This window comes from Glycomyces amatae, from assembly GCF_020991375.1.
Classification (GTDB): Bacteria; Actinomycetota; Actinomycetes; order Mycobacteriales; family Micromonosporaceae; genus Glycomyces; species Glycomyces amatae.
Map to the genome: position 1 here is coordinate 1 of NZ_JAJLQZ010000020.1, position 55,171 is coordinate 55,171.

General features: G+C 71.4%; 60 protein-coding genes and 1 pseudogene. 34 read left to right on the forward strand and 27 right to left on the reverse strand.

Annotated elements, in window-relative coordinates; genetic code table 11:
* Positions 1-295: 295 nt before the first annotated feature.
* Positions 296-805, forward strand: coding sequence for an NUDIX domain-containing protein (locus LO763_RS22940; RefSeq protein ID WP_230789402.1), 510 nt, complete (start codon positions 296-298; stop codon positions 803-805).
* 87 nt (positions 806-892) lie between these two features.
* Here the strand turns inward: LO763_RS22940 and LO763_RS22945 are convergent, their stop codons facing one another.
* The 3 genes from LO763_RS22945 to LO763_RS22955 form a co-directional block, all read right to left on the reverse strand.
* Positions 893-1,732 (reverse strand): MBL fold metallo-hydrolase, encoded by an 840-nt coding sequence (locus LO763_RS22945; protein WP_230789405.1) that lies wholly within the window; start codon positions 1,730-1,732, stop codon positions 893-895.
* A gap of 144 nt (positions 1,733-1,876) precedes the next feature.
* Positions 1,877-3,154, reverse strand: coding sequence for an erythromycin esterase family protein (locus LO763_RS22950; RefSeq protein WP_230789408.1), 1,278 nt, complete (start codon positions 3,152-3,154; stop codon positions 1,877-1,879).
* 4 nt (positions 3,155-3,158) lie between these two features.
* Entirely contained in the window at positions 3,159-4,022 is an 864-nt protein-coding gene (locus LO763_RS22955; protein WP_230789411.1) for an NAD(P)H-binding protein, read from the reverse strand.
* A 281-nt stretch (positions 4,023-4,303) separates the two neighbouring features.
* Between LO763_RS22955 and LO763_RS22960 the strand changes: the two genes are divergently transcribed.
* From LO763_RS22960 to LO763_RS22970, 3 genes are all read left to right on the forward strand, one after another.
* Positions 4,304-5,140, forward strand: coding sequence for an undecaprenyl-diphosphate phosphatase (locus tag LO763_RS22960; protein WP_230789414.1), 837 nt, complete (start codon positions 4,304-4,306; stop codon positions 5,138-5,140).
* Between the two features lie 164 nt (positions 5,141-5,304).
* Positions 5,305-6,159: an NAD-dependent epimerase/dehydratase family protein gene (locus tag LO763_RS22965; protein ID WP_230789417.1), complete on the forward strand. Its 855-nt coding sequence runs from the start codon at positions 5,305-5,307 to the stop codon at positions 6,157-6,159.
* Between the two features lie 101 nt (positions 6,160-6,260).
* Entirely contained in the window at positions 6,261-7,388 is a 1,128-nt protein-coding gene (locus tag LO763_RS22970; protein ID WP_230789420.1) for a hypothetical protein, read from the forward strand.
* Between the two features lie 29 nt (positions 7,389-7,417).
* Here the strand turns inward: LO763_RS22970 and LO763_RS22975 are convergent, their stop codons facing one another.
* Positions 7,418-8,290: an MBL fold metallo-hydrolase gene (locus LO763_RS22975; RefSeq protein ID WP_230789421.1), complete on the reverse strand. Its 873-nt coding sequence runs from the start codon at positions 8,288-8,290 to the stop codon at positions 7,418-7,420.
* A 125-nt stretch (positions 8,291-8,415) separates the two neighbouring features.
* On the opposite strand from LO763_RS22975, the gene LO763_RS22980 reads away from it, so the two are divergent.
* The 4 genes from LO763_RS22980 (at position 8,416) to LO763_RS22995 (ending at position 11,184) form a co-directional block, all read left to right on the forward strand.
* Entirely contained in the window at positions 8,416-9,537 is a 1,122-nt protein-coding gene (locus LO763_RS22980; RefSeq protein WP_230789423.1) for a hypothetical protein, read from the forward strand.
* A 173-nt stretch (positions 9,538-9,710) separates the two neighbouring features.
* Complete coding sequence (locus LO763_RS22985; protein ID WP_230789426.1) at positions 9,711-10,205, forward strand: SRPBCC domain-containing protein; 495 nt, start codon at positions 9,711-9,713, stop codon at positions 10,203-10,205.
* An 8-nt stretch (positions 10,206-10,213) separates the two neighbouring features.
* Positions 10,214-10,663: an ArsR/SmtB family transcription factor gene (locus LO763_RS22990; RefSeq protein WP_230789428.1), complete on the forward strand. Its 450-nt coding sequence runs from the start codon at positions 10,214-10,216 to the stop codon at positions 10,661-10,663.
* A 77-nt stretch (positions 10,664-10,740) separates the two neighbouring features.
* Entirely contained in the window at positions 10,741-11,184 is a 444-nt protein-coding gene (locus LO763_RS22995) for an SRPBCC family protein (RefSeq protein ID WP_230789430.1), read from the forward strand.
* A gap of 299 nt (positions 11,185-11,483) precedes the next feature.
* Here the strand turns inward: LO763_RS22995 and LO763_RS23000 are convergent, their stop codons facing one another.
* Positions 11,484-12,293 (reverse strand): TetR/AcrR family transcriptional regulator, encoded by an 810-nt coding sequence (locus LO763_RS23000; RefSeq protein WP_230789432.1) that lies wholly within the window; start codon positions 12,291-12,293, stop codon positions 11,484-11,486.
* 102 nt (positions 12,294-12,395) lie between these two features.
* On the opposite strand from LO763_RS23000, the gene LO763_RS23005 reads away from it, so the two are divergent.
* Both LO763_RS23005 and LO763_RS23010 read left to right on the forward strand, forming a co-directional pair.
* Positions 12,396-13,022, forward strand: coding sequence for a GNAT family N-acetyltransferase (locus tag LO763_RS23005; protein WP_230789435.1), 627 nt, complete (start codon positions 12,396-12,398; stop codon positions 13,020-13,022).
* A gap of 117 nt (positions 13,023-13,139) precedes the next feature.
* Positions 13,140-13,733, forward strand: a complete 594-nt coding sequence (locus LO763_RS23010) for a hypothetical protein (RefSeq protein WP_230789438.1) — start codon at positions 13,140-13,142, stop codon at positions 13,731-13,733.
* A gap of 163 nt (positions 13,734-13,896) precedes the next feature.
* Here the strand turns inward: LO763_RS23010 and LO763_RS23015 are convergent, their stop codons facing one another.
* On the reverse strand, positions 13,897-14,235 hold the full coding sequence (locus LO763_RS23015) for a hypothetical protein (RefSeq protein WP_230789441.1): 339 nt from the start codon (positions 14,233-14,235) through the stop codon (positions 13,897-13,899).
* Positions 14,225-14,548, reverse strand: coding sequence for a hypothetical protein (locus LO763_RS23020; protein ID WP_230789444.1), 324 nt, complete (start codon positions 14,546-14,548; stop codon positions 14,225-14,227). The genes LO763_RS23015 and LO763_RS23020 overlap by 11 nt, the downstream gene beginning before the upstream one ends.
* Before the next feature lie 335 nt (positions 14,549-14,883).
* Here LO763_RS23020 and LO763_RS23025 point away from each other — a divergent pair, with 335 nt between their 5' ends.
* Both LO763_RS23025 and LO763_RS30095 read left to right on the forward strand, forming a co-directional pair.
* A complete protein-coding gene (locus LO763_RS23025; RefSeq protein WP_230789446.1) occupies positions 14,884-15,720 on the forward strand; it encodes a Scr1 family TA system antitoxin-like transcriptional regulator in 837 nt (278 codons plus the stop codon).
* Complete coding sequence (locus tag LO763_RS30095; RefSeq protein ID WP_369432061.1) at positions 15,692-16,009, forward strand: DUF397 domain-containing protein; 318 nt, start codon at positions 15,692-15,694, stop codon at positions 16,007-16,009. The genes LO763_RS23025 and LO763_RS30095 overlap by 29 nt, the downstream gene beginning before the upstream one ends.
* 243 nt (positions 16,010-16,252) lie before the next feature.
* On the opposite strand, the pseudogene LO763_RS30100 reads toward LO763_RS30095, so the two are convergent.
* From LO763_RS30100 to LO763_RS23070, 9 genes and pseudogenes are all read right to left on the reverse strand, one after another.
* Positions 16,253-16,730: pseudogene (locus LO763_RS30100) on the reverse strand (DUF1801 domain-containing protein).
* Positions 16,731-16,947: 217 nt separating this feature from the next.
* Complete coding sequence (locus LO763_RS23035) at positions 16,948-17,328, reverse strand: VOC family protein (protein ID WP_230789453.1); 381 nt, start codon at positions 17,326-17,328, stop codon at positions 16,948-16,950.
* Positions 17,329-17,449: 121 nt separating this feature from the next.
* Positions 17,450-17,680 (reverse strand): DUF4287 domain-containing protein, encoded by a 231-nt coding sequence (locus LO763_RS23040; protein ID WP_230789456.1) that lies wholly within the window; start codon positions 17,678-17,680, stop codon positions 17,450-17,452.
* Between the two features lie 208 nt (positions 17,681-17,888).
* Entirely contained in the window at positions 17,889-18,560 is a 672-nt protein-coding gene (locus LO763_RS23045; RefSeq protein ID WP_230789458.1) for a DUF998 domain-containing protein, read from the reverse strand.
* Positions 18,561-18,774: 214 nt separating this feature from the next.
* On the reverse strand, positions 18,775-19,560 hold the full coding sequence (locus tag LO763_RS23050) for an ABC transporter permease (protein ID WP_230789460.1): 786 nt from the start codon (positions 19,558-19,560) through the stop codon (positions 18,775-18,777).
* 36 nt (positions 19,561-19,596) lie between these two features.
* The gene (locus LO763_RS23055) at positions 19,597-20,535 is read right to left on the reverse strand and encodes an ATP-binding cassette domain-containing protein (protein WP_230789462.1); all 939 of its coding nucleotides are present in this window, start codon (positions 20,533-20,535) and stop codon (positions 19,597-19,599) included.
* A gap of 788 nt (positions 20,536-21,323) precedes the next feature.
* Positions 21,324-21,842, reverse strand: a complete 519-nt coding sequence (locus tag LO763_RS23060; RefSeq protein ID WP_230789464.1) for an EXLDI protein — start codon at positions 21,840-21,842, stop codon at positions 21,324-21,326.
* A gap of 270 nt (positions 21,843-22,112) precedes the next feature.
* Positions 22,113-22,886 carry a sporulation protein gene (locus LO763_RS23065; RefSeq protein ID WP_230789466.1) on the reverse strand — a complete coding sequence of 258 codons (774 nt, stop codon included), beginning with the start codon at positions 22,884-22,886 and terminating at the stop codon, positions 22,113-22,115.
* A 195-nt stretch (positions 22,887-23,081) separates the two neighbouring features.
* Positions 23,082-24,377, reverse strand: a complete 1,296-nt coding sequence (locus tag LO763_RS23070) for a nicotinate phosphoribosyltransferase (RefSeq protein ID WP_230789468.1) — start codon at positions 24,375-24,377, stop codon at positions 23,082-23,084.
* Between the two features lie 155 nt (positions 24,378-24,532).
* On the opposite strand from LO763_RS23070, the gene LO763_RS23075 reads away from it, so the two are divergent.
* From LO763_RS23075 to LO763_RS23120, 10 genes are all read left to right on the forward strand, one after another.
* On the forward strand, positions 24,533-25,015 hold the full coding sequence (locus LO763_RS23075; protein WP_369432062.1) for a M67 family metallopeptidase: 483 nt from the start codon (positions 24,533-24,535) through the stop codon (positions 25,013-25,015).
* 111 nt (positions 25,016-25,126) lie between these two features.
* Entirely contained in the window at positions 25,127-25,405 is a 279-nt protein-coding gene (locus LO763_RS23080; protein ID WP_230789471.1) for a MoaD family protein, read from the forward strand.
* A 15-nt stretch (positions 25,406-25,420) separates the two neighbouring features.
* Positions 25,421-26,371 (forward strand): PLP-dependent cysteine synthase family protein, encoded by a 951-nt coding sequence (locus tag LO763_RS23085; RefSeq protein ID WP_230789474.1) that lies wholly within the window; start codon positions 25,421-25,423, stop codon positions 26,369-26,371.
* Between the two features lie 538 nt (positions 26,372-26,909).
* On the forward strand, positions 26,910-27,374 hold the full coding sequence (locus LO763_RS23090) for a hypothetical protein (protein WP_230789477.1): 465 nt from the start codon (positions 26,910-26,912) through the stop codon (positions 27,372-27,374).
* Positions 27,375-27,604: 230 nt separating this feature from the next.
* Complete coding sequence (murI, locus tag LO763_RS23095; RefSeq protein ID WP_230789479.1) at positions 27,605-28,408, forward strand: glutamate racemase; 804 nt, start codon at positions 27,605-27,607, stop codon at positions 28,406-28,408.
* 6 nt (positions 28,409-28,414) lie between these two features.
* Positions 28,415-29,176: an MBL fold metallo-hydrolase gene (locus tag LO763_RS23100; RefSeq protein ID WP_230789481.1), complete on the forward strand. Its 762-nt coding sequence runs from the start codon at positions 28,415-28,417 to the stop codon at positions 29,174-29,176.
* A 133-nt stretch (positions 29,177-29,309) separates the two neighbouring features.
* A complete protein-coding gene (locus LO763_RS23105; protein ID WP_230789484.1) occupies positions 29,310-31,109 on the forward strand; it encodes a hypothetical protein in 1,800 nt (599 codons plus the stop codon).
* Positions 31,110-31,148: 39 nt separating this feature from the next.
* Positions 31,149-32,393 (forward strand): deoxyguanosinetriphosphate triphosphohydrolase, encoded by a 1,245-nt coding sequence (locus LO763_RS23110; RefSeq protein WP_230789486.1) that lies wholly within the window; start codon positions 31,149-31,151, stop codon positions 32,391-32,393.
* A 96-nt stretch (positions 32,394-32,489) separates the two neighbouring features.
* Complete coding sequence (locus LO763_RS23115) at positions 32,490-32,705, forward strand: type II toxin-antitoxin system VapB family antitoxin (RefSeq protein WP_230789488.1); 216 nt, start codon at positions 32,490-32,492, stop codon at positions 32,703-32,705.
* Positions 32,702-33,124 (forward strand): PIN domain nuclease, encoded by a 423-nt coding sequence (locus LO763_RS23120; protein WP_230789490.1) that lies wholly within the window; start codon positions 32,702-32,704, stop codon positions 33,122-33,124. The genes LO763_RS23115 and LO763_RS23120 overlap by 4 nt, the downstream gene beginning before the upstream one ends.
* Before the next feature lie 90 nt (positions 33,125-33,214).
* On the opposite strand, the gene trmB is transcribed toward LO763_RS23120, so the two are convergent.
* Together trmB and LO763_RS23130 are read right to left on the reverse strand one after the other, a co-directional pair.
* Positions 33,215-33,904, reverse strand: a complete 690-nt coding sequence (gene trmB, locus LO763_RS23125) for a tRNA (guanosine(46)-N7)-methyltransferase TrmB (protein ID WP_230789493.1) — start codon at positions 33,902-33,904, stop codon at positions 33,215-33,217.
* Positions 33,905-33,958: 54 nt separating this feature from the next.
* Positions 33,959-34,762, reverse strand: a complete 804-nt coding sequence (locus tag LO763_RS23130) for a hypothetical protein (protein ID WP_230789496.1) — start codon at positions 34,760-34,762, stop codon at positions 33,959-33,961.
* Positions 34,763-35,122: 360 nt separating this feature from the next.
* On the opposite strand from LO763_RS23130, the gene LO763_RS23135 reads away from it, so the two are divergent.
* Positions 35,123-37,663, forward strand: a complete 2,541-nt coding sequence (locus LO763_RS23135) for a sigma-70 family RNA polymerase sigma factor (RefSeq protein ID WP_230789499.1) — start codon at positions 35,123-35,125, stop codon at positions 37,661-37,663.
* Positions 37,664-37,923: 260 nt separating this feature from the next.
* Positions 37,924-38,451: a GtrA family protein gene (locus LO763_RS23140; RefSeq protein WP_230789501.1), complete on the forward strand. Its 528-nt coding sequence runs from the start codon at positions 37,924-37,926 to the stop codon at positions 38,449-38,451.
* Positions 38,452-38,509: 58 nt separating this feature from the next.
* Here the strand turns inward: LO763_RS23140 and LO763_RS30105 are convergent, their stop codons facing one another.
* The 3 genes from LO763_RS30105 to LO763_RS23155 form a co-directional block, all read right to left on the reverse strand.
* Entirely contained in the window at positions 38,510-39,037 is a 528-nt protein-coding gene (locus LO763_RS30105) for a PH domain-containing protein (protein ID WP_230789504.1), read from the reverse strand.
* Between the two features lie 137 nt (positions 39,038-39,174).
* Complete coding sequence (locus LO763_RS23150; RefSeq protein WP_230789508.1) at positions 39,175-40,188, reverse strand: helix-turn-helix domain-containing protein; 1,014 nt, start codon at positions 40,186-40,188, stop codon at positions 39,175-39,177.
* A gap of 108 nt (positions 40,189-40,296) precedes the next feature.
* The gene (locus tag LO763_RS23155) at positions 40,297-41,097 is read right to left on the reverse strand and encodes a biotin--[acetyl-CoA-carboxylase] ligase (protein WP_230789511.1); all 801 of its coding nucleotides are present in this window, start codon (positions 41,095-41,097) and stop codon (positions 40,297-40,299) included.
* Positions 41,098-41,139: 42 nt separating this feature from the next.
* Between LO763_RS23155 and LO763_RS23160 the strand changes: the two genes are divergently transcribed.
* The 4 genes from LO763_RS23160 (at position 41,140) to LO763_RS23175 (ending at position 44,815) form a co-directional block, all read left to right on the forward strand.
* Entirely contained in the window at positions 41,140-42,714 is a 1,575-nt protein-coding gene (locus LO763_RS23160; protein WP_230789514.1) for an acyl-CoA carboxylase subunit beta, read from the forward strand.
* A 256-nt stretch (positions 42,715-42,970) separates the two neighbouring features.
* Entirely contained in the window at positions 42,971-43,981 is a 1,011-nt protein-coding gene (locus LO763_RS23165) for an NYN domain-containing protein (RefSeq protein ID WP_230789517.1), read from the forward strand.
* A gap of 34 nt (positions 43,982-44,015) precedes the next feature.
* Positions 44,016-44,225, forward strand: a complete 210-nt coding sequence (locus LO763_RS23170; protein WP_230789519.1) for an acyl-CoA carboxylase subunit epsilon — start codon at positions 44,016-44,018, stop codon at positions 44,223-44,225.
* Positions 44,222-44,815, forward strand: a complete 594-nt coding sequence (locus LO763_RS23175; protein ID WP_230789521.1) for a Maf family protein — start codon at positions 44,222-44,224, stop codon at positions 44,813-44,815. The genes LO763_RS23170 and LO763_RS23175 overlap by 4 nt, the downstream gene beginning before the upstream one ends.
* A 453-nt stretch (positions 44,816-45,268) precedes the next feature.
* Here LO763_RS23175 and LO763_RS23180 read toward each other — a convergent pair whose 3' ends face one another.
* Entirely contained in the window at positions 45,269-45,949 is a 681-nt protein-coding gene (locus tag LO763_RS23180) for a GntR family transcriptional regulator (RefSeq protein WP_230789523.1), read from the reverse strand.
* A 110-nt stretch (positions 45,950-46,059) separates the two neighbouring features.
* Here LO763_RS23180 and LO763_RS23185 point away from each other — a divergent pair, with 110 nt between their 5' ends.
* Positions 46,060-47,238 carry an amidohydrolase gene (locus tag LO763_RS23185; protein ID WP_230789526.1) on the forward strand — a complete coding sequence of 393 codons (1,179 nt, stop codon included), beginning with the start codon at positions 46,060-46,062 and terminating at the stop codon, positions 47,236-47,238.
* A gap of 91 nt (positions 47,239-47,329) precedes the next feature.
* Positions 47,330-47,710 carry a hypothetical protein gene (locus LO763_RS23190; RefSeq protein ID WP_230789529.1) on the forward strand — a complete coding sequence of 127 codons (381 nt, stop codon included), beginning with the start codon at positions 47,330-47,332 and terminating at the stop codon, positions 47,708-47,710.
* A gap of 9 nt (positions 47,711-47,719) precedes the next feature.
* On the opposite strand, the gene LO763_RS23195 is transcribed toward LO763_RS23190, so the two are convergent.
* On the reverse strand, positions 47,720-48,262 hold the full coding sequence (locus LO763_RS23195; protein WP_230789532.1) for a thioredoxin family protein: 543 nt from the start codon (positions 48,260-48,262) through the stop codon (positions 47,720-47,722).
* A 357-nt stretch (positions 48,263-48,619) separates the two neighbouring features.
* Entirely contained in the window at positions 48,620-49,294 is a 675-nt protein-coding gene (locus tag LO763_RS23200) for a MerR family transcriptional regulator (protein WP_230789535.1), read from the reverse strand.
* Between the two features lie 92 nt (positions 49,295-49,386).
* On the opposite strand from LO763_RS23200, the gene LO763_RS23205 reads away from it, so the two are divergent.
* The 4 genes from LO763_RS23205 (at position 49,387) to LO763_RS23220 (ending at position 53,611) form a co-directional block, all read left to right on the forward strand.
* Positions 49,387-50,082, forward strand: a complete 696-nt coding sequence (locus LO763_RS23205) for a DUF2306 domain-containing protein (RefSeq protein WP_230789537.1) — start codon at positions 49,387-49,389, stop codon at positions 50,080-50,082.
* A 19-nt stretch (positions 50,083-50,101) separates the two neighbouring features.
* Positions 50,102-50,530, forward strand: coding sequence for a GNAT family N-acetyltransferase (locus LO763_RS23210; RefSeq protein ID WP_230789540.1), 429 nt, complete (start codon positions 50,102-50,104; stop codon positions 50,528-50,530).
* Positions 50,531-50,653: 123 nt separating this feature from the next.
* Positions 50,654-52,795, forward strand: coding sequence for a HelD family protein (locus LO763_RS23215; protein WP_230789542.1), 2,142 nt, complete (start codon positions 50,654-50,656; stop codon positions 52,793-52,795).
* Positions 52,796-53,044: 249 nt separating this feature from the next.
* Positions 53,045-53,611, forward strand: coding sequence for a hypothetical protein (locus tag LO763_RS23220; RefSeq protein ID WP_230789545.1), 567 nt, complete (start codon positions 53,045-53,047; stop codon positions 53,609-53,611).
* A gap of 21 nt (positions 53,612-53,632) precedes the next feature.
* On the opposite strand, the gene LO763_RS23225 is transcribed toward LO763_RS23220, so the two are convergent.
* Genes LO763_RS23225 through LO763_RS23235 form a run of 3 tightly spaced genes read right to left on the reverse strand, consistent with a single transcriptional unit; the run spans position 53,633 to position 54,991 of the window.
* Positions 53,633-53,887: a hypothetical protein gene (locus LO763_RS23225; RefSeq protein WP_230789548.1), complete on the reverse strand. Its 255-nt coding sequence runs from the start codon at positions 53,885-53,887 to the stop codon at positions 53,633-53,635.
* Between the two features lie 9 nt (positions 53,888-53,896).
* Positions 53,897-54,595 (reverse strand): lysoplasmalogenase family protein, encoded by a 699-nt coding sequence (locus tag LO763_RS23230; protein ID WP_230789551.1) that lies wholly within the window; start codon positions 54,593-54,595, stop codon positions 53,897-53,899.
* Between the two features lie 27 nt (positions 54,596-54,622).
* Positions 54,623-54,991, reverse strand: a complete 369-nt coding sequence (locus LO763_RS23235) for a hypothetical protein (protein WP_230789553.1) — start codon at positions 54,989-54,991, stop codon at positions 54,623-54,625.
* Positions 54,992-55,171 lie beyond the last annotated feature (180 nt).

Below are 55,171 nucleotides of genomic sequence, written 5' to 3' on the forward strand. Positions count from 1 at the left end.
GGAATCCCTGCGCCTCCACACCCCCGACCGAGAACCGGCCCCCACCGGCGCCTGACCCGGCCAAGGGCCCGCCCGTAGTCGATGCGAAAGCCCCGGCCTCCTCGGGAGGCCGTGGCTTTCGCATCGGCGGTCCTTCCCGCTCCGCCGTCGCCGCCCGGCCGAACACCGGCTCCTCTGACCGAGCGCCGACCGGCTCCGGCCCGTCCCACGGCCTCGGCGGCGAGGCCGCCGAGGAGCCCGCACGCGCTTTCCGCCTGATCCGTGGAGGGCGGGACATGTCGGTAGGGTTCGCCTCATGAATCGACTGGGACCGTTGCCGCAGGAGCTGCTCGACAGCTTCGCGGTCTCGTACGCCGTGGCGTGCGCCTTCTTCACCGACGCCGAGGGCCGCGTGCTGCTGGTCAAGCCGAACCACCGCGACGACTGGCAGTTCGTCGGCGGCATGGTCGACACGGGCGAGTCCCCGCATGAGGCGTGCGCACGCGAGGTCAAGGAGGAGATCGGGCTGGACCTGCCGGTCGGTGATCTGCTGGTGCTCGACTATGCGCCGCGGCATGCGTTCGTGTCGGCGCCCATGACGATCTACGTCTTCGACGGCGGGACCGTCGCGGACCCCGGGCTGATCCGGTTGCAGGAGGAGGAGCTGGAGGCGTTCGGCTTCTTCCCGCTGGAACAGGCGGCGTCCCTGTTCGTCGAGGTGCACCGGTCGCGCGTCGCGATGGCGGCGGAGGCCCGGCGAACGGGGCGGACGGTGTACCAGCCCTTTCACGAGACGGAGTCCATCGGCGACCGCGAGGCGCTTTGAGCGAGGCCGCGAGCAGGACCGACCCACCTGAGCCGCAACGGAACGGCACCGGTCCGCGGATCGAAGGCGCGATCAGTCGTCGCGGCGTCAGGGCGAGGTGAACGGCTCGGTCAGGTGCGGCGTGGCCAGCCGCAGCACGCTGCCGGCCTCGACGTCGAGCATCCGCTCCCTCGAACGCCGTGCCTCTTCCGGGTCGACCTCGTGCGCGTACGCCAGTTCCGGGTGGAGCAGCTGGACCGCGTGCACGAGCAGGTCGCCGGTGACGACGGCCAGGTCGCGGCCGTCCTCCACGAGCACGCTCTGGTGTCCCGGCGTGTGTCCCGGGGTGGCGACGACGCGGCCGGTCCGCAGCGGCGTGTCGCCGTCGAGCAGGCGCAGCTGCCCGGTGGCCTCCAAAGGCTCGACGAGGGAGCCGCGCAGCTGCGGGTTGAGCGAGTCGATCGCCTCGAGTTCCCTGCGCTGCAAGAGGTATTCGGCGTTGGGGAAGTAGGGGTGCGGGTCGGGGCGCGGCGTCTCGCCGTACTTGTTGTGCCCGTTGACGACCGCCCAGCCGATGTGATCGGTGTGCAGGTGGGTGAGGACCACGGTGTCCACTTCGTCCGGATCGATCCCGGCGGCGGCGAGCGACTGCGGGAGCAGGCCGGGCACCGGCGCCCAGGAGGCGGCGGGGCTGTCGGCGGGGCCGATCCCGGCGTCGACCACGGTGAGGCCCTGCTCGGCGCGGATCGCGAACGCGCGGAACTGGAGCAGCCAGCGCCCGTCGGCGTCGACCGCGCCCGGGTCGAGGCGGTCGGCCGCGGCCCACTGCTCGGCGGTGGCGTCGGGGAACGCCTCGGCGCGCGGTGAGAAGAAGGGGCCCGTCGCATCGGGAAGGGCGATGATCTCGGCTGATCCGATCCGGATGGCGGGAGTGCGCATGGGGGTCATGCCGCGATCCTGCCACGCCGCGCGTGTGCCCCAGCGGTCGTGGCCGGATCGCGGCATCGCCGAATGCTGCAGGTGCGCGACGCCCTGCTCGACGGCGCGGCGACGGCCCTCGACCAGTCGGCTGAAGGGCTGCCCCCGTATCGGTCAGGCTTCGGCGAACGGGTACTCGGTGGGCTCGGCGGTGGGGAGGTAGGCGACCATGTCGTAGTCGTCGAGGACGGGCGAGTCGGCGAAGTAGTCCTCCATGCGGAGTTTCGTGAACGACCCGGCGTCGCCGGTCGCGGTGCGGGCCTCGCGGAGGTTTGCGATCGTGAGCGGTGCCGGGCCGGTGAAGGCCGTCTCGACGCTGTCGTCCGGCGGGATCTGGAGCGGCCGGATGCTGAACGCGAATCCTTCGGGCTCCTCAGGGTCCAGTTCACTGCGGACGGCACTTCCGTCGCCGCTTGTGGCGGCGATGGCGGCGTACTCGTCGCCGAGGGCTTGGGCCAGGTGGTATCCGGCGGGGAAGCGACCGGCTGCGGCGTCGGCGGCGGTCGCGGTGCGGCGGAGGTGGACGTTGTGCAGTCCGAGCACGACGCGGGTGTCGGGGCCGTTCGCTTGGAGCAGCCCGATGACCGTCTCTGCCATGGCGTTGTCGAGGTTGGTCGGTCCGACCGGTAGCCCGTGCCCGGTCATGTCCCGGGTGAAGTGGTCGATGTGCCAGGCGCGGCGCAGGTGTGCCATCGCCTCGGCATGAGATCGCTGGTTCCCTTGTGCGCGTTGATGAGCGGACATGCTTTCGAAGCGCAGCTGTAGTCGGCTTAGAGCGGCGGTCAGCGCGTCGCGGGCGGCGTCGCCCATCTCCTCGTAGGCGGTGAGGGTCTTGACGATCGATGGGTCGGGATAGTGCGACGCGGCCTTGATCGCCGATCGGGCCAGCGGCAGGGCTTCGGGATCGTGCCGTTCGAGGTACGACGCCACTTCGGACAGTTCTCCGAGCGGCGACGTCCGGTCGTCGCCCGGGAGGATCCCTGCGAACCGCACCGGCCTTGCGGCCCCGCGGTTGTACTCGCGCAGCCAGGTGAGGGTGCGGTGCATGTCCTGGCACCGGGCCAGGCCGGTGCCGGTGGTGGCGGCGGCGGCCTCCTCGACGGTGCCGGGGCCGCCCGCGGTCCAGGCGTCGACGGTACGCGATTCGAGGACCGCCGCCTCGAAGGCGTAGACGTTGAAGCCGCAGCGTTCGACGAGGAACCGCAGCAGGCGGTGGCGCAGTCGGTAGAACTCGCGCATGTGGTGGGCGCTCTCGCCGATGCCGACGACGCGGGCGTTCCCGATCATGTCGCGCAGCGGCTCGAGGTCGTCCAGCGGCGCGTCCGGATCGAGCGTGTCGGCGGTCGCGGCGTATTCGGCGATCCAGTCCCGAAGCGGCGTGGGGTTGTTCATGAGATCAGACGACTCCGTTCGTGAAGTGCGCGGCATGGTCGCGGGCCCAGTCCAGAAAGGAGTGTGCGGGACGGCCGAGGATCCGCTCGACCTCGTCGGTGACCGCGGCCTGCCGGCCGTCGAAGGCGGCGAAGCGGGCGATGAACGAGGCCGTGAGTTCCGGCGGCTGGCCCATGGCGTCGAACTGCTCTGCGATGTCGAACAACGTGACGTCCCGGTACAGCAGCGGCCTGCCGGTGGCCTCGGCGAGGGCATCGACCATGGCGGCGTGGCTGATCGCCTCCGGCCCGGTCAGGACCGGCTTGCGCCCCAGGAGATCATCGTGCAGGAGCGCGTGGGCGCCGACCTCGGCGACGTCCCTGGGGTCGACGGCGGCTTCGGTGAAGTCAGGGCAGGGCCAGGCCACCTCGTCGCCGCGCGCCAGCTGCCCGCCCCACAGCGGCAGGGCCATGTTGGCGTACACATCCGGTCGCAGACTCACCCACTCCAGGCCGCTCGCTTCGGCCGCGGCCTCGCATTCCCGGTTGCGATCACCGATATACCGGGAGGGCTGCAATGCCAGCGAGTGCTCGACGTTATAGGCCGCCAACGCGACCAGGCGGCGAACGCCCTTGCGGCGCGCCAGGTCGGCGAACTCGCCGACCGCGTCGCCGATCGCTCTGGAGTTGAGGAAGACCGCTCGCGCGCCGTGGAGGTGCCCGGTGACCGTGTCCGGTCGCGACGGGTCGCCGCCGACGACTTCGACACCGTCTGGGAAGTCGGCACTGTCGGGGTCGCGGGTGAGGGCCCGCACCTCGGCTCCTTGCGCTGCGAGCGCCGCCACCAGCGGCCGTCCGACCGCTCCGGTCGCACCGGTAACGAGGATCATGAGTCTCAGCTCCAATCACATTGCCGCCCAACTGCTGGCAAGCATGCCGCCGGATCGAGGCGGGGGCGTCGATCCGGCGTCGAATATCGCGCGTACCCCAGCGGACGCAGCACGGCGCCGGCCTACGGCCCCGGGCGTAGGTCGGGGAGCGAGGACTGATTGATCTGCGCGGCGACTGTTCCTTACCTTCGGCAGGGGCGGGTTCGGCCCTTCTGCCGAGGCGGCTCCCCTCCTCGCCACGTAACCTTTCGCGGGAACCGAATCTATGGGAAGGACCCTCCTTGAGCAGTGAGATGAGCATCGTCGACGCGCTCGTCCTCGGCGTTGTCGAAGGCATCACCGAGTTCCTGCCGATCTCCTCGACCGGCCACCTGGTGCTGTTCTCCGAGTTTCTCGGCCTCGACCCGGCCGACCGCTCGGTGATCGCCTTCAACGCGCTCATCCAGGGCGGCGCCATCCTGGCGATCCTCGCCTACTTCACCAAGGACATCTGGCGGATCGTCAAGGGCTTCAGCGTCGGCCTGTTCCGCCCCGACCGGCGCGGCATCGACTACCGGTACGGCTGGTACGTCATCATCGGCACCGTTCCCATCGGCCTCGCCGGGATCCTCCTGTCCGGCTACGTCGACCGGATCTTCAACCTCTGGGTCGTCGCCTTCGGCGCGATCGGCTGGACCTTCGTCATGTGGTTCGGCGAACGCGTCGCCACCCACCAGCGCACCGAGCTGCACGCGAACTGGAAGGACGCCGTGTTCGTCGGCCTCGTCCAGGTCCTCTCGCTGTTCCCGGGCGTCTCCCGCTCCGGTGCGTCCATGACCGCGGGCCTCCTGCGGGACTTCGACCGCGAGAGCGCCACCCGCTTCTCCTTCCTGCTGGGCATCCCGGCCCTCACCGGCGCGGGCATCCTCGAACTCGACGAGCTCGGCGGCGGCTCGGTCCCGCTCGGCGCGATCATCACCGGCGTGCTCGTCTCGGCGGTCGTCGCCTACATCTCGGTCGCCTGGCTGATGCGGTTCGTCTCCAGCCACACCTTCATGCCGTTCGTCTGGTACCGCTTCGCCTTCGGCGGCATCATCCTGCTGCTGCTCGCCACTGGCCTCGTCGGCTCGGGCGGCTGACCCGATCGCGGCGGAGCGCCACCCCGGCGACCAGGGCGGTTGCCTTGGAGTGCGCTCCAGGTTCTAGGCTTCGGGCCGTACGGCCCGAAGCCGGCGGCTCCGCCGCCCTCGGGCGCGACGCCGCGCGGCAGCGGGCCGCGGGCACTATCGAAGGGGGACGCGCCATGGCGCGAGTGGCGGTGACCGGAGGCAGCGGCAAACTCGGCCGCGCCTGCGTGCGGGACCTGGTCGAGCACGGCTGGGACGTGGTCAACCTCGACCGCGCGCCCTCGCCCGACGGCCTCGCCCCCTACCTGAGCATCGACCTCACCGACTACGGCCAGGTGGTCGGCGCCCTCACCGGCGTCGACGACCGCTACGACCGCCTCGACGCGGTCGTCCACCTCGCCGCGATCCCCGCCCCCGGCCTCCAGGCCAACTCGGCGGTCTTCCGCAACAACATCCTGAGCACCTACAACGTCTTCGCCGCCGCGAAGGTCGCCGGGATCGACAACGTCGTCTGGGCCTCCAGTGAGACCGTCCTCGGCCTCCCCTTCGAGACCCCGCCGCCCTACCTCCCGGTCGACGAGGAGTACGCGCCCCGCCCCGAGTCCACCTACTCCCTCGTCAAGACCCTCGAGGAGACCATGGTCGGCGAGCTCTGCCGCTGGAACCCCGCGCTCAAGGCCACGGGCCTGCGCTTCTCGAACGTCATGTACGTCGAGGACTACGCGGCCTTCCCCTCGTTCGAGAGCGACCCGGGCCTGCGGAACTGGAACCTCTGGTCCTACATCGACGCCCGCGACGGCGCCCAGGCGGTCCGCCTCGGCCTCGAACGCGACGGCACCGGCAAGGAGGTCTTCGTGATCGCCTCACCGGACACCGTGATGTCCACGCCCACAGCCGAACTCGTCAAGGCCCACTATCCGGACCTGGAGCTCCGGCGCCCGGTCGAGGGCCACGAGACGCTCCTGTCGATCGACAAGGCCCGCAGGGTCCTCGGCTACGACCCGCGGCACTCCTGGCGCGACCACGTCTGACCCGCTGCCGCGGCCGACCGCGCCGGTGGTCGGCCGCGTGCCCGCCGGGATTCGCTAAGGTGAGGGCCTCCAGACCCGATTCCCGAAAGGCGGTCGTGGAGATGCGTTGTGCCGCAATACTTCTGGCTGCCGGTTCGCTCGCGCTCACCGGATGCTCCGATGAGGGCGCCGAAGTCACCGACGAGGACATCGCCGGCATCGAAGCGAGCCTCGCCAACGGCTCCGAGCTGTCCTGGGAGCTGACCCAGGCGGAAACCCGCGTCGCGGCCATGTGCATGGAGGACCTGGGCTTCGACGTCCACGACGAGAACGCCCTCCACGGGGGCGTGACCCCGGGGCGGTTCGAGGGCTTCGCCTCGCCGTACGCCCGGATCCCCACGGTCGAGCAGGCCGAGGAGTTCGCCTTCGGCCAATGGATCTCCTTCGGCGACTCGCCCGACGCCGAGGCCGTGCGCGAAGACCCGGACTACCTCGCGTTCACCGCCGCGGAGGACGGCTGGTGGGATCCCGCATGGGATGCGGCCCACGAGGAGTGGCAGGCGACCGACGAGGAGTACCGGCAGGCTTGGGAGGAGGCGTTCCTAGGGCCGGAGCGCGTCGCGTACGAGGCCGCCATGTCCGAGGCGCTCCAGGCGGGCGAGGACCCGGCCGAGATCGACCTCGGGCGGCAGCCGCCCTTCGGCGGCTGCGAGCTGGAGACGATCGAGATCGTCTACGGCGGGCCCGAGCGGTGGGAGGCGGACGACGGCGACTACTGGAGCAGGCCCGACACCGAGAACCCGCTCGCCTCGCTCGGCGACGCCGGATACGGCGAGTTCTCGGCCCGGTACGTCGAACAGGAGCAGGCGTTCCTCGACTGCCTCGACGAACGCGGATACGGCCGGTGGGAGTTCGACGAGGTCGGCCGGCTGCCGACGGTCGACTACCTGTCCCGCGCGTACCCCGAGGCGATCGAGTTGTTCGGCATGCCCGACGACGAGAGCGTCCCCGAACTGACCGACGAGGCCGAAGACCTGCTCCAGGCCGAGGGGCCGGAGGCGTTCGAGTTCGCGATGGCGCTGGACTTCGCCGAGTGCGCCGAGGATTCGGGGCTGCGCGACGGCACCGAAGCGGCCTGGGCCCGCATGAAGGTCGAGCAGCTCATCGACCGCGAGACCGAGGTCTACGCCTGGGAGCAGGAGATCGAGGGGTACCTCGCCAACGCCCAGGACCACCTCGCCGGAGGCTAGAGCGCCTGCGGCCGCGCACTGCCCGGGGGTCAGTCCGCCCGGTACCAGATGTGGAAGTCGTCGTACTCGTGCACGCCCGGCGCGCCGCCGATCTCCTCCAGCGCCGTTTGCAGCGCCCGCAGCTGCTCGACCTTCATCGGCAGCGCCGCCTCGTCCGGCTGGTGGCTCCACCCGCGCGGGTAGGCCTCGCCCGGCTCGGTCGACATCTCCACATGGCAGCCCAGCAGGTGCGACACCGGGTGCTCATCGCACCACGACACCAGCCGGTCCACTGTGGCCTTGTAGGCGTCCCAGTCCTGGACGTACAGGTGCCCGGGGTACAACGTGTCGCCGGTGAGCAGGAGCCGCGTCCACCGGTCGTAGAACACGGTCGCCGACGCGTGGTGCCCCGGTCCCGGGATCACGTCGACCACCCGGCCGCCGAGGTCCAGTTCGCGGGGCGTGGCCGGCCAGTCGTCGAACCCGTAGAACGCGGTCACCGCCTCCAGGCCCGGCCCCACGATCCGGGTGCGCGGCCGGTCGGCGAACTGGCCGTCCGCCGCCTTGTGGTCGCCGTGCCCGTGGGTGTGGGCCACGATCAGCCGGTAGTCCTCGCGCGGGTGGCGCTCCAGCCAGTCGGCGATGTGCGCGTCCACGACCTCGCGCAGCGGGAAGTACTCGGGTTCTGCCGTGGCCCCGGTGTCGATCAGCAGCGCCGACCTGTGCCCGAACAGCAGGAACATGAACGGCGCCTCGAAGTTCACGGACATGTTCTGCCGCATGATGACCGTGTGCTCTTCGGCCGCGTGCGACTGGATCTCCGGCGCCGGGTCGTGCTTGGCCGAGGGCCAGCCCGCGTGCCACTCGACGGCGAGGTCGGGCACGCGGCCGCCGGGCCCGAAGGTCCTGGTCCTGGATGTCAAAGTCGTCTCCTCCTCGGAGGCCGGGCACCGCTCGCGCCCGGCTGCTCCCGCCGCGAGCGTATCCAGCGCCGCCCGCTCCCCGCACGGCTTTTACGGCCGCCGCCGTTCGCTACAGTGGCGGTCTCATGACCACCCACCCCCGAAAGGCGGTCACCGAGATGCGCCGCACCGCAACCGCCCTGCTCGCCGTCCCGCTCCTCCTCACCGGATGCTCCGACACGCCTCCCGAGGTCACGGACGACGACGTCGTCCGCATCGAGGAGAGCCTGGCCCACGGCTCCGAACTCGCCTGGGAGTTGACCCAGGCGGAGACGCGGGTCGCCTCCATGTGCATGCAGGACGAGGGCTTCACGGTCCACGACCGCAACCTCATGCACGGCATGATGATCCCGAACCGCTTCGAGGGCTTCAACTCGCCGTACGCCCGCGTCCCCACGGTCGAGCAGGCCGAGAAGTTCGCCTTCGGCTACTGGGTGGGCATGACCGACACCGATGAGGCCCGGGCGATGCGCGAGGACCTGGACTACCTCGCCTTCGCCGGGAACGAGATGGGCTGGAGCGACCCCACCGAGTACGAGGAGTACGAGGAGTGGAAGGCCCTGGGCGAGGAGTACCAGCGCGAGTGGCTCGAGGCCTTCCACGGCCCGGAGCGCCTGGCGTACCTGGAGTCCATGAGCGCCGGTGAGGACCCGGTCGAGGCGCCCCCCTTCGGCGGCTGCGAGCTGGAGACGATCGAGATCGTCTACGGCGGGCCGGTCCACCTGGAGCGCGACTGGGGCTCCGCCTGGATCCGGCCCGACCTGGAGAGCCCCCTGACCTGGGTGGGCGACGGCGAGCTGTACGAGGAGCTGTCCGCCGAGTACGTCGACCAGGAGCAGGACTTCCTCGCCTGCGTCGAGGACCGCGGCCACGGCCAGTGGCGGTTCGACGACCTCGGCTACCTGCCCGTCCACTGGTACGCGGGGCAGTTCTACGGCGACGGCACCTCGTACGAGGGCATGGAGGAGGACGTCCCGCCGCTGGCGGACGCGGCGGAGGACGCCGAGGACCCCGTGGCCTTCGAGTTCGCCATGGCCCTGGACTTCGCCGAGTGCGCCGAGGACTCGGGCCTGCGCGACGGCGCGGAGGAGCGGTGGGCCCGCATGTACGTCGAGCGGCTCATCGACCGCGAGGCCGAGGTCTACGCCTGGGAGCAGGAGATCGAGGGCTACCTCGCCGACGCCCAGGACTACATCGCGGGGAAGTAGCCCCCGGCGCGTCGGGCTTGCTCCTGCGATCTGCGCGCCGCTGATCAGCCGAAACACGGCCGGGGCGGTCGGTCGCACATTTATATGCAACTAACGGTTGCGCATTGCCCGGCGATCCGCTACCGTTAAGAGCAACCAAAGGTTGCGATTAGTTGCGAAAGGCGGCGGACGAGATGACCGACATCGAATCGAGCCCCCGACCGGCCGAGGAGTTCGGCACCATCGAGCGAGAGCTCCACATCGACGCCTCCCCGGAGGTGGTCTTCGACGTGGTGAGCAGCCCCGAGCACCTCAAGGAGTGGTGGCCCGACGAGGCCCAGTATGCGCCGGTCCCCGGCGAGGCCGGGCGCATCGGCTTCCGCGAGGTGGACGGCAGCGTCGACTGGCAGCAGTTCACCGTCGTGGACGCCATGCCCCCGCACCACTTCTCCTTCCGCTGGACCCATCTCGAAGGCGAGCAGGCCGCCTCCGGCAACTCGTTCCTCGTCCGGTTCGAACTCGAACCGGTCGGCACCGGGACCCGCCTGCGCATGACCGAGAGCGGCTTCCGCGAGCGCGGCTGGGACGAGGCGAAGATCGCCGAGGCGCACGCCGACCACTCCGCCGGCTGGGACCACTTCCTGCCGCGCCTGCCCGCCTACGCTGCGAAGGTCGGGTCGGACCGGTGAGCACCGCGATGGACGGTGCGCGAGGCGCCGCCACGGGCGCCTCAGGGGACACCGCAGTGGACGACGACCTCTGGTCGGCGGTCGGCGACCCGACCCGCCGCCGAATGCTCGACCTGCTCCTGAGCGAGGGCAGCGGCACGGCGACGAGCCTGAGCGAGCACCTGCCGGTGACCCGTCAGGCGGTCGCGAAGCACCTCGCGGTGCTCGACCGGGTCGGCCTGGTCCACGCGAGCACCGCGGGGCGCGAACGCCACTACCGGGTCGACGAGCACCAGCTGGCCCGCGCCGTCGCCCAGCTCACTGAGGTCGGCGCCGCCTGGGACGCCCGCATGCAGCGCATCAAGCGCATCGCCGAGCGGATCCAACGCGCGGGGGAGCGCAAGGAGAACCGCGCGGGCAATCCCGCGGAGCAGCCGGCCCGGTCGGAACCGCAGGAACGGCAGGAGCGGTCCGAATAGGCCGAACCGCAAGAGCGGCAACAGAACCAAGAGAGCCAAGAGAACCGAGAGCAGAACGACTGGAAAGGAACACGAAGATGGTCGACATCCTTCACCGCATCGGCTTCGAGAACACCTCGACCGAGCGGGTCTACGAAGCCCTCACCACGCTGGACGGCATCCGCGCCTGGTGGGTCGAGGACACGACAGGAGAGTCCGACGCCGAGGGCCTGACCGAGTTCCGGTTCCCCGGGGGCGGCTTCGAGTTCACGCTCACCGAGCGCGATCCGGGCCGACGCGTCCTCTGGGAGGTCGTCGGCGGTGACAGCCCCGAATGGATCGGGACCAGGATCCACTGGGACCTCAAGCAGGACGGCGACTGGACGATCCTGCTGTTCAAGCACGAGGGCTGGCGCGAACCGGTCGAGTTCATGCACCACTGCTCGACGAAGTGGGCGAGCTTCCTGATGAGCCTCAAGCAGCTCATCGAGACGGACTCCGGCAGGCCCGCGCCGCGCGACGTGAAGACCGACAACTGGTAGGGGCCGACCCGCAGGTCGGGCCGTATGCGGGACCGGTTCTCGGGCCGGTCCCCAGGCCAGTTCGCAGGCCGGTTCGCGAGTCGGCACCGGAACCTTCGCAGGTGTTCCGGTGCCGACCCGCGAGCCGGCCTCTTCGCCTTGCGACGCAACGGTTCAGGGAAGGGCCGGTCGATCGCTCTCCTGATCGACCGGCCCTTCCGGCGCGTCCGGGCCGCCGTCCGTCCGCTCGAAGCGGCCCGGGCTACCGCTTCCCGCGCGCTTCGGCCCGGGCCACCGCTTCCCCTGCGATTCGGCTCTGTTTACCGCTTTCCGCGCGCTTCGGCGTACGCGGCGATGCCGTCGATGAACCGGTCCAGCCCGAACGCGAACCCGAGGCTGTTCCAGAGCCCGCCGGGCGGGGCGCCGTCGATGCTCTCGGTCATCGCTTCGAGGGCGAGCGGGAACGCCGCGGGGTCGAGCACTCGCCGGACCGCCTCGGAGCGCCCCGCCCGGATCTCCTCCGGGCTCAGCGGCGAGGTCCGCTCGGCGTCCAGGACGCCGCCGGTGGTCTTGGCGGTGCCGAGGACGAAGTAGGTCAGCGACAGCGCGATGTCGAGCGCCTCCCCGCGCCCCAGGCCCGTCTTCGACAGCGCCTGGAGGAGGGATTCGAGGTAGCGCATCTGGTTCGGCGCCAGCGGCGGCCCCTCGACGTTGATCTGCATCGTCCACGGGTGGCGCCGGTACAGCGCCAGGAGGGCCTCGGCGCTCCGGCGCAGGTGCCCCCGCCAGTCCTCGGAGGGCTCGGCCAGCGTCACCTCGCCCACGACCCGGTCGAGCATGAGCGCCAGGAGCGCGGCCTTGTCCGGCACGTACGTGTAGAGCGTCATGGTGCCGACCTGGAGCCGTTCGGCGAGGCGCTTCATCGACACGGCGTCCAGGCCCGACTCGTCGGCCAGTTCGATCGCGATGTCGGTGACCTGCTCGACGGTGAGCGAGGGACGGGGGCCGCGGGCCCGCCGCGGAGGCCTGCCCCAGAGCAGGTCGAGCCGGTCCAGGTCCGGATTGTCGTGAGCAGTCATCGTCAGTTCCCGGTCGGTGCCGGCGCGGTCGGCGCCGGGGTCGGATGGCAAGGTCGGACGGCAGGGTCGGATGGTGGCGCCGAATGGCGAGGTCGAACGGCAGGGCCGAATATCGGGATCGCGTGGCGGGCCGCCTGACGCTATCATCTTCGTATGTCATACGAAGTTTCAGCGAAGGAGCAGGACGCGCCGGGGTCGATCACGGTGCGGCGGATGGACGCCTACGAGCGCGAGATCCGCGACGAGGTGGCGGCCCTGCTGGTGGAGGGCTTCTTCCCCAAGCTGGCCTACTTCACGAAGAACCGGCGGAAGCTCGCGCTGGCGTTCCGGGACGGCATCCGCGCCGACATGTTCTACGTCGCCGAACTCGACGGCGCGGTCGTCGGGATGCTGGGCTGCTCGAGCGACACGCGCCGCGCCCTGGTGGCGGACAAGACCCTGCTGCGGCGCAGCCTCGGGTTCCTGATGGGGTCGGTCGCCTACGCCGCGCTCAAGGGGTCGTTCAACGCGCCGCTGCACTACGGCGACGGGAACGGCTACGTCGAGTGGGTCGCCACCGCCGAGCGGGCCCGGGGCCGGGGCGTCTCCACCGCGCTGTTCCGGCACGTCATGGACCGGCCGGAGTACGGCTCCCTGACGCTCGAAGTCCTGGACTTCAACGAGAACGCGTTCCGCCTCTACCGGAAGCTGGGGTTCGTGGAGTACGACCGCAAGGCGGCCCGCGGCATGGAGCGGCAGATGTTCAAGGAGCGCATCCTCATGCGGTGGGACAAGGACTGAAGGCGAGGACGGGGCGGGGACCGAGACGGGGGCGGGCCCGCGGGGCGCGCCGGAACGCCCCCGGGACGCCCCGAGGCGCCCCGTGACCCCGAGCGACACGAAGGAAGGAAGGGAACCATGTCCTTCAAGGACAAGGGGATCGACGCCCCCGAGGGGCTGACGACGGGCGACTTCACGCTCCGGCCGATCCTGGCCGCCGACGCCGAGGCGGACTACGCGGCCGTGATGGAGAGCAGGGACTACCTGCGGTCGTGGGAGCAGTCCAGCTGGCCCGAAGACGACTTCACCGTGGAGGCCAACCGCGCCGACCTGGAGAAGCTCGAACGGCGCCATGCGAACCGCGAGACGTTCACCTATACGGTGACCGACCCGGCCGGAGCGGAGTGCCTCGGTTGCGTCTACGTCGTGGCGCCCGATGCGCGGATGTTCACCCAGGCGCGCATCACCCCGGTCGGCGACCGCCGGTGGGAGGAGTACGAAGCGGCGGTGTACTTCTGGGTCCGCAGGTCGCGACTGGCGACGGGAACCGATCGCGCGCTGCTCGACGCTCTTCGGGCGTGGTTCGCGAAGGACTGGGGCCTGCCGAGTCCTCTCATCGTCACCAATGAGCAGTTCGCGCAACAGGTCGAGATGATCGAAGGGGCCGGTCTCCGGCTGCGCTTCGAGATCGCCGAGCCCGACAAGCCGGGCCGGTACCTCGCCTACGAGTAGGCGGTGCGGCCCTGAGTGAGGATGCCCGGCGGCTCTCGATTCGCCGGGCCGGTCGGCGACGACGGTCCGGGGAGGGGGTCGGGGACGGTGCCGTGGGCGGTGTGGGGGGCGGGCCGGTCGACCCCCACCTGGATCGACCGGCCCCGCATGGGGGAGTGGGGGTTCAGCCGGTGTCGGGCTCGGCGATCCGGGCGCGGGCCTGCTCGAGGATCCAGGGGCACCACTCATCGCCGTTCCAGGAGCGGTTCCAGGCAGGGACGTCGTCGGCGTCGTCGGTGAAGCGGCAGCACTCGCGCGGGCCCGCGCCGTCGTCCACGTCGAGGAGGTACTCGGTGAACTTGTCGGCGCGGGCCGGGAAGTCGGAGCCGAGCCGGTAGAGCGAGAAGACCGCTGGGCCCCTGCGGAAGTCGCCGAGGTGGCCGTCCACGCCGGGCTCGCCGTCCGAGCGGAGGTTCCACCGGTCCTCGGGGTCGCGGGGGGAGGAGGTGGAGTCAGCCTTCACAGAACCGCACCTTCCCGGGACGCTGGTTGATTTGAGTGCCGTTGTAGAAGACGGTGAAGGCGGTGTCCTCGAGCCAGATCTTCCATTCGGGCGCGAAGGTGCGCCAGCCCTGGCCCCAGGTGGCGTGCAGGTTGCCGGAGATGAGGCCGGAGACGATGAGGACGAGGTCGGCGTGGTTGCTGTTCGCGTAGACCTGGAACGAGTCGGGGGCTTGGGCGCTTGAGGCGCGGACGTTGAAGCGGCTGTGCCCGTCGGTGAATTGACCGCGTTCCAGTGGATCGGCAGCGGATGTTACGAGGTTTTGGCGACTCACTGATCCCCTCCATTTCAGAATTGGACTCTGTCGGATATCCGATTGATCTGCGCCAGGCGTCTGCGTGTTGCGCCACCGGGAGGCGGGCCTCTGTTCCGCGCCATGCCGCGGGAGCGCTCGGATGCGCCTAGGCATCTTGAATGTAGGCGGTGTTTCCGCAGGTCACAATAAGAGACTTGGTCGCTCCGGAGGCACAGTGGAGCGGCCGAGGTGTAGAAATCGCAGTGGTAAAACTCCACCTTCTCCGCTACCGCAGTGATTCTCCCTATCCGCCTCTCAGATCCCCTGTGCGATAGTGATAAGCCGACTACGACGAGTCAAACAGGGGGACGGGCATGGCGAAGCGTGATTCCGGTTGGTGGTTCCTGAAGACGATGATTCGCAAGGGCCGCATTGAGGTCGCGATGTCGCAACGGGAGTTCGGGGATGCGGTCGACCGGTCGAAGGAGACCATTCACGCCTGGGAGACCGGCAAGACCGACATCTCGGCACACTCGATCGGCAACATCGCGAAGGCATGTGGCCTGAGCGAAGAGATCAGCGAGTACATGAAGAGCGTCGCCCGCGCTCGCAAGAGCGGCATGCCGATCGAGGCGACCGCCCGCCTCAATGCGCTGTTCGTCGCGCTCGCCGAGGAGTACTACGGCGATGTCTTCAAGTGGGACCCGCACCTCATCCCGGGACCGTTGCAGACCGAGCGATACCACTTCATCGTGATCCTGAAAACCGAGCCGACCGCGTCCGAGTCCCGGCTCCGCTCCGGTTGGAAGTTCAAATCCCAGCGCCGCAAGGCCATCGGTTCCCGCACCGACGGCCCGGTGTTCCAATTCCTCATCGGCGAGGCCGCCATGATCCAACTCCGTAGGGAGTCCGAGGAGCTTTATCAAGAACAGTTGGCGTACCTGCGGGAATGGGCTGCCCGGCCCGGTGTCGAGATCCGCATCCTCACCGAGCCCGTTCGCAGTGGTGAAGGCATGTTCAGCATTTACAAGCCCGGGGAAAGCGAGCTCGCCGGACCGCCTTTCGTCTACACCGAGGGGCATGACTCGAGCTGGTGCATCGATGATCTCGATCGAATCGCGAGCTACGATGACTTCCGCAAGACCAAGTGGAAGTTGGCGATCCGAATCGAGGACTACGGCGATGACTACCGATGTGACCGCATGGCGTAAGAGCACCCGCAGCGGCGCTGGCAACGATTCTGACTGCGTCGAAGTCCGCCGAGCTTGGCGCAAGAGCACTTACAGCGGTGCTGGCATTGACTCGAGCTGCATCGAAGTCCGCCGGGTCTGGCGTAAGAGCACTCTCAGCGGCGGCACTAACACCTCCGACTGTGTCGAAGTCTCGCCGTGCTCCGACTCTGACGGCTTCCACCTCCGCGATTCCAAGCTCGGCGATGGCTCCCCGGTCTTCGACCTCACCTCCGCCGACCTCCGCAGCCTGCTGGGCCACGCTCGCTGATCCACACCCTTAAAGCGATGGCATCGGGCCGGTGCGGCGACCGACGCACCGGCCCGATGTTCGATTCATGCCCCGCCGACATCCCCCGCCCTGGCGGGCTCGTCGGCGAGCCTCCACGGCTCACCGGCGTTCGAGCCGCTCATCCAAGGCGCCCCCGACCCAACCCTGGCGCAATCCCCGTTGGCGTCCACTGCGGTCGGCCGGTCCCGCCCGGCGACGTCGCCGCCGGGCATGGCGACGGGATCAGCGCACGGCCTGCTTGACCAGACGACTCACCGTCGCCTCGCCCGCCTCGGTCAGCTCGGTCACGGCGTAGGAGGTCGGCCACAGGCCGCCGTCCTCGTCGAGATTCGCCTCGGTGGTGAACCCGAGCGAGGAGTACCGCTCCTTGTCGACCTGGCCGCTGCGGAAGAAGCACACCACCTTCCCGTCCCTGGCGTAGGCGGGCTGGCCGTACCACAACTTCGGTGCCAGTTCCGGGGCGGCGGCGGTGATGACGGCGTGCAGGCGGGTGGCCGTCGCGCCGTCCGGCTCCGCCATCTCCGCGATCGTCGACAGGACCGCGGCCTCGTGAAGCCGCCTTCTTGGCGCTGCGGCCGCCGTGCGCCTCTGCCTTCAGCTCCTTGGCCCGCGCCTTCATCGCGGCGCGCTCCTGTTCGGAGAATCCTCCAGCCGAGGCGTCGTCGCGCTCCTGCCCGTCGGCCTTCGAGGTGTCGCCCATGACGTCCGATTCCCTTCTCTACCTGCGGTAACGATGCCTTCACCGTAGTGGCGTCAGGGCGGTCGCGGCTGCTCGATTCCTGATCGATCCGAGGACGCCCGCGCCAGGCGGAATGCGGCCGTGGATCAGGCAGGGCTCACCATGACCAGGGCGTCACCGGCGTCCTCACCTGCTGGAGGCGCCTCGGCCGGACGGTTCGCAACGAGCTCCCACTCTCCTACGGCCACACCGCGCCAGGGTTGCGGCACAGGCAGAACGGGTGCCCCACCGGATCGGTGTAGACCTGCCACCCGTATCCGTCGTCCCTGATGAAGTCCTTCTGCCACGTCGCGCCCAGTTCGATCACCCGGCGCTGCTCGGGCTCGAACTCGTCCACCTCGAAATCGAGGTGGTACTGCTTGGGGTGCTCGCTGCCCGGCCAGCTCGGCGGCCGGTACTCCTCCACCCGCTGGAAGGCCAGCTCGACCTCCCCGTAGGTGATACCGGCCCAGTCGTCGTCGCTGCTGTCGGTGAGCCCGCGGCCCACCACCGCGGCGTAGAACGCCGCCAGCTTCATCGGGTCCGGGCAGTCGATGATGAAATCGGTGAGTTTCAGCATCAGCCGATCTTGCCACGGCGCCTCTCTCGGCCGCGATCGTTTTCGACGCCTCCTGCATCCGCTGAGCGCGACCCGCCGTATGCGGCGCCTGTGCACGACGTCGGGCACGAGGCGCCGCGCCCTACTGCCCGCTGACGTACTCCGGCCACTTCCCCGGGTTGAGGTGGTACTGGACCAGCGCGTTCGCGTGGCCGTGGCCGAGGCCGTGCTCGGCCTTGAGCCAGTCCACGTGCGCCTTGTGCCCGCTGAGTCCGCTCGCGCTCAACGCTTCGAGCCATTCGGCGATCGGTCGGCCGTAAGTCTTCTCGATCGAGGGGAAGTACGAGGCGGGGCCTTTGGGCTGCGCGGTCATGTGGTCCTTCTTTCTCTGCGGTCTGGTCTGCGGTCGTTCGGCTCGGCGCACCCGGTCTTCGGGTGCGGCCGTTCCTTCGCCAGTGGTCGTGAGGTGGATCAGGTGGTGGCGTCCCGCCGAGCCCCGCCGGATTCGGCAGGGCTCAACAGGACGCGTTGGGACTCGGCAGGGCTCGGTCCGCGGCGGGCCGATCACGGCCCGGTGGGTGTCAGCGGTCGGACCGGAGCGCCTGGAGCGAGACGGCCGAGGCCCACAGCCAGATGACCATGCCGCCCGCGAGCATCCACCGGTAGTCCGCCGCCGCGAACGACGCCGCGTTGAGCGCCGTGTACACGACCGGCACGATATAGCAGGCGACGCGCCAGGCGGTGCGGCCCTCGCGGGCGAAGCGCCGCGCGATCACGAAGCACGCGACCATCAGGGTGAGGCCCGCTCCGGCCGGGGCGAACGAGTGCAGGATGCCGTGCCAGCTCAGCTCGGCGGGGGCGCCGTCGGGCGTCCCGATCGGGTAGCCGAACGCCGGGTCGGCGACGAACACGCCGGCCCAGACGAGCGCGATGCCGTAGACGCCGAACAGCCTCGGCGCCCACTTGGACGCGGGCCCGTCGGCGTACGCCCGGCGCAGGCCCACGGCGCCCGCGAAGGCCAGCAGGCCCGAGACCACGAAGTTCGTGATCTGGATCCAGCCGAGGTCGCCGAGGCTCAGCAGGCTCAGCGGGTGCACGACCGGGTCGAAGCCGTCGCGGGTCGCGGCCTGCGCGATCGTGACGGCGAGTAGCAGCGGTGCGGCCGCGACGCCGCAACCGAGCAGGCGGGCGGTGAGTGAGGCGGTCGACTGCGATGCGACAGTGGCCGGAGGGGTGGAAGTGACGGCAGTCATGTCGAGTGCTCCTTGAGGGTGGCAATGGGTTATGCCCGTAAAGACGAGCCCGCCGCCGGGAATTCATCGCCCGCCCGCGCCACAACATGAAAGATGTTCTGGGGGACTCGGCGGCCGCTATGGGCGGCCCCGGCGGTGATCCCGGTCGGGACGGCGAAAGGCGGGCCGCATTCGCGGCCCGCCTTCGGGTGTCTCCCGGTCGTGTCTGCGGCGTCTAGCGCTTGTTGAACTTCTTCTTCGCGACGACGTAGCCGAGCAGGGCCAGGGCCAGCGACCAGGCGATCGTCAGGACCAGGTCCGTGCCGTCGACGGCGGTGTCGAACAGGAGGCCGCGGACCACCTCGATGAACGGGGTGAAGGGCTGGTAGTCGGCGAAGTACTGGACGGCGGTGGGCATGGACTCGGTGGGCACGAACGCCGAGCCGAGGAACGGCAGGAGCATCAGTGGCATCGGCGTGTTGGACGCCTCCTCGACGGTCTTGGCGGCCATGCCCAGGCCCACCGTCAGCCAGATGAGGCCGAAGGAGATGAGGGCGAAGACCCCGACCAGGCCGAGCCAGCCGAGCAGGTCGGCCTCGGGCCGGAACCCGATGGCGATCGCGACCAGCAGGACCACGGCGATGCACAGGAAGGCCTGGATCATGGCGGCGATCACGTGTCCGGTGAGGACGGAGACGCGGGCGATCGACATGGTGCGGAACCGGTCGATGATGCCCTCGGTCATGTCCATGGCCACGCTGATCGCGGTGCCCTGCACCGCCGCGACGATCGCCATGAGGGTCATGCCTGGCGTCAGGTAGGTCAGGTAGGCCTCGCGTCCGCCGGTCGGCCCGCCGAGGCCGTCGCCGAGCGTGCCGCCGAAGACGTACACGAACAGGAGCAGGAAGACCACCGGCATGCCCACGAGCATGAGGGTCAGGGACGGGTAGCGCAGCATGTGCTTGAGCTGGCGGCGCAGCATGGTGGACGTGTCGGACAGGCTGTGGGCGAGGGTGCTCATCGGAGTTCTCCTTGTGGTTTTGCGAAGCGGCGGCGGCTAGGCGGTGGCGTTGCCGGTGAGGGACAGGAACACGTCGTCGAGGTCGGGCGTGTGGATGGTCAGCTCGTCGACTTCGATTCCCTCGCGGTCGAGGACGTCGAGGAGCTTGCGGAGCGAGGTGACCGAGCCGTCCGAGGGGACCTGGACCGTGAGCTGGTCGGCGTCCGAGCCGCTCGCGTTCAGGATCTGCGCGGTGCGCTCGACCTGGTCGGCGCGGTGCAGGCGGAGGCTGATGTGGCCGCCGGGGATCATGCGCTTGAGCTGCTCGGGGGTGCCCTCGGCGACGAGCCTGCCGCCGTCGAGGACCGCGATGCGGTCGGCCAGCTCGTCGGCCTCCTCCAGGTACTGGGTGGTCAGGAAGATGGTGGCGCCCGCCTTGACCAGCTCGCGGATGCTCGACCACACGGTGCGGCGGCCGGCCGGGTCGAGGCCGGTGGTCGGCTCGTCCAGGAAGATCACCTTCGGCTCGCCCATGAGGCACATGGCGATGTCGAGGCGGCGCCTCATGCCGCCGGAGTAGGTGGCCGGGGCGCGCTTGGCGGCGTCCATGAGGTCGAAGCGCTCCAGCAGCTCCTCGGCGCGGCGGCGGGTCTCGCGCTTGCCCAGATGGTGCAGGCGGCCCATGAGGTGGAGGTTCTCGCGGCCGGTGAGCAGGCCGTCGACGGCGGCGAACTGGCCGGTGACGCCGATGGTCCTGCGGACGGCGTCGGCCTCGCGGGCGACGCTGCGGCCCCCCACGAAGGCGTCGCCGCCGTCGGCGGGGATGAGGGTCGTCAGGATGTTGACGGTGGTGGTCTTGCCCGCGCCGTTGGGGCCGAGCAGGGAGAAGACCGTGCCTTCGGGGACGGCGATGTCGATGCCGCCGAGGACGGCGGTGTCGCCGTAGGACTTGGTGAGGTTCCGGGCTTCGATCGCCAGGGGCTTGGTGGTGTTCATCGTTCCTCGCTTCGGGTTTCGGCGCCGCCGGGCGGTGGTGCCGCGGCGGCTCGGGTGTCGGGTCGGGCTTCGTTCGTCGCGGTGCGGCTCGTCGTTCTGGGCCGCGCCGGGCATGTGAGTACTGTGGCCGGGGCCGCTGACACGGCGCTGACATCGGGCTGACGTGCGGCCTGACACGGCGCGGGCGCGCCTGGCGGCGCGGTCGGCGGAGGGTCCGGCGGCGCGGTCGCGGGCGGCCGCCGCCCCGGTCGCCGCAGTGGCGGCGGGTAGAGGGTGAGGATCGTCCCGAGGTCGAACATGGGCGCACCTCACGGCTTTCTGTGCTTTGTGGACAGTCGGTGGGCAGGGTCGGGCCCGGGTCGGCGGCGGTCCGGGTGGTGCCGCGGCCGGTGCGGTGGTCAGCGCCGTGGTCAGCACTGTGGGCAGCGGTGTGGTCAGTGGTGTCGGTACTGCGGTCGGCGACGCGGTCGGTGCGGACGGCGGGGCCTGTGGTGCGGTCGGCCGTTCCCCGAGGTCGGGTGTGTCGGATCGGAGCCGCCCCCGGCTTCGATGGTGCCCGCGGGGTACGACAAGTCGCGCCCTGTCAGGTGCGTTCGAAGGTCGAAGGTCGAAGGTCGAAGGTTGGAGGCCGGTCGGCCGGTGTCGACCGATGCCGGCCGACCGGCCGGTGGCTCAGGTCCGCGGTCGGCGGTGCCGTCCCGGATTCCGGCGGGCGGCCGGGCCGGTTCCGCGGATCGCCTCGCGGCGCTCCTGCGGTCGGCGGTCGCCTTGCGGCGCCTGCGTCCGCGTCAGATGTCGAGGTCCTCGACCGGCGGCGCCTCGACGGTGGCGGCGACCATCGCGTACAGCTCGGCCGGGATCTTGGCCTTGAGCTCCTCGATCGTCTCGACCACCTCGAGCGTGGCCTCGCCGGTCGACGACCCGTAGAACTGCTCGCCCAGGCCGAGCATCTTCCGCCAGCCGGTCTCGGCGGTCACGTGCACGTAGTCGGGCGTCTTCTCCGCGTGGATGACGAACTTGCCCGACCTGGCGCGGTACACGCGGTAGATCTCGGCCTTCTTCTCGTCCGAGCGGATCCACTCGCCCAGCTTGACGCCCACGAAGCGCCGGCGCTGCCGGTTCTTGCCGGTGCCCGGGCCGACGCGGACGGTGATCTCCTCGAAGCCCTCCATCCGACCCTCCTCGACGTCCACGTACCGCTGGAGCGCCATCGAGATGGCCCTGGACAGGTTCCCTCCGGCGAGCTCCTGCGCCCGGCTGTAGAGGTCGAGGTCCTTGTCGGCGACGTAGATCGTCTTGTTGGGCATAGCGGCATCCTAACCTCCTTCCAGGGGTCCGCCTTGGTATACGTATAGACTATACGTATACGTAGAACTTGGCAAGTCCGGCCCCGGATCTCCCCGCCGACGCCGCTCACGCCGCCCCTCAGGCCCCCTCGGGGCCCTCGCCCCAGCCGCCTGTCGGCGCCGACCCCGGGCACGACGAAGGGCGGCCCGGTGGTCGCCCACCGAGCCGCCCTTCGCGTTCAAGCTTCAAGACCCCGGAGGAGGCGGGACCTCTCCCACGGGATCGCGGCGTCAGACGCCCTTCTGCGCCGCCAGCTGCGTCAGCTGCGCCTTCACCGTCTCCACCACGTCCGTCGACGCGGTCGGCACCGAGAACCGGATCGTCGAGTTCAGGTCCGGCGCCAGCAGCTCCGCCGAGTTGTCGGCCGCGAAGACCACGTCCGTGTTCGCCTCGCCCGCGACGAAGACGACCTCGAGCTCCTGGATGCGGCCGTGGAACTCGCCCTCGGTCGCCCAGAACTCGACCTCCTGGTAGAAAGGCACCGTCGCCCCCTGGATCGTGCCCAGCTCCAGGTCGGTCTCCTGGAACGCGAAGCCCAAGGCCTCCAGCGCCTCCCAGACCGCCTTGTGCACCGGCAGCGCCTCCACGGTCAGCCAGTCCAGGTCGCCCTTGTCCAGGGCCTGGTCCAGCGCCAGGTGCGTCGAGACGCCGAGCTTCATGCCGCCCACCAGCGGGCGCTGCTCGACGTTGTTGAACGGGGTCTCCCAGGGCACCTGGACCTCGAACGCGATCGGGTGGGCCGCGCCCTTCGCGAGGTCGAACTTCCCGGAGACCTCGGCCTTGAAGTAGTCGTGCACCGAACCGGGCGCGTCCTCGCCCTTGCTGTCGTCCTCGACCAGGGCGGTGAACTCGATCTCGACGCTTTCGACGGCGGCGTCCACCTCGGCGCCGGAGATCCGCACCTCGCCCTTGAGGGTCCCGCCGGGGACGACGTGCTTCTCGTGCAGGAGCGTGTCGACTTGGATGCCACTACCGAGAATGGCCTTGAGTTTGCTGAACACCATTGGGGCGGTTCCTTTCGGAGGATCGCGGGAACGTCGCGGGGAGAACAAGGACAGGGGGCAACCGCATCGTATCCCGAAAGCGCAGGGAGACGTGTGACAGATCCCCTGCGGGACGTGGAAACACCTGGGGCGCAAAAAGAACTATTCGCCGCAATGCCGCGGCGGCCGCGACCGGGCGCGGCGCGGGGCCGCCGGCTACTCGCCGCCGTGCTTCTGCACCACCGGGATCGCCGGATCGCCGGGGGAGAGCTTCAGGCCCTCCCAGGGGATCGAGATCAACCGCTGGCGCAGCAGCTCGCGCGACTCCTCGAGCGTCGGCTGCGGCACCAGCTCCCCGCCGCGGAACAGCGGCACCTGGAGCCGCTTGTCGCCCGGCAGCGACTCCGGCTCCCCCTGGGAGACGATCACTTCCTCCACCGCCGTGCCCGTCGGCTTGTGCCGGCGCACCGAGACCTTCCGGCCCCCGTTGGTGCCCTTGTGCTCCGAGCGCTTCGCGACCGGGCGGCCCTCCACCTCGACCAGCTTGTACACCAGCTGCGCCGTCGGCGCGCCCGACCCGACCACCACGGCCGTGCCCGCGCCGTAGATGTCCACCGGGGCCGCCGCCAGCGCCGCGATCGAGAACTCGTCCAGGTCGCCCGAGACCACGATCTTCGTGTCGTGCGCGCCCAGCTCGTCGAGCAGTTCCCGCGCCCCGCTGGCCATCACGTCCAGGTCGCCCGAGTCGATCCGGATCGCCCGCAGGCGCGGCCCGGCCGCCTCGATCGCGTTGCGGATGCCCTGCGTGATGTCGTACGTGTCCACCAGGAGCGTCGTCTCGGTCCCGAACGCCTCGATCTGCGCCTTGAACGCGGCGATCTCCGAGGTGTGCAGCAGCGTGAACGCGTGCGCGCTCGTGCCCGAGGTCGGCACGTCGTAGCGGCGCCCCGCCTCCAGGTTCGACGTCGCCGCGAACCCCGCCAGGTAGGCCGCCCGCGAGGACGCGATCGCCGCCGCCTCGTGCGTGCGCCGCGACCCCATCTCCAGGATCGGGCGCCCGCGCGCGGCCGTGACCATCCGCGCGGCCGCGCTCGCGACCGCCGAGTCGTGGTTGAGGATCGAGAGCGTCAGCGTCTCCAGCAGCACGCACTCGGCGAACGTGCCGGTCACCGTCACGATCGGCGAGCCCGGGAAGTACAGCTCGCCCTCGGCGTACACGTCGATGTCGCCTTTGAACCGGTAGCCGGCCAGCCACTCGGCCGTCGACTCCTTCACCACCCCGCGCGAGGTGAGGTCCTCCAGGTCGGCGTCCTCGAACCGGAAGCGCTCGATGGCCTCCGAGAGGCGGCCGATGCCGGCGACCACGCCGTAGCGGCGGCCGGTCGGCAGGCGGCGGCCGAACACCTCGAAGACGCACGGCGCCTCGGCGGTGCCGTCGCGCAGGGCGGCCTCGAGCATCGTGTACTCGTAGTGGTCGGTGTACAGGGGCGTGCGGGGCAGCGTGACGGACATGGGGAGAGCGTAATGCACCCCGGCCCGCGGCGGGCCTCTGCGCGAGCGCCGCTCGCGCACCGCCCTTTATTCCCTTCCGGCGCAGGTCGCGAGCCTCGTCTCACGCTCTGAGCGAGGGCTGTCGGGGCGAAGTGACCGCGTGTACGCTTGCTTGCGTGTTGCGGATCGCGCATGAGCTGGTCGAAGCGATGGTCGCGCACGCCCGGGCAGACCACCCCGACGAGGCGTGCGGCCTCGTCGTCGGCCCCGAGGGCGAGGGAGTGCCGACCAGGCACGTCCCGATGATCAACGCCGCCCGCTCCACCACCTTCTACGAGTTCGACGCCGAAGAGTGGAAGCAGGTGTACGACCAGATGTGGGACAACGACGAGGAAGTCGTCGTGGCCTACCACTCGCACACCCACACCGAGGCCCACCCCTCGCGCTCGGACACCAAGATCGCCTCCGACATGGGCCTGCCCGGCGCCCACTACGTGCTCGTGACCACCAAGGACCCCGAGATCGCCGAGGTCCGCTCCTTCCGCATCGCCGACGGCGAGGTCACCGAGGAGCCCATCGAGGTCACCGGCGCGCCCGAGGCGGTGCAGAGCTACAAGTTCGCGCACACCCCCGACTCCACGGTCTACGACTGTTCCTGATTCCGCGCCGGGGCCCGCGGCCCCGGCATGCGCCATGCAGCCGTGCCGCTGCGAACCAGACACATCGAGCACCCCCGGAGGGCTGCTCACCGAGTTAAAGGGAAGACCAGTATGTCCATTGAAGTCCGCGTCCCCACCATCCTGCGCAGCCACACCAACCAGGAGAAGATCGTCAAGGGCGAGGGCGACACCCTCGCCAAGCTGTTCGACGACCTCGACACCCGGTACAGCGGCCTGAAGGGCCGCGTCGTGACCGACGAGGGCGCGCTGCACCGCTTCGTGAACGTCTACATCAACGACGAGGACGTCCGCTTCATCGGCGGCCTCGAGGCCAAGCTCTCCGACGGCGACTCGATCACGATCCTGCCCGCCGTCGCGGGCGGCATGTAGTCCGGGGCGATCGCCGTGGCGCGCTTCGACGACATCACCTCCACCGTCGGCGACACGCCGCTGGTGGGACTGCCGCGGCTGTCGCCCTCGCCCGAGGTGCGGCTGTGGGTGAAGCTGGAGGGGGCCAACCCCACCGGCTCGGTCAAGGACCGCGTGGCCGCCAAGATGATCGAGGCCGCCGAGGCCGACGGCCTCCTGGCGCCCGGCGCGACCATCCTGGAGCCGACCTCGGGGAACACCGGCATCGCGGTGGCGATGCTGGCGCGGCGCAAGGGCTACAAGCTCGTCGCGGTCATGCCCGAGAACACCTCGCTGGAGCGGCGGCAGCTGCTCACCGCGTTCGGGGCGGAGATCGTGTTCTCCCCGGCCGCGGGCGGCTCGAACGCGGCGGTCGCCAAGGCGCGCGCGATGGCCGCCGAGCGGCCCGACTGGGTGATGCTCAACCAGTACGCGAACCCGGCCAACGTGGCCGCGCACTACGAGGGCACCGGACCCGAGCTGCTGCGCGACCTGCCGGACGTCACGCATTTCGTGGCGGGCCTGGGGACCACCGCGACCCTCATGGGGGTCGGGCGGTACCTGCGCGAGCACGCGCCGGGCGTGCAGATCGTCGCGGCCGAGCCGCGGTACGGCGAGCTGGTGTACGGGCTGCGGAACCTCGACGAGGGGTTCGTGCCGGAGCTGTACGACGAGAAGGTGCTCGACCGGCGCCTGAGCGTCGGCACCGAGGACGCGCTGCGGCGCACGCGTGAGCTGCTCAGCGAGGAGGGCCTGTTCGTGGGGCTCTCGACCGGGGCGGTGCTGCACGCGGGGCTGGCGCTGGCGCGCGAGGCGGTGAAGGCCGGGCGCGGCGCGGACATCGCGATGCTGGTGGCCGACGGCGGGTGGAAGTACCTGTCGACGGGCGCCTATTCGGACGGACTCGACGACGCCGCGAACGCCCTGGACGGCCAGGTCTGGGCCTGAGCCCGGAGGCGGCGAGAGCGACAGGGAGACGCAACGATCGGCCGGGACCGCGCGAAGCGCGGTCCCGGCCGATCGTCTGCGAGCGAGAGCGGCCCAAGAAGAGGCAGAAGAGAACCGCTCCCGGATTCGAGACTGCCAGGCGGGTACGACATTCCAGAACGCGACCGGTCCGGGGCGGGGTGTTCGAGGGACGGGTTCGGCCCCCGAAGTCGGGTGTGTCGGAAAGGAACGCCCCCGAATTCGAGGATGCCGCGCGGGTCCGACATCGCGCGCCGGCGCTCCGCCCCCCGGGGCCGGGTGTGTCGCGCCGCTGCGCCCCTTGCACGCCCCTTGTACAAGGGTGCCCGGCGGGTGCGACACTCCGCCGGAGCGGCAGGGGCCCTTGCGGTCTCCGGGCTCGGGTCGAGACCCCGGGCGCGGTGCCGGGGCGCCCCCGTGCTCTAGGGCGCCCGAGGGGTGTGACGAGCCGGTCGCGGGCGGTGTCGGACGCTTCCGGTGCGGCCCTGAGGCGTCCTCAGTGGCTTGCTAGCCTGGCCGCATGAGTCCCGGGAAGCTGAGCACGTTCGCGATCCGCAGGCCCGCCGGCGGCGGTTCGGCCGATGCCGCGACCGACCAGGGCGCCGACCTGCCCCGCCAGAGCGACGCCCCGCAGACGGAGACCGGGCCGCTCGCCGCCGTCCGCGCCACCGCCGCGCCCGCGCCCCCCGTCGACCCCTCCCGGCCCGAAGCGCCCGCCGTGCGCCTGCGCCGCCTCGCCGGGGTCGCCGCCTGGGCGCTGGCCCTCGTGCTCGCCGGGGTCGCCTCCGCGATCGTGGGCCTCTTCCAGATCTTCGGCGACGGGCCCGACTGGTTCACGCCCGCGTTCATCTCCTGCGGCGTGGCGGGCATGATGCTCGCGATGATGGCCTTCGCGACCGTGCGCTTCCGCGGGGTGCCGTGGATGTTCATGGCCGCCTCCACGATCACGCTCCTCGCCGCGTTCGTGATGCTCCGCCTGGCCTGAGCGGCCGGAGGCGTCGGCGCGCGGCGCCGCGAACGGCCCGCGCGCGGCGCGGGCGCAGACCCCCACCCTGGGTGGGAAGACAAGGAGTACGCGGCCCAAGTCTCTAGCCCAGGTCCGACGAAAACGCAAGCGATCACCGATTCTGTGGTGATCGCCACGCTGTCATTTTGGCGACATTCCCGTGGCGAGCGGAGGCGCGCGAGGCCCGTTTGGACGTACTCTCGTAGCCCATGAACGACGCGCCCATCGGGATCTTCGACTCCGGTGTCGGAGGCCTGACGGTCGCCAGGTCGATCAGCGAACTGCTGCCCGCCGAGCGACTCGTCTACGTCGGCGACACCGCCCACGTCCCGTACGGTCCCAGGTCCATCGCCGAGGTCCGCAAGCTGTCGCTGGACGTCTGCGACCACCTGGTCGAACAGGAGGTCAAAGCGCTCGTGATCGCCTGCAACTCGGCCTCGGCGGCGAGCCTGGCCGACATCCGCGACCGCTACGACATTCCCGTCGTGGAGGTCATCCGGCCCGCCGTCCGCCGCGCCGTCAGGACGACGCGCACCGGCCGGGTCGGGGTCATCGGGACGGTCTCCACGATCTCCTCGGGCGCCTACCTGGACGCGTTCAACGCCGTCCCGGACGTCGCGGTGACGGCCGTCGCCTGCCCGGCGTTCGTGGATTTCGTGGAACGCGGTGTGACAACCGGCCGACAGCTCCTAGGCCTCGCCCAGGGGTACCTTGAGCCGCTACAGCAGTCCGACGTCGACACAGTCGTGTTGGGCTGCACCCACTATCCGCTGCTGACCGGACTCATAGGATTGGTGATGGGGGAGGACGTGACCCTGGTGAACTCGGGGAGCGAATGCGCGCGTGAACTGTACCGCGTGCTCGCCGACCGCGACCTCCTGGCCGCCCGCACCGGGCCCGCCGAGCACCGGTTCCTCGCGACCGGCGATCCGGAGGCCTTCACCAGGACCGCCCGCCGGTTCCTGGGAAACCTCTTCCCGAGCGCGGCGGCGGCCGTACTGGACAAGGTGTGATCTGCCATGAAACTCACGGTCATCGGTTGTGCAGGCTCGTTCCCCGCCCCCGACACGCCCTGCTCGGCCTACCTCGTCGAGGCCGGGGGCTACCGGCTGCTGCTCGACTTCGGCACCGGTTCGCTCGGTGAGCTCCAGAAGCACCTCGACCCGCACCTGATCGACGCCGTGATCGTCACGCACCTGCACGCCGACCACTTCTTCGACGCGTGCGCCTACGCCGTCATGCGCCGCTACTACGCGCCCGAGTCGGCCTCGCACCCGCTGCCGATGTACGGGCCCGCCGGGGTCGCGGACCGCATCGTCACCGCCTACGGCGGCCACGGCGAGCTGTGCCCGCCGTCCCTGCGCGACGTCTACGACTTCCGCGAGCTGCGGCCCGGCGCCTTCGACCTGGGCCCGCTCACCGTCACCGTCGACCGCGTCGCCCACCCGGTGGAGACCTACGGCGTCCGCGTCGAGCACGCCGGGTCCTCCCTGGCCTACACCTCCGACTCCGGGCCCTGCCAGGCCCTCGAGGCGCTCGGCGCCCACAGCGACGTCCTCCTCGCCGAGGCCTCCTACCTGGAGGGCCGCGACAACCCGAAGGACGTGCACCTCACCGGGAAGGAGGCGGGGGAGTACGCCACCAAGTCCGGGGCCGCCCGCCTGCTCCTGACCCACCTGGTCGAGCCGTGGAACTCGCGCGAGCGCACCCTCGCCGAGGCCCGGGCCGCCTACACCGGGCCGGTCGAGGTCGTCCGCCCCGGCCAGGTCTTCGAGTTCTGAGGCGCCCGCCCGCGACGCCGTGAAGCCCCGGCCCGCGACCGCGCCCGCCCGCCAGGCCCCTCCGGGCCGCTGAGCGGCCCGATTGGCACGTTCCCGGGATACGGCCGCCGCGCCGCGGCCGTACCGTCGAATGATGTCGAGCGATGCCAACCCCCAGCAGTACCCGGGCCAGCCCGGAGGGCCCCCGCCGTACCAGCAGCAGCCCCAGTACGGCCCGCCCCCGCAGCAGCCCCAGTACGGGCCGCCGCAGCCGAACCCGTACGTGGAGCCGGGCGCGCCCCAGGGCCCCGGCCAGCCGCCCTACGTGCCCCCGGGCGGGTACGTCCCCGTCCCGCCGCCCCCGCCTTCGAACCGCGGCCGCGGCGCCAAGATCGCGCTCGCCTCGATCCTGTCGGTGGTGCTCCTGGCCGCCGCCGCGGTCGTGGTGCTGTTCAACTTCGTGCTCGGCAAGGGCCCCGACCCGGCCGAGAGCTTCCCGTCCTCCGCGTCGATGTACATGGAGGTCAACCTCGACCCCTCCCTCGACCAGACCCCCAAGCTCCTCGAGCACCTCGGCAAGTTCGAGGACCTCGACTACGGCTCCACCGACGACATGATCGCCGACCTCCTCGAGGAGGCCGGCCTCGAGGGCGTCGACGCCGAGAAGGACCTCACCTCCTGGCTCGGCAACCGCCACGGCATGGCCATGTGGGAGTACGAGGGGAGCCCGTACGCGGTCGTCAGCCTCGCCAGCACCGACGCGGGCGCCGCCGAGGACGGCATGGCGAACCTCCGCGCCTCCGCCGGCGCCGAGGAGGACCAGCTGGCCTACACCGTCGAGGACGACCACGTGCTCGTCGTCGCGGGCGAGACCGGCGCGGCCGACGCGCTCGCCGCCGCGCAGAGCGAGGCCGGCGACGAGCCGCTCTCGGCCTCCGGCTCCTACGAGGAGGCCCGCTCCTGGCTCGAGGGCGACCAGCTCGTCGTCTACTGGGTCGACGTGGACGCCCTCGCGGACCTCGCCGAGATGATGGGCGAGGAGGACGCCGAGGCGCTCCGCGAGCTCTACTCGGGGCAGCTGATCGCCGGGCTCGCCGCCTTCGACGAGGGCTTCGAGCTCACCTACCGCCTCTTCGGCGATGGCGAGGCGTGGGGCGGCTCCCAGGACCTCATGGCGACGATGGGCGACCTGCCCGCCGGCGACTTCGCGGCCGCCGCCTACGTCCCCGAGAACATCGAGGAGCTCACCGGCGAGTGGCTCGACGCCGCCGAGGGCCTCTACGGCGACGAGGCGACCGCCGAGCCCGCCGGGCCGGCCGGCGAACCGCTCACCGACGCCGAGTACACCGAGTACCTGGACCTCCAGACGGGCTACTACGCGGACACCCTCACCGCCGACGAGGAGACCCGCTACCTCGAGCTCGACGAGCGCTACTGGATGCACGGCACCGAGGACGACCCCTACGAGTACGACGACCACTCCTACGGCCCCGACTTCGCCGAGATCGAGGAGACCGTCGGCCGCTTCACCGACCTCATGGCCGGCTCCAGCCTCAGCGCCTCCGGCGACTTCGACGCCGACGCGGACGTCAGCGAGGACTCGCTGCACTTCGCCGCGCACCTCGCCGAGGACCGCGCGCAGGAGCTCGCCGACCTCCTCGCCGAGCTCGCGGGCGAGTCCCTGCCCGAGGGCGTCGAGGCGGACGGCTCCGAGCTGTCCTACACCGGCCCCGGCACCGCCTCGGGGGCCCTCGCCGACGACGCGCGCTTCAGCGACTTCGCCGAGGCCGCGCCCGCCGAGACCGCCGCGGCGGTCTGGGTCGACCTCGCGGCCGCCGCCGAGACCTACCCGGAGGACTTCGAAGGCGCCGAGCCGCTCTCGGCCTTCGCGTGGGCGCACGGCAGCCAGGACGGCGACGGCATCGGCGTCCTGCGGCTCTACCTCGAGGATTAGCACCTGAACGGCGGGATCGGTCGCGCTAGGCTCGATGGCGTGACCGATCCCGTTGCCCACCCGCTGGCCAAGCGCTGGCCTTCAGCGGCGCGACTCGTGGCCGAACCCGGTTCGGTCCGCACCCCGTTCCAGCGCGACCGCGCCCGCATCCTCCACTCGGCGGCCTTCCGCCGCCTCGCCGACAAGACCCAGGTCCACACCGCCGGGACCGACGACTTCCTGCGCACCCGGCTCACCCACTCGCTCGAGGTCGCCCAGATCTCCCGCGAGATGGGCTCGGCCCTCGGCTGCGACCCCGACGTGGTCGACGTCGCCGGCCTCGCCCACGACCTCGGCCACCCGCCCTTCGGGCACAACGGCGAGGACGCCCTCCACGAGGTCGCCGGGGCCTGCGGCGGCTTCGAGGGCAACGCCCAGACCCTCCGCGTCCTCACCCGCCTCGAGGCGAAGGTCGTCGACTTCGAGGGCCGCTCGGCGGGCCTCAACCTCACCCGCGCATCGCTCGACGCGACCTGCAAGTACCCGTGGCGGGCCGAGCCGGGCGTGCGGAAGTTCGGCGTCTACGAGGACGACCTGCCGGTCTTCGAGTGGGTCCGCGGCGGCGCGCCCCGCGGCGCGAAGTCCCTCGAGGCGCAGGTCATGGACTGGTCCGACGACGTCGCCTACTCGGTGCACGACGTCGAGGACGGCCTCCACGGCGGCTACATCAACCTCGCCAAGCTCATGGACGACGCCGAGGAGCAGGCCGCCGTCTGCGAGGACGTCGCCGGCCGCTACGCCGAGGAGTCCACCGCCTCGCTCGCCGAGGCCCTGCGCGAGCTCCTGCGCGACCCCGTCATGGAGTCCCTCCACGACTACGACGGCTCCTTCGGCGCGATGGTCGCCCTCAAGGATTTCACCTCGAACATGGTGGGCCGCTTCGTGAACGCCGCCGCCAGTGCCACCAGGGACCGGTTCGGCGAGGGCCCGCTGCGCCGCTACGACGCCGACCTCGAGGTGCCCGAGCGCGAACGCGTCCAGTGCGCGCTGCTCAAGGGCATCGCGTGGCGGTACGTGATGCGCCCCCGGACCGACGCGGCCTGGTACACCCGGCAGCGGGAGATCCTCCAGGAGCTGGTCGCGCTGCTGTGCGACCGGGGCCCGGACGCGATGGAGCCGATGTTCGCCGAGATCTGGCACCGGGCGGGCGACGACGCCGCCAGGCTGCGCTGCGCCGTCGACCAGGTCGCCTCCCTCACCGACGCCTCGGCCGAGTCCTGGCACGAGCGCCTCACCGCCGCCTGATCCGAGAAAAATTGTTCAACCCGGCGTGCCCCCCGCCGGGTTGTACTCTTAGAGATATACGTTCGCGACATGGTGGATATCAAAGGAGGTGCAGTCATGACCCGCACTGTGATCGACCTCGATGACGACCTGCTCGCCGAAGTGAGCCACGCCCTCGGGACCAAGACGAAGAAGGAGACCGTCAACACCGCGCTCAAAGAGGTGCTGGAGACCCGGCGGCGCGCGCTCGCTCTGGCGCGGCTCCGAGCTTCGGCCGCCGATGGGTCGGTCGATCTCTCCCTCTTCGAGGACAAGAGGAACTACCGCCCGTGACCCCCGCCAACTACCTCATCGACACCAGCGCTCTTGCTCGGCTGATGCGCGGAGAGGAGTCTGAGCAGGGGTGGGACCGGGCCGCGGCAGCGGGACTGATCGCCGTGTGCCCCATCATCGAGTTGGAATACTTCTTCAGCTCACGCTCCTGGAAGGATCGCCAGCAGGACGAGCAGGACATGACCGCTCTGTTCTGCTGGGTCCATGTTGACGAACGGATGTTCCGCAGGGCGGTCGAAGTCCAGTCCGCATTGACGCGCAACGGCCATCATCGCAGCGCAGGTCCAGTCGACCTGCTGGTCGCGGCGACCGCAGAGTTCCATGATCTGACATTGCTGCACCGCGACCGGGACTTCGACTGCATCGCTGCCGTGACCGGCCAGCGCATGGAGTGGTTCGGGCGCGAACGCTCGACCTGACGTGTGAGCGCCCCGCCGCTTCGTCTTCGTCGCGACGTTGAGTTCGCCGCGCAGCCCTGGCCTTATGGGGTGCTGCGCGGCATTCGCCTTTCAGCGCCTGCGGAAGACCACGTCGAAGATGTCCCGGCCCGCCTTGACGCCGCGGCGCTCGAACTTGGTGACCGGGCGGTGATCCGGGCGCGGTGCGAAGCCCTCCGCGGTGTTCTCGTACGCCTCGTCCGCGGTGAGGACCTCGAGCATCTGCTCGGCGTAGTCGGCGATGTCGGTGGCGCAGTGGAGGACCCCGCCCGGGCGCAGCAGCCCGGCCATCGTCGCCGCGTGCTCGGCCTGGACGATGCGCCGCTTGTGGTGGCGCTTCTTGGGCCACGGGTCGGGGAAGTACACCCGGATCTCGTCCAGCGACCCCGGCGCGATCCCGCGCCACAGCAGCGGCAGCGCGTCGCCCTGGTAGATCCGCAGGTTGTCGAGGCCGCGCTCCTCGGCGCGGGCCATGAGGTCGGCCACGCCCTGCGGGTAGACCTCGACGGCGAGGAGGTCGCGGCCGCGGTCGGCGTCGCACATCGCGGCGGCCGCCTCGCCGTTGCCCGAGCCGATCTCCAGGATCACCGGCGCAGTGCGGCCGAAGAGCTTCGCGAACTCGATCCGGCCGTCCTCGGGCCCCCACTCGACGCCGTAGCGCGGCCACAGCGACGCGAAGGCCTCGTCGTGGCGGGGCTTGTTGCGCCCCTGGCGGAAGTTGAACGTCAGGATGTGGCGGTGCTGCGGTTCCTCGTCAGGCATAACCGGGCAAGTCTAGCCGCAGCGCCGATGTGCGCTGCCTCATCGGCGCCGCGTTCAGCGTTCGAGCTTCGCGGGGGCCTCGTAGGAGCGCCCGCGCACGCCCGCGGGCCCGTCCGGGCGCCTCGGGTCGGGCCGGGGCGGCGGCGCGGACTCGTCGCGGAGGGTCCCGTTCTCGAACAGGTACGACTCGCGGGGCTCGTCCTCCTCGTCGGCGTCGTCGCCGTCGGGCTGCTCCGGGACGTAGGTGGGCGGGCCGACCTCCTCGTGCTCGGGCTCGGCCGTGAGCATCGCCTTCGGGCGGCGGGGTCGGCGGCGCGTCTGCTTGGCCCGCTCGCGCAGGAAGTACACGTAGCCGCCGAGCGCCAGCGTCGACACCCCGGCGCCGATCCAGAATCCCGGACCGCCGATCGCGACGCCCGCGAGCTCGAGCACGGTGAGCGCGATGAGCACGTAGAGGATGCGGCGGTGGCGCCGCCGCCACCATTCGGCGCGCCTCTGCCGGAGCCTGGCCTGCTCGTGCATCTCGGGATCCTCGCCGGTCAACGACTGGTCGGTCTCCAACCGTACCGAGTCGCCGCGACGCGTGCCGCGCCGCTCCCACCCGCGTGACTTCCCCTGGGCCGGAACGTCTTGCGCCTCCATCAACTCGTCGAGGGAATTGTCCGTCTCGTCCAGTTTCGCGACGGGGTGCGAGGCGGGGCGCGAGGGCCGGCCCTTCTCGCGGTCGAGCACGCGGGCGTCGGAGGAGGACCGGTCGGCGATCATCCGCTCGTCCGAGTCGTAGCGGCGCACCAGCGCCGGGGTCAGGGCCAGCAGGGCCGTAGCGGCCAGCAGTGCCAATAGGACCGATGCGGGCATCGCTCACCTCCTCTGCGTCGTTCGGGGCTTCACGCGCGTGCTCCCAAGGTACGCAATCGTGTGCCGCATTTCCGACACTTGACTGGAACCTGAACGCAAAGTCCCGATACCATCACACCTGGTCACAATCACATCACAATTCCCGGTTATGGCAGCTTTTTGCCCTAAACTCACTGCAATGTCCAGTTCGCACGGAGGCCCGAATCCGAACCGCGCGCCGGGCGCAACCTGAGGTGCACTCGATCGTTACCCCAAGGGAGACATCGAAAACTCCTCACCCGAACCACCTCGCACGCGAGCACGATCCGAGCCCCCCGATGGTACGAGCTCGGCGCAACCAGGAAGGAGCCCCGGCGAACGATGCCCGAGACCGTCCCCGCCGGCGATCCGCGCCGCGCAGGCCCCGACGCCGACGAGGCCCCCGAAGGCCGCTCCGACCCCGAGCTCATCGCCGCCACCCGCGACGGCGACACCACCGCCTACGCCGTCCTCTACGAGCGCCACGTCCACGCCGCCCGCCGCCTCGCCCGCGTCCTCTCGCGCGACCCCGCCGGCGCCGACGACCTCGTCTCCGAGACCTTCGCCCGGCTCCTCCACACCCTCCGCGACGGCGGCGGCCCCGACCTCGCCTTCCGCCCCTACATGCTCCGGACCCTCCGCAACACCTTCTACGACCGGGTCCGGCGCGACAAGCGCGTCGAGTTCACCGACGACCTCTCCCCGCACGACACCGGCGAGCGCTTCGTCGACCCCGCCGTCGAGGGCCAGGAGCGCCGCTACGCCGCCCTCGCCTTCGGCAAGCTCCCCGAGCGCTGGCGGATGGTCCTGTGGCACACCGAGGTCGAGGAGGACTCCCCGGCCAAGATCGCCACCATGCTCGGCATGACCCCCAACGGGGTCGCCGCGCTCGCCTACCGCGCCCGCGAGAAGCTGCGCCAGAACTACCTGACCGAGCACGCCGCCGACGCCCCGCGCGAGGAGTGCCGCTGGACCGTCGACCGGCTCGGCGCGCGCGTGCGCGGCAAACTCGGCGACCGCGACGCGGCGAAGGTCGACGAGCACCTCGACGCGTGCGTCACCTGCAACCTGCTGTCCGCCGAGCTGACCGAGCTCAACTCGGGACTGCGCGGCGTCGTCGCCGGGGTCCTCCTCGGCGGCGCGGCGGTGCCGTACCTCGCGGCCGGGACCGCCTCGGCGGCCGGGCTCGCGGTCGGCGGCGCGCTCGCGTTCCTCCTCGCGCCCTTCAAGGCGGCCCTGAACTGGATCCGCCGGATCGCCCAGCAGCTCGGCACCAAGGGCGCGGTCGCGTCCGGCACGGCGGTCGCGGTGGCCGCCGTCGTCGCGGTCGTGGCGCTCTCCGGCGACGAGGAGGCGCCCCCGCAGGCCGCCCCCGAGCAGGAGCTCGTCCAGCCCGCGGAGGACGAGGAGCCCGCGCCCGAGGACCCGGCCGACCCCGCCAACCCGCCCGGCCCGCAGCCCGAACCCGAGGACCCGGCCGAGCCCGACGACCCCGCCGAACCCGGGCCCGACCCGGCCGAGCCGGACCCGTCCCCGGCCGAGCCCGCCGCCTACGGGATCGCGCACGGCCTCGGCACCACCGGCCTCGTCGCCGGCGGCGAAGCGGTCCTGCCGATCCGCCTCGAAGCGCCCGACGCCGGCGCCGCGGGCGGCGGCTACGCCCCGACCACCCGCCAGGCCGAGGCTTTGGGCACCGACGGGCCTTCCGGCGAGGCCCTGCGCACGGGCGAGGCCTCGAGCACCGGCGGGCCTCCCCGCGCCCAGGCCGCCGCCACCGACCGCGTCACGCTCGACATCACCCTGCCCGAGGGCATCGGCCTCGCCGCCGAGACCGCCGCGCCGGGCTGGACCTGCACCGAGGCCGACGCCCAGATCCACTGCGCCATCGACGCGCTGCCCGACCCGGCCGAGGCCCGCGTGCGCATCAGCATCGCCGACGACGTCAGCGGCTACCGGACCTTCCACGTCACCGTCGCGGGCCCGGGCATCGGCGGCACCACCGCGCTCCAGGTCCCGATCGCCCCGGCCGGGAGCGTGGTCGGCTACGCCAGTCTCGACGCCACCGGCGTCACCGCCGCTGGGAACACGTGGATGACCTGCTCGATCCCCGGCTGCCGCGAGGCGGCGCTCCTGGGCGGCGGCGACCGCTGGCCGATGAAGGCCTACAAGCCCGGCGACGCGCCCGCCGGACGCGAAGGCGAGGCCGTCTCGGGCGCGGTGCTGGAGGTCCCCGGCGGCGCCGAGGTGCGCTGGGCGGGCCTGTACTGGGCCGGGGCCCACGAGGACCTGCCGACCGAGGTGTCGATCGCGGGGCCGGACGGCTCCTGGTCGAGCCTCACGGCCGACTCCACGCGCGACACCAGCCCCGGGACGCAGGCGTTCGCCGACGTCACCGCCCTGGTGTCGGGCGGCGGCGAGTACTGGGTGGCCACCGACAACCACCGGCTGCCGACCTCGGAGTGCGACCACTGGCCGATCGGCGGCGACGCGCACTGCCTCGACCGGCACTTCGCGGGCTGGGCGCTCACCGTGGTCTACGCCGAGCCGGGCGCCGCGGCCGAGGAGGTCGCCGTGTACGACGGCGCGCCGGCCGCCGACACCGAGATCCAGGTCGAGGACGGCGGCGAGGTCGAGATAGCGGCGGCCCTGTGGGGCGGGTCGGCGTACCGCCGCGGGGACCGCCTCACCGCCGACGGGCAGCGCCTCGGCGAGCCCGCGGCCGCGTACGCGCACGGGGCGGTGAACAACCCGCGCTGGTACGCGTTCGGGGTGGACGTGAACGTGTACCGGGCCCAGGCGGGGGAGGACGCGGTGATCCGCTTCGAACGCGGCGACGACCCGTTCATCGTGGGCGTGGTCGCGGTCGCCTCGCCACTGGACTGAGCCGCGGCGGCGGGATCCGCCCCCGGGGTCGGGTGTGTCGGAATCCCGACACCCCCGTGTCAACTTTGGCGCGGGGGTGCGACAGCGCCGTGTTCGACCGGCCCCCGGGGTCGGGTGCGTCGCGGGCCGGGCCCCTCGCACAAGGGTGCCCGGCGGGTGCGACAGTTCCCTCCGGCGAGGCCGGCCCCGCCGGCGGGCGGGCGCGGACGCCCGTTCTCGGCGGTACCGCTCCCGCCGTCCGACGGGTATCCTGACGCTTGATGTCGACCTCTACCGAAGCGCCGCCCCCGACCCGCAGCGGTCCCCGGGGCCTGGTCGCGCGCGCCACCGACCTGCTTCGTCGGCACGCCGCCGAGCTCATGCGCTTCGCCGGGGTCGGCGGCACCGCGTACGTGATCGACCTCGGCCTGTTCAACCTCATGTACCTGGGGCTCGACTGGTCCTACTGGTGGGCCAAGGTCGTCTCCACGATCGTGGCGACCACCGTGGCCTTCGCCGGGAACCGCCACTGGACCTGGCGCGAGCGCCGCGGCAGCGCCGCCGCCCACCGCCAGTACGCCCTCTACTTCTTCTTCAACGGCATCGGCCTGCTCATCTCGCTCGGCTGCCTGTGGGCCAACGCGGGCCTCGCCCAGGTCTGGCCCCAGTACTTCGACAACGAGCTGGCCGTGAACCTCGCGGCGAACTTCTTCGGCGTCGGCCTCGCCACGATCTTCCGCTTCTTCGCCTACCGCACCTGGGTCTTCCGCCATCCGCCCCCGCTCGCGGAAGCGCTCGAGAGCGCCTGAGCCGCAGCACACCGAAGGCCCGCACCGACACCGGTGCGGGCCTGTCGCGTCATGGCGCTCAGGCGCCGTCGAGGCTCTCGCCCGCGCGGCGGGACCGGTCGTCCTCGGCCAGCTGGTACAGCAGGGCCTTCGTCTTGTCGACCTTCGGGACGTCGACCAGGTTGATCTCGCCGTCGTCGGAGGCCGAGTCGATGTTCATGTCGCCGAAGCCGAAGATCCGCTCCCAGACGTTCTGCGTGTACGACACGGTGTTGACGCGGGCCAGCGGGATGTGGCGGCTCTCGCGGGTGATGAGGCCGTCGCGCCACATGACGCGCTGGTCGGTGATCACGTAGTGCGTCGAGCGCCAGCGGATCCACGGGATCACCGACAGCCAGATGAGCAGCGCGAGGAAGACGACGACCTCGGCCAGGATCAGCCAGATCTTCCCGTCCCAGTCGAGCCTGGTGGTGTACGTGATCGCGATGGCGGCGATGGCCAGGAAGACGACGAACCACAGGACCGGTCCGACGCCCTCCTTCCAGTGCGGGCGGGTGTGGAGCTTGACCACTTCGTCGCGGGCGAGCTGGTCGTCGGGATATCCCACTGCGGACCTCCAGGAGTGAGAAACGGGCGGGGGCGATACGAATGTTCAAAAGCACAGTACAACACCCCGGCTCCGCCTCCGGTTCCACGATTACCGGTGTCCGCGCCGCCCGTCGCGGGCCGCCGCCGCGCCGAGGCTCAAGGCACCCAGCCGTTCTTCGCCGCGTGCCAGCCCAACTGGATCCGGGTGTCCACATCGGCCAGGTCCATGAGCTCGCGCACGCGCCGCTGCACGGTCCGCAGCCCGATGCCGAGCTTCGCCGCGATCGACTGGTCGGTGAGCCCGGCGATCAAGAGGCCCAGCAGGACCGCGTCGTCCTCGTGGATCTCCTTCGCGTACAAGGCTTCGGCTCCGGCGGTCGTGGCGGGGATGCCCGTCGTCCACAACTGCTCGAACAGCGCCCCCGCCAGCGCCACGATCGGGCGGCTGCCGGTGACGATCGCCTTCGGGCGGCCCGCGCCCGGCGCCTCGATCACGGCGGTCCGCTCGTCCACGACCAGCAGCTTGAGCGGCAGCCGCTTCGCGAACCGCACCTCGTCGCCCGAGCCCAGGGCGTAGCGCAGGTAGTCGGCGTACGGGTCGATGTCCAGCAGCGCCCGGTCGAACAGGTGCCGCTGGGACACGTTGCGGCCCTGGAGCTCCAGGTGCAGCCCCGCCTCGGGCACCGGCAGGACCATCGGCGGGCGCACGAAGGTCCGCACGCTGCGCTCGGCCGCGTACTTGAGCTGGCGCAGGCGCGAGCGGATCGCGACCGCCCCCGTCACGACCTCCCAGCTGCCCTGGTCGGTGCCGCTCGCCCCCGGGCCGGTCCGGTGGATCTCCATGAGCTCGCGCAGCGCCTCGTACTCGTCGAGGACCTCGCCGAGCTGGGAGGCGATGCGCCCGCCCAGGACCGTGTCGGGCCCGACCGCGCGGAAGCTCGAGTCGGCGATCATCGTGGCGAAGCCGTCCTCGACCAGGCGCATGAGGGTGTCGCGCACGTGCACGGCCGACCGCCCGGACTCGGCCGCCAGCTGCGACACCGAAGCGTCTGCTTTGGACAGCAGGAGCCGGTAGAGCGACTCGTCCTCGGCGTCGAGGCCCGTCGGCCCCGACGGCTGCCGGGGCGGCCGGAGACCGCGGTCCCCGCTCTCGCGCGCCTGGTCGGACACTGCGCTGCTCCTCGGTAGTGCGAGCCCCTCGTTCGGAAGCCGTGATGGTGTGAGAACTCTGGCCGGTTCGTAAGGCCCGCGGGCCGCGCGGGCCGCGCCGCCCCGCGTTCAGCCCTGCGGCCGCAGATGGACCACGTCGCCCGCCGCGACGGTCGCCACCGCGCCGCCCCCGCCCGGGTCGATCTGGAGGCGCCCCTCCGAGTCGATGCCCACCGCCCGACCGGAAAGCTTGCGGCCGTTGGGGAACGATACCGCGACATGGCTCCCCAGGGTGGCGGAGTTGCGGCGCCAGCGCTCGATCACCGAGGCCGGGCCGCGCTCGTTCCAACTGCGGTACACGGCCGCCAGGTGCGTCAGGAACGCGACCGCGATCGCCTCCCGGTCGAGCTCGGCGGCCCCCGCGAGCAGGAGCGAGGTCCCGCCCGGCACCGGCAGCTCCTCCTCGGTCAGCGAGACGTTGAGGCCCGTCCCGACGACCACCGCGCCCCCCTCGGCCTGGGCGAGGATGCCGCAGACCTTCCGGCCCTCCAGCAGCACGTCGTTGGGCCACTTGAGCTTCGCGCTCACCCCGCAGGCCGCCTTGAGCGCCTCCTCCAGGGCCACGGCGGTCAGGAGGCCCAGCGTCCCCCACTGCTCGCGCGGCAGGGCGGGCCGCAGCAGGAACGACATGGTCAGGCCCGCCCCGGCGGGGCTCACCCACCGCCGGTCGAGCCGCCCGCGCCCGGCCGACTGCTCCTCGGCGATGAGGACCCGGCCCTCGCGGGCGCCGTGCCGCGCGGCCTCGGCCAGGTCCGCGTTCGTCGACCCTGTGACAGGCACCACGTCGACCTGGTTCCAGAAGTCGGACTTCTCCGACAACGACGTCCAGAGGGCGTGCCGGTCCAGTGGCTTTCTCGTCGGTGTGCTCACGCACATAGCGTAGCCACCGGCCGGGCCGATACGATCCGAGTCGTGACCGACATCGACTTCCACACGACCGCCGGGCGGCTCGCCGACCTGGCCGAGCGCCTCTCCGAAGCGGCCACGGGGAATCCCCGGGCGATCGAGAAGCAGCACGAGAAGGGCAAGCGGACCGCCCGCGAGCGCCTCGAGCAGCTCCTCGACGAGGGGTCGTTCGTCGAACTCGACGCACTCACGCGGCACCGCTCCACCAGCTTCGGCATGGAGGCGAACCGGCCCTACGGGGACGGCGTCGTCACCGGCTACGGCACCATCGACGGCCGCGAGGTCTGCGTGTTCGCGCAGGACTTCACCGTCCTGGGCGGCTCGCTCGGGCAGGTCTCGGGCGAGAAGATCACCAAGATCCAGGACCTGGCGCTGCGCACCGGCCGCCCGATCATCGGCATCTCCGACTCCGGCGGCGCCCGCATCCAGGAGGGCGTCGCCTCCCTCGGCGGCTACTCGGACATCTTCTTCCGCAACGTGCGCGCCTCGGGCGTCATCCCGCAGATCTCGCTCATCATGGGGCCGTGCGCGGGCGGCGCGGTCTACTCGCCCGCGATCACCGACTTCACCGTCATGGTCGACCAGACCTCGCACATGTTCATCACCGGGCCCGACGTGGTCCGCGCGGTGACCGGCGAGGACGTCGGCATGGAGGAGCTCGGCGGCGCCCGCACCCACAACGCCGTCGCCGGCAACGCCCACTACCTCGCCTCGGACGAGGACGACGCGCTCGAGTACGTCAAGCACCTGCTCTCGTACCTGCCCTCGAACAACCTCGACGAGCCGCCGGCCTACGAGTCCAAGGACTTCGAGCTCGACATCACCGCCACCGACCTCGAGCTCGACACGGTCGTGCCCGACTCGGCGAACCAGCCGTACGACATGCACAAGGTCCTCGAATCGGTGCTCGACGACGGCGAGTTCCTGGAGACCCAGTCGCTGTTCGCGAAGAACATCATCACCGGCTTCGGACGCCTCGACGGCCGCCCGGTGGGCGTGGTCGCCAACCAGCCCATGCACTTCGCCGGCTGCCTCGACATCGACGCCTCGGAGAAGGCCGCGCGGTTCATCCGCTTCTGCGACGCCTTCAACATCCCGATCATCTCCTTCGTGGACGTCCCGGGCTTCCTGCCCGGCACCTCGCAGGAGCACGACGGGATCATCCGCCGCGGCGCCAAGCTCATCTTCGCGTACGCCGAGGCCACCGTCCCCAAGCTCACCGTGGTCACCCGCAAGGACTACGGCGGCGCGTACTGCGTCATGGGCTCCAAGGGCGTCGGCGCCGACCTCAACCTGGCCTGGCCGACCGCCGAGATCGCGGTCATGGGCTCGCAGGGCGCGGTCAACATCCTCTACCGGCGCGAACTCGCCAAGGCCGACGACGAGCAGGCCAAGCGCGCCGAGCTCATGGCCGAGTACGAGGAGAAGCTGAACAACCCGTACGTCGCCGCCGAGCTCGGCTACATCGACGCGGTCATCCAGCCGCGCGAGACGCGGGCGATGCTCGTGCGCGGCCTGCGCATGAACGCCTCGAAGCGCGACGAGCTGCCCGCCAAGAAGCACGGGAACATCCCGCTCTGAGACCCGCCGGAGGGCGCCGGGACCGCCGGCGGCGGCCGTTCGCGAGCCGCCGTCGCGAGCGGTTCCGGCGCCCTCCTCACGTCCCTTCACCCGTTCAGGCGAGCGTCTCGCGCGCCCCCTTCGCACTACCGGGCGAAACCGCTTTGCCGCGCGGGGCGGCGCGCACCACTCCCATCCCTAGAGTCCGATCCAGGTACCGTCTTATACAGCTGGGGGAAGCGGGACAATTCGTCCCGCCGGATGTTGGGAGTGGGCCATGACACCAATCGGAGGAATGCTCCCCGGACTGCCGTCGCGGCGGTACGCCATATTGATCGACGTCGGCTACCTCTACGCGGCCGCGGCGGAGCTCCTGCTCGACGCCACCTCCAGGCGCGACTACCGCGTCGACGCCGAGAAGCTCATCAAGTCGCTCATCGAGCGGGCCGCGCACACCCTCTCCGACGGGGAGCTGCTGCGCCTGTACTGGTTCGACGCCGCCCGCGACCGGGTGCCCACCGTCGACCAGCGCGTCATCGCCAACATGGAGTACGTGAAGGTCCGCCTCGGGAACCTCAACTCGCGCGGCCAGCAGAAGGGCGTCGACGCGCAGATCCGCTCCGACCTGGAGCTGCTCGCCCGCCACCGCGCCATCCACGAGGCGATCCTCCTCGCCGGCGACGAGGACATGGTCCCGGCCGTCGAGGTCGCCCAGGCCTACGGCGTGCGCGTCCACCTGTGGGGCGTCGAGCCGCCCTACGGCACCAACCAGGCCGAGCGCCTCGTGTGGGAGTCGGACACGGTCCAGACCATCGAGGCCGAGGACCTGCGGGCCTACTTCACCAAGAGCGGCACCGCCGCCGCGGCCACCCTCGGGATGGTCGGCGCGCCGATGGCGCAGCCCGAGGTGCGCGTGCCGAGCCCGGCCGCGGTCTTCGGGCAGCGCCAGTCCGTGGCGGTGACCATGAACGCCGCCGAGGCGCTGGCGCAGGCCGAGTCGGCCCGGCCGAAGTTCGTGCGCACCACGCAGACCGGCGAGAAGCTCGACCCCGAGACGGTGCGCCAGATCGGCGAGTACGTGGGCCACAAGTGGCTCCTGACCAGGGGCGCGGACAACATCGCGGACCTGCTGCCGGGGCCGCAGCTGCCGACCGTCATCGACAAGGAGCTCCTGGTGGAAGCCGAGAAGGAACTCGGCTACTCTCTACGCGACCACCCCGAAGCGCGGATCTGGGTCCGCGACGGCTTCTGGGAGCGGGTGCACCGCGAGTTCGACATCGACGAGTGACACCCTTGAAGACGTACAGGCGAGGAGTAACGCGATGAGTCTGGAGCTCAAGGTCCTCCGCGGCAACCCCAGCGACGAGGAGCTGGCGGCACTGGTCGGGCTGATCACCGCCCTGCCGCGAGCCGAGGAGGAGTCCGAGGCGCCGCCGCGCCGGGCCTCCTGGTCGAACCCGGGCCTGCGGCTGCGGGTGCGCCGGTCCTGGCGCGAGACCGCCGTCCCGGCCCGCCGGGGAACGGACCGTTGAGCCGCCCGTTCGTCCTGGCCTCGCAGTCGCCCGCGCGGCGGGAGCTGCTCAAGGCCGCCGGGATCGAGCCGCTGGTGATCGTCTCGGGCGTGGACGAGAGCCAGGTGATGGGGGAGGACCCGGCCGAACTGGCCTCGACGCTCGCCGAGCTGAAGGCGCAGGCGGTGCTCGACCTGGTCGGGCCGGACGCGCTGGTGCTCGGCTGCGACTCGGTGCTGCACTTCGGGCGCGAGATCCTCGGCAAGCCCGAGGGGCCCGAGGAGGCGACCTCGCGGTGGAAGCGGATGCGCGGGAACTCGGGGACGCTCTACACCGGGCACTGCCTCATCGACACGGCCGCCGACCGCCGGGTCGTGCGGGCCTCGGGGACCGTGGTGCACTTCGCGGAGGTCTCGGACGAGGAGATCGCCGCGTACGTGGCGACGGGCGAGCCGCTGCACGTGGCGGGGTCCTTCACGCTCGACGGCTACGGTTCGGCGTTCATCGACCGCATCGAGGGCGACCCGGGCACGGTGATCGGGCTGTCGATGCCGCTGCTGCGCAACATGCTCGGCGAACTGGAGATCGCCCTCCACGACCTGTGGCGCTAGAGGCGTTCACGGGCCCCTGACGGCCGTCGCCCGGCCCGCCCTCCCGTGGGCCCGCCACCATCTGAACCGGCCCCGCGCGGCGGCGGCCGGCCGTCATGCTCTCCCGCTGCGTTGCCGGCGCTCCAGAGCGCCCCTGGCCCGGCAGGGTCGGGGGACCGGCGGGTCCAGTGGGTCCGGCGCCCCCGGCGTCGGGTGTGTCGCGGCCGGGGCCCCTCGCACAAGGGTGCCCGGCGGGTGCGACAGTTCGGGTGCGAAGGAGCGGTGACCGCTCCCCGGGGCCGGGCGTGTCGGAATCCGGACGCCCCATGTCAACTTTGGCGCAGGGGTGTGACACTGCCGCGGTCGTCCGGCCCCCGGGGTCGGGCGCGTCGCGCCCCGGGCCCCTCGCACAAGGGCGCCCCGGAGGTACGACGGTTCCCGCCGAGCGGCCCGTTCGCAGCGGGCCGGCCCCGGTCAGGCGGTGTCCGTGCCCGCCCGGCGGCGCCTGGTCTTCGTGGCCTCTCTCGCGTCGACCGCCTCCAGCCGCCAGCGCTGCGCCGCCTCCAGTGTCGGGCCGCGTCCTTCCTCCAAGTGCGCCAATGCGATCGCGGCCGCCCGGTCGGCGTCCGCCGCTTCGAGCGCCTCGAGCAGCTCGGCGTGCTCCTCCCGCTGCCGGGCCGGGTCGCGCTCCACGGTCAGGTGGAACAGCCACCGCATCCGCGCCTCCAGCGGCCCCATGATCTGCCCCAGCAGCGGATTCCCCGCCGCCGCCACGAGCTCCCGGTGGAAGGCCGCGTTCGCCTCCGTCCGCGACGCGTCGTCCTCGCGCGGCCCCGCGCACTCCCGCAGCCGCTCCAGCACCCCGGCGTCGGCATTCCGCGCCGCGAGGCGCGCCGCCAGCGGCTCGAGCCCGGCGCGCACGTCGAACAGGTCCTCGATGTCCTTCGGCGTCGGCACGGTGACGATGCTCCCCTGGCCCGGGACCGCCGTGACCAGGCCGTCCGCCGCCAGGCGCTGCAGGGCCTCGCGCAGCGGAATCCGCGAGACCGCGAACTCGGCGGCGAGGTCGCGCTCGATCAGCCGCGCGCCCGGCCGCAGCCCGACGGTGACGATGCGCTCGCGCAGCGCCTGGTAGACCTGTTCGGCTCGGCTCATGACCCGTCTCTCTCACGGCACCGGCGGGTGGCCGGATCGGCGTCAACGGTATACCGTCGCCATTAATGGTATACCGCTAAAAGCGGGACCTGAGGCGAAAGGACCGACACATGACCGACCTGCTGCTGCGCGACGCCCGGCTCTGGGGCCGCGAAGGACGCACCGACCTGCGCATCGAGGACGGCCGCATCGCCGCCGTCGGCGACAAGCTCTCCGGCCAGGGCGCCCACGTCGAGGACCTCGGCGGCGCCGTCGTCATCCCCGGCCTGGTCGACGCCCACGCCCACGTCGACAAGACCCTCTGGGGCGGCCCGTGGGTCCCGCGCACCGCCGGGCCCGGCCTCGCCGCCGCCATCGCCTACGGCCGCGACCGCCGCGCCGAGTTCGGCGTCCCCAACCCCGACTACATCACCGCGCTGCTCACCAACATGGTCGTCTCCGGCACCACCCACGCCCGCTCCCACGTGGACGTCGACCCGGGCATCGGCATCGGCGCGGTCGAGGCCGTCCGCGAGGCCGCCGAGCGCCTCGGCGGGCGCATCGACGTCCAACTCGTCGCCTTCCCCCAGACCGGCATCCTCGTCAGCCCCGGCACCGCCGAACTCATGGAGGAGGCGCTGAAGGCCGGCGTGACCACGGTAGGAGGCATCGACCCGGCCGGGTTCGACGGCGACGCCGAACGCCATCTCGACCTCGTCTTCGACCTCGCCGAACGCTACGGCGCCGAGATCGACGTCCACCTCCACGACGGCGGCGACCTCGGCGTCCGCGAGTTCGACCTCATCATCGAGCGCACCAGGGCCCTCGGCTACCGCGGCAAGGTCACCATCAGCCACGCCTTCGCGCTCTGCGACGCCGACGACGCCACCCGCGCCCGGCTCATCGCCGACCTCGCCGAACTCCAGATCAGCCTGACCTCGGTGGCCCCCAAGCAGATCCTGCCGCTGCGCGAACTCGACGCCGCGGGCGTCACCATGGGTATCGGCAACGACGGCGTGCGGGACCTGTGGAGCCCCTACGGCACCGGCGACCTGCTCCAGCGCACCCAGTGGTTCGCCCGGGGCGCCGGGTTCAGCCGCGACGCCGACATCGAGCTCGCCCTCGAGGCGGCCACCTTCGGCGGCGCGCGGCTGCTCAAGATCGAGGGCTACGGCCTCGCCGTGGGCGACACCGCCGACCTCGTGGCCGTCCCCGGCCGCAACCCCTCCGAGGCCGTGCTCGAGCACCGCGAGCGCGCGCTCGTGGTCAAGGGCGGCCGGATCGTCGCCCGCCGCGGCGCGCTCGTCTGAGCCGTTCCGAGAGCTCGCAGACCCCCTGCCCGGCTGTTACGGTTGCGGCACGCGGGGCCTGTCCGGGCTCGCGGCAGGACAGGGGGCGGCAGTGGCGCGAGTGACCATCAGCGGTTCGGACCTGGTCGTGACCATCGAGGGGATCCGAAGGCTCGGCACGCTCAAGAGCGAGCTGACGATCCCGCTCGCGAACGTGCGGGGCGCGACCGCGGACCCTGAGATCTCGATCGACTGGCCCGGCCTGAAGGCGGGCGGCTCCTGGCCGGGACGCAGGCGCGTCGGCACCGGCCTCTACGGGCACTACCTCGGCGGCGTGTTCACCCAGGACGGCGACCGCGTGTTCTGGGACGTCCGCGACCCCGCGAAGGCCGTCGTCATCGAGCTCGACGGCGACGACTTCTCCCGCCTCATCGTCGAAGTCGAGGACCCCGGATCGACCGTCGAGTCGATCCGCGCCGCGATGCCGTCCTGAGCCGAACGGCTAAGCGCGCCACTTGATGCCGCAGCCCGTCGACGGGTAGTGCGGCGTGGGGACCGGCTCGCCCTTGCGCACCAGCTCGATCGCGGCCGCCAGGTACTCCCCGGTGACGGGCATCCCGTTGCCGGGGGTCGAGCCGTCGAACGCGCCCCGGTAGGCCAGCTTGCGGTCGGGGCCGTACAGGAAGAAGTCCGGGGTGCAGGCCGCGTTGTAGGCGCGGGCGACCTCCTGGGACTCGTCCACCAGGTACGGGAACGTCCAGTGCGCGCGGGCGGCCTGCTCGGCCAGGCCCTCCGGGCCGTCGTCGGGGTGGCTCTCGGTGTCGTTGGAGCAGATCGCGACCACGTCCAGGTCGGCCTGGCCGGTGGTGAACGAGCCGAAGGTCTGCTCGATGTGCCGCACGTAGGGGCAGTGGTTGCAGGTGAACGCCACCAGCAGCGCGTGGGAGTCGAAATCGGACAGCGAGCGGAGTCCGCCGTCGAGGTCGGGCAGCGTGAAGTCCGGCGCGGGGGTGCCCAGCGGGACCATGGTCGAGTTGAGGGCCACGGGAATCGCACTCCAGGAATAGACGGCGGTGGCCTCCATCGTAGGGAGTGCCGAGGGCGGGCTTCAACCGGTGAGGCCCGGTTCCCGCCCCACCCCACTTCGTGCGGCGGGGCTCCAGGCCAGGTAAGTGGAGCCCCGCCGCCGGCCGCCCGTACTACCCCACGTCGTCGGGCGGCCTCCTGGTGATGGCGACAAAGTCTCTTGTCGAGCAGGCTTGGCCTTTGTCGCCGCGCCATCAGGTGCGCTGGAAACAGCGTAGAACCACCCAATCGACTTGCGAAGTCAAAAACCCGACAAGTGCAGACATTGCTATTTGAGCATGAGAGTGGACGGTTCGTCACGCACCGTCGCCGCGAGTCATTCCTTTGAGGACGGATCGTCTTCCCGCGGTTCCCGATGTCCTTCCCCCCGTGGGAAGTACCTGCCCGACACCTCGATCTGGGCGATGCGCCGCAGCGCCCCGAAGATCGAGTCGCCGAGGACCGTTCCGACGACCAGTGCCTCGAGAATCTCGTCGCGGTCCTCCCGGAGACCGAGCAGCCGGAGGTCGAATTCGGCCACGATCTCGGCCGCGCGGGCGTACTCCCCGGTCAGGTCGACCATCTCGATCAGCCCCAGCTCGCGCAGCCGCCCGACGGCGTCGGCGAGGCTCCAGACGTAGCAGTGGTCGGGGTCGATCGACTCCCAGCCCTGGCGCCGCACGATCCCGCGCGCCGTCTCGAGGTCCTCGGCCGCGGGCTCCTCGCTCGGGACGCGGCTCTGCCACAGCGCCCGGCTCGCGACCCCGAGCGTGCCGTCGAGGTCGCGCTCCGGGTCCTCGATCTCGGTCAGCACCTCCCGCACCTTCGCGATCGGCACCGACCCGACCTCGACCATCGCCCGCACCAGCCGCAGCCGCCGGACGTGGTCCTCCCCGTACTCCACCTGGTTGTGGCTGCGGCGCTCGCCGCCGGAGAGCAGTCCCTCGCGGACGTAGTACTTGATCGTGGCCACCGGCACCCCGGTCCTCGCGCTCAGCTCTCCGATTCGCATGCGTCCTTCTTACCCGAGGCGCGGTTGACCGCCCCGTGAATCTAGTGATAGTTTCACTATCGATAGTGTCACTCCCGATAAGGAGTCCTCGCATGACCGCCACCCTTCAGACCCGCACCCCGCCCTCCCGGCGCCGCCGCACCGCGGTCGTCGCCGTGGCCGTCCTCAGCGTCGCGATCGTCCTCTACGCCGTCCCCGCCTACCTCGCCCCCGACGTGAACTCGCGTGTCGGCATCCGCGAGGACGTTCCCCTCCACCTGCCGTTCCTCGTCGTCCACGCCGCCACCGCCGGCATCGCGCTCCTGGTCGGCCCGTTCCAGTTCTTCGGCTCGATCCGCCGCAACCGCCCCCAGGTCCACCGCGCCCTCGGGCGCGTCTACCTCCTCGCCGGCGTCCTCCCCGGCAGCCTCAGCGGCATCGTCGTCGCCGTGCTCACCACGGCCGGGCCCATCGCCCTGGTCTCGTTCGTCCTCCTGGACGTCTTCTGGTTCTACTCGGCGCTGCGCGCCTACCGGGCCGTCCGCGCCCGCGACTTCGCCGGGCACGAGCGCTGGATGCTGCGCAACTTCGCCGCGACCTTCGCCGCCGTGACCCTGCGCGTCTACCTGGGCCTGTTCATCGCCGTCCAGCTCCCGCTCCTGGAGGGCCCCTACGGCGGCGACTTCGAGGCGCTGTTCGCCGTCGCCTACACGGCGTCGATCGTGGCCTCGATCGCGCTCAACCTCCTGTTCATGGAAATGCACTTGCGGCGCAGGCGGACCCGGAGCACCCTCGGAGCGAACGCCTGAACACGCACGGAGGAGCCGCATGACCGACGACGAGCACACCGTCTCCACCGACCCCGACCGCCTCGACCGCGACTGGATCCACCGGGTCATCTCCACCGACACCTACTGGGCCCCCGGCCGCACCCGCGAGGACATGGACCGGGCCATCGACCACTCCCTGCCCTACGGCGTCTACGACGCCTCCGGACGCCAGCTCGCCTTCGCGCGGCTGGTCACCGACCAGACCTACTTCGCGTGGCTCAGCGACGTCTACGTCGACCGGGCCGCCCGCGGCAAGGGCGTCGGCAAGCTCCTCATGCGCCACCTCCTCGCCGAGGCCGAGCGGATGGACCTCAAACGCGTCGTGCTCGCCACCGCCGACGCCCAAGGCCTCTACCGCCAGTTCGGCTTCACCGAGATCGACGACGGCAACACGTGGATGTGCAGCCTCCGCCCCGACCGCGTCTGAACCGCGCCCCACGCGCCCCGGCCGCCCCGCGAGGTCGCCTCCGCCTCCTCGGCCTCGATCGCCGGACGGCCGTCGCGGCGACGCGCTAGGCTGGTGCGTTCCCGAATTCGAGCGAGGAGCGCAGTGTCCCAGGAACCAGGCCACGCCGACGCCCAACACCCGCAGGACGTCGACACGTCCCATGCCGTGCCCGAACCCGACCCCGCCAACACCCCCGAGCAGGAGATCGCGATCGAGCAGGAGTTCGTCGACCGCGTCTACGACCGCGTCGAGATCCTCCGCTCCGAAGCCGAGGGCAACCGCGACTCCGGCTACGCGCACCTCGCCGCGACCGTCCCCGGCGCCCAGTACGAACGCGACGTCTTCGTCTACCGCGCCGCCAGGCGCATCGCCGACCTCGACTCCCAGCACGAGGGACTCGTCTTCGGGCGCCTCGACTTCGACAACGGGGCCGTCCGCCACGTCGGGCGCCTCGGCGTCCGCGACGACGCCTACCGCACCCTCCTCGTCGACTGGCGCGCCCCCGCCGCCGCGCCCTTCTACCGCGCCACCGCCGTCGACCGCCAGGACGTCGCGCGCCGCCGCGTCATCCGCTCCTTCGGCCGCAGCGTCGAGGAGATCAGCGACGACCTCCTCAACGACGACGCCGCCGACCGGCTCCCCGTCATCGGCGACGGCGCGCTCATGGCCGCCCTGGGCCGCAAGCGGACCGGGCGCATGCGCGACATCGTCGCCACCATCCAGGCCGAGCAGGACGCCGCGATCCGCGCCCCCGGCCGGGGCGCCACCATCATCACCGGCGGCCCCGGCACCGGCAAGACCGTCGTCGCCCTCCACCGCGCCGCCTACCTGCTCTACCAAGACCGCAGCCGCTACGAGGCCGCGGGCATCCTCGTCGTCGGCCCCTCCGCCGTGTTCATGAAGTACATCGGCCGCGTCCTCCCCAGCCTCGGCGAGGAGACCGCCGCCCTGTACTCACTCGGCGAGCTCTACGCCGGCGTCGAGGCCGTCCGCCAGGACCTGCCCGAGGTCGCCGCCGTCAAGGGCGGCACCATCATGCTGCCGATCCTGCGCCGCCTCGTGCGCCAGACCCCGCCGGACGCGCCCGGCGAACTGCGCATCGTCTACCGCGGCGACGTGTTCCGACTCGACGCCGACGAGCTCGCGGCCGCCCGCGCCCGCGTCTTCGAGAAGGAGCCGCGCCCCAACCTCGCCAAGACCGAGGCCGGACGCGCCCTCCTGATCGCCCTGTGGCGCAAGATCAAACCCGTGATCCCCGACGCCGAGCCCGCCAAGTTCTCCCGCGACGTCGGCTCCCGCGGCGAGTTCCTCACCTTCCTCGACCACTGGTGGCCCGACCTGGACCCCGCCGAGGTCCTCGGCTGGGCCGGCGACGAGCAGCGCCTCGGCTCGGCCGCCGAAGGGCACCTGAAGAAGGCCGCCGTCCAGGCCGTCGCCGCCTCCCTCCGGGAGGCCGACTTCTCCATCCCGGACGTGGCCCTCCTCGACGAGCTGCGCATCCTCCTCGGCGTCAAGCCCCAGAGCCGCAGTCGCGACCGCATCCGCTCCTGGGACGGCATCCAGGAGGTCTCCACCACCCAGGACCGCTACTACGACCGGCCCGAACGCCAGTCCCGCGACGCCTTCTACGAGGACTACGCCCACGTCATCGTCGACGAGGCCCAGGACCTCTCGCCGATGCAGTGGCGCATGCTCGGGCGGCGCGGGCGCGCCGCCGGGTGGACCGTCGTCGGCGACGAGGCGCAGTCGAGCTGGCCGCGCCCCAGGGAGAGCGCCGACGCCCGCCGCCGCGCCGTCCCGCGCGGACGCGTGCACGAGTTCCACCTCACCAAGAACTACCGCAACTCCAAAGAGGTCTTCGACTACGCCGCAGCGTGGGCGAAGCCGCGGCTGCGCGACATCGACCTGCCCGAGGCGGTGCGCGAGACCGACGTGCCCGTGCGCGAGAAGGCCGTCGACGCCGACGCGCTGCTGCCCGAACTCGCGGGCGCGGTCGCCGAGGCGCTCGAGGCCGTCGAAGGGACGGTGGGCATCATCGCGCCGTACGCGCGCCACGCCGAACTGGCCGCGCTCGTCCACGACGACCGCGTGACCCTGGTGGGGCCCCTTGAGTCCAAGGGACTCGAATGGGACGCCGTGATCGCCGTCGACCTCGAGGCGGTGGCCGAGTCCCACGGCCCGGGCGTCGCCTACGTGGTCCTCACCAGAGCGACCCAGCGCCTCACCCGCCTCGACCCGGCCTGACGTGCGCTAACCGCTCGTACCGATCCACAACGGACTGCGAACACCTTCGTGGGCAGCGCCGACACGGGGCGGCCGCTAGACTCCAAGTGAGTCGCGGCCGCCCCGCCGCCGCACCGAGAACCGAATAGGCCGCCTGCTGTGTTCACGCCCCCGCCGCCCCGCTCCCGCCCCCTCGAATTGACCGGCCCCGGCCCGTCGCCGCTGGGCAAACCGCCGAAACGGTCGCAGCCTTTCCTTGCCACGGCGTTCGTGATCGGGGCACTCTGGGCGCTCCCCGCCGTGGCGGTCCAGTCGTACGCCGTCGCGACCGACAGCGGCTTGTACGCGCGCATCTCATCCGCGATGCTGCTGATCGCGTGTTTCATCATGGTCGTCGGCACCGAGTACCGAGACGGCGAGGCCGACGGAGAGACCGCCGCCGCGGGTGGAAGGCTGCCGCTGCGTGAGCAGCTGCGGCTGGCCCCGTGGGGGCGGTGCGCCGTGACCTACCTCAGCGCGACCGCCGTCGCGGTGCCGGTCGTCGTCGCCGGCGCCTACGACCACCAGGTGGCCTTCGCCGCGTTGAGCGCCTATCTGGCCGCCGGCCTCGCGGTGTCGTTCATCGCGCCTCTCGAACGGCTGGTCCGCCGTGTCCCGGACACGTTCGCGGCGGTGTTCACGGGCGTGCCGATGGGACTGCTCTTCGGCGGCATGGTCGCTCGACACCGCTGGTTCGACGACCCCTGGGTGTGGACCAGCGCCGCACTGGGGGCGCTCATGACCCTCCGCGCGCTCTTGCCAGCGGCCGCCGCCCGGATCCGCCGACGGCGGCGGTGAGCGGCGGACCGAGGCGGACGGTCAGTCGCCCACCGGCCGGTCGGCGGGCTCCTCCGGCCTGCGGCGACCGGTCCTCCTCGCCATCCAGATCAGCAGGGCCGCGGCGAGGACCCCCGGGCCCATGTGGACCAGGAGCACGCCGAACAGGCTCGGCCCGCCCCAGTCGCCCTCGTAGCTCGACGGGTCGCCGAAGTCGATCACGAAGGGCTCCATCAGGGCCCGCACGATGAAGAAGCCCCCGACGACGAAGGCGAGCAGCCACAGGACGCGTCTCATGGACCGACACTAGCGGCCCGCGGCCGCCCTGTCAGCCCGCATCCGCCGCACCGCCCCCACGACCAGCAGCAGCTGCGCCGCCGCGTACGTCGCCATCACCGCGTGGCCCTCGCCCGGGACGTCGAACCCCGCCACGCCCATGCCCAGGACCAGGTCCGAGACCACGAACAGCAGCCCGCCCAGGCCTGTCACGAGGCCGAGGCCGCTCGCGGCCGCGCCCATCGACACCAGCAGGAGGCTGTACACCGCGACCGGGACCGCGAGCGCCTCCAGCCGCGGCCACAGGACGACGTTGGCGCCCAACCAGAACGCCAGGTAGCAGCCCGGGACGAGCCAGCGCCGCCGCAGCGCCGAGAGCGCGCCGAGCCGCGCGAAGACCGCGATGTAGACCAGCTGCATGAGCCCGAACAGGGCCATGCCCGCCAGGAACGCGGGCGTGCCGTCCACGAGCAGGGCGATGTCGGCCGCGCAGGCCAGCAGCAGGCCCGCGCCGAGCCACCGCGGCAGCCGCTCGCCGGGGGCGGCCGAGACGATCAGGTAGCCCAGCAGCAGGAGCGTCAACGCGGGCTTGGTGATCCAGCGGGCCTCCCCGAGCCCCGCGGCGATGGCGGCGAGGTCGCCCGCGACGGCCGCGGCGAACGCCCACAGCCACGCGCGCGCCGGGACGCGGACGAGCACCGAGCGGATCAGGACGAGGGGAGGGCTCATGGGTGAGGGAGCCTAGCAGAGCCGGGGTCAGTGCAGGTCGCGGATGTTGATCGTCTCGCCCTGGACGACGTTGCGGGGGCCGTCGCCGTGGAAGTTGTTCTGGAACATGACCTGCTGCCCGGCCTGGTTCACCTGCGAGATCTGGATCGGCTTGCCCGCGAGCTCGCTCAGCTGCCGGCGGAACTCGGGGTCCTCGGCGCACGCCTGCTCGATCGCGGCCGCCAGGCCCTCGGGCGGGATCTTGCCGGTCTCGGCGCGCAGCAGCACGAGCTCGCGGCCCTCGTCCCTGCCGAACCGCTCCTTGACGAGCCTGCCTGCGGCGACGATGCCCTTGGCGGCCTCCCCGGCGAGGGTGCCGGCCGCGGCGGTGGCGATCGAGAGCAGTATCGGATCCATGTGGCCTCCTTCGGGGGTTCCACACAGGGTAGTCCGCTCCGGGCCGAGCGGGAAGACGCGCGAACGCCCGGGCGGCGCGATCGGGCCGGGCCGGGAGGCGCGCCGGCGACCGCTAACCGCAATGCCGTTCAGTTAAAGCGTCGGTGGCGGTGTGGCGGTGTGGCGGCAGGTGTGCTGGAG

Coding starts and splice junctions, on each gene's coding strand:
- LO763_RS23060 (WP_230789464.1), bottom strand. CDS start 21,842: ATGCCCAACAAGACGATCTACGTCGCCGACAAGGACCTCGACCTCTAC.
- LO763_RS23180 (WP_230789523.1), bottom strand. CDS start 45,949: ATGAGCCGAGCCGAACAGGTCTACCAGGCGCTGCGCGAGCGCATCGTC.
- LO763_RS23130 (WP_230789496.1), bottom strand. CDS start 34,762: ATGCCCGCATCGGTCCTATTGGCACTGCTGGCCGCTACGGCCCTGCTG.
- LO763_RS23200 (WP_230789535.1), bottom strand. CDS start 49,294: ATGCGAATCGGAGAGCTGAGCGCGAGGACCGGGGTGCCGGTGGCCACG.
- LO763_RS30095 (WP_369432061.1), top strand. CDS start 15,692: ATGACTACCGATGTGACCGCATGGCGTAAGAGCACCCGCAGCGGCGCT.
- LO763_RS23210 (WP_230789540.1), top strand. CDS start 50,102: ATGACCGACGACGAGCACACCGTCTCCACCGACCCCGACCGCCTCGAC.
- LO763_RS23235 (WP_230789553.1), bottom strand. CDS start 54,991: ATGGATCCGATACTGCTCTCGATCGCCACCGCCGCGGCCGGCACCCTC.
- LO763_RS23090 (WP_230789477.1), top strand. CDS start 26,910: ATGAGTCCCGGGAAGCTGAGCACGTTCGCGATCCGCAGGCCCGCCGGC.
- LO763_RS23105 (WP_230789484.1), top strand. CDS start 29,310: ATGTCGAGCGATGCCAACCCCCAGCAGTACCCGGGCCAGCCCGGAGGG.
- LO763_RS22940 (WP_230789402.1), top strand. CDS start 296: ATGAATCGACTGGGACCGTTGCCGCAGGAGCTGCTCGACAGCTTCGCG.
- LO763_RS23045 (WP_230789458.1), bottom strand. CDS start 18,560: ATGACTGCCGTCACTTCCACCCCTCCGGCCACTGTCGCATCGCAGTCG.
- LO763_RS23040 (WP_230789456.1), bottom strand. CDS start 17,680: ATGACCGCGCAGCCCAAAGGCCCCGCCTCGTACTTCCCCTCGATCGAG.
- LO763_RS22955 (WP_230789411.1), bottom strand. CDS start 4,022: ATGATCCTCGTTACCGGTGCGACCGGAGCGGTCGGACGGCCGCTGGTG.
- LO763_RS23100 (WP_230789481.1), top strand. CDS start 28,415: ATGAAACTCACGGTCATCGGTTGTGCAGGCTCGTTCCCCGCCCCCGAC.
- LO763_RS23025 (WP_230789446.1), top strand. CDS start 14,884: ATGGCGAAGCGTGATTCCGGTTGGTGGTTCCTGAAGACGATGATTCGC.
- LO763_RS23055 (WP_230789462.1), bottom strand. CDS start 20,535: ATGAACACCACCAAGCCCCTGGCGATCGAAGCCCGGAACCTCACCAAG.
- LO763_RS23135 (WP_230789499.1), top strand. CDS start 35,123: ATGCCCGAGACCGTCCCCGCCGGCGATCCGCGCCGCGCAGGCCCCGAC.
- LO763_RS23010 (WP_230789438.1), top strand. CDS start 13,140: ATGTCCTTCAAGGACAAGGGGATCGACGCCCCCGAGGGGCTGACGACG.
- LO763_RS22950 (WP_230789408.1), bottom strand. CDS start 3,154: ATGAACAACCCCACGCCGCTTCGGGACTGGATCGCCGAATACGCCGCG.
- LO763_RS23140 (WP_230789501.1), top strand. CDS start 37,924: ATGTCGACCTCTACCGAAGCGCCGCCCCCGACCCGCAGCGGTCCCCGG.
- LO763_RS23205 (WP_230789537.1), top strand. CDS start 49,387: ATGACCGCCACCCTTCAGACCCGCACCCCGCCCTCCCGGCGCCGCCGC.
- LO763_RS23080 (WP_230789471.1), top strand. CDS start 25,127: ATGTCCATTGAAGTCCGCGTCCCCACCATCCTGCGCAGCCACACCAAC.
- LO763_RS23065 (WP_230789466.1), bottom strand. CDS start 22,886: ATGGTGTTCAGCAAACTCAAGGCCATTCTCGGTAGTGGCATCCAAGTC.
- LO763_RS23050 (WP_230789460.1), bottom strand. CDS start 19,560: ATGAGCACCCTCGCCCACAGCCTGTCCGACACGTCCACCATGCTGCGC.
- LO763_RS23035 (WP_230789453.1), bottom strand. CDS start 17,328: ATGCTGAAACTCACCGATTTCATCATCGACTGCCCGGACCCGATGAAG.
- trmB (WP_230789493.1), bottom strand. CDS start 33,904: ATGCCTGACGAGGAACCGCAGCACCGCCACATCCTGACGTTCAACTTC.
- LO763_RS22965 (WP_230789417.1), top strand. CDS start 5,305: ATGGCGCGAGTGGCGGTGACCGGAGGCAGCGGCAAACTCGGCCGCGCC.
- murI (WP_230789479.1), top strand. CDS start 27,605: ATGAACGACGCGCCCATCGGGATCTTCGACTCCGGTGTCGGAGGCCTG.
- LO763_RS23070 (WP_230789468.1), bottom strand. CDS start 24,377: ATGTCCGTCACGCTGCCCCGCACGCCCCTGTACACCGACCACTACGAG.
- LO763_RS22995 (WP_230789430.1), top strand. CDS start 10,741: ATGGTCGACATCCTTCACCGCATCGGCTTCGAGAACACCTCGACCGAG.
- LO763_RS23230 (WP_230789551.1), bottom strand. CDS start 54,595: ATGAGCCCTCCCCTCGTCCTGATCCGCTCGGTGCTCGTCCGCGTCCCG.
- LO763_RS23165 (WP_230789517.1), top strand. CDS start 42,971: ATGACACCAATCGGAGGAATGCTCCCCGGACTGCCGTCGCGGCGGTAC.
- LO763_RS22980 (WP_230789423.1), top strand. CDS start 8,416: ATGACCACCCACCCCCGAAAGGCGGTCACCGAGATGCGCCGCACCGCA.
- LO763_RS23185 (WP_230789526.1), top strand. CDS start 46,060: ATGACCGACCTGCTGCTGCGCGACGCCCGGCTCTGGGGCCGCGAAGGA.
- LO763_RS23115 (WP_230789488.1), top strand. CDS start 32,490: ATGACCCGCACTGTGATCGACCTCGATGACGACCTGCTCGCCGAAGTG.
- LO763_RS23170 (WP_230789519.1), top strand. CDS start 44,016: ATGAGTCTGGAGCTCAAGGTCCTCCGCGGCAACCCCAGCGACGAGGAG.
- LO763_RS22985 (WP_230789426.1), top strand. CDS start 9,711: ATGACCGACATCGAATCGAGCCCCCGACCGGCCGAGGAGTTCGGCACC.
- LO763_RS22990 (WP_230789428.1), top strand. CDS start 10,214: ATGGACGGTGCGCGAGGCGCCGCCACGGGCGCCTCAGGGGACACCGCA.
- LO763_RS23225 (WP_230789548.1), bottom strand. CDS start 53,887: ATGAGACGCGTCCTGTGGCTGCTCGCCTTCGTCGTCGGGGGCTTCTTC.
- LO763_RS22945 (WP_230789405.1), bottom strand. CDS start 1,732: ATGACCCCCATGCGCACTCCCGCCATCCGGATCGGATCAGCCGAGATC.
- LO763_RS23005 (WP_230789435.1), top strand. CDS start 12,396: ATGTCATACGAAGTTTCAGCGAAGGAGCAGGACGCGCCGGGGTCGATC.
- LO763_RS22970 (WP_230789420.1), top strand. CDS start 6,261: ATGCGTTGTGCCGCAATACTTCTGGCTGCCGGTTCGCTCGCGCTCACC.